General features: G+C 32.6%; 55 protein-coding genes and 3 tRNA genes (2 of these 58 cut by a window edge). 44 read left to right on the forward strand and 14 right to left on the reverse strand.

Annotation, left to right across the window (positions count from 1 at the left end; all coding sequences use genetic code 11):
* A protein-coding gene (locus J8M14_RS14720; protein ID WP_211075572.1) for a hypothetical protein crosses the window boundary here: on the reverse strand, nt 1-350 show its 5' portion. Its footprint begins 253 nt before the window's first position; the window shows 350 of its 603 coding nt (coding positions 1-350); it begins with the start codon at nt 348-350; its stop codon lies beyond the left edge, outside the window.
* Between the two features lie 287 nt (nt 351-637).
* Between J8M14_RS14720 and J8M14_RS14725 the strand changes: the two genes are divergently transcribed.
* Nucleotides 638-1,165 (forward strand): hypothetical protein, encoded by a 528-nt coding sequence (locus J8M14_RS14725; RefSeq protein WP_211075573.1) that lies wholly within the window; start codon nt 638-640, stop codon nt 1,163-1,165.
* A 178-nt stretch (nt 1,166-1,343) separates the two neighbouring features.
* Here J8M14_RS14725 and J8M14_RS14730 read toward each other — a convergent pair.
* The 3 genes from J8M14_RS14730 to J8M14_RS14740 all read right to left on the reverse strand — a co-directional run bounded on the left by J8M14_RS14730 (nt 1,344) and on the right by J8M14_RS14740 (nt 1,601).
* Nucleotides 1,344-1,417 (reverse strand) — tRNA-Arg (locus J8M14_RS14730).
* A 16-nt stretch (nt 1,418-1,433) separates the two neighbouring features.
* Nucleotides 1,434-1,508 (reverse strand) — tRNA-Pro (locus J8M14_RS14735).
* Nucleotides 1,509-1,517: 9 nt separating this feature from the next.
* A tRNA-Ser gene (locus tag J8M14_RS14740) sits at nt 1,518-1,601 on the reverse strand.
* Nucleotides 1,602-1,857: 256 nt separating this feature from the next.
* Between J8M14_RS14740 and J8M14_RS14745 the strand changes: the two genes are divergently transcribed.
* Both J8M14_RS14745 and J8M14_RS14750 read left to right on the forward strand, forming a co-directional pair.
* Nucleotides 1,858-3,480: a hypothetical protein gene (locus tag J8M14_RS14745; RefSeq protein ID WP_211075574.1), complete on the forward strand. Its 1,623-nt coding sequence runs from the start codon at nt 1,858-1,860 to the stop codon at nt 3,478-3,480.
* 233 nt (nt 3,481-3,713) lie between these two features.
* The gene (locus J8M14_RS14750) at nt 3,714-4,748 is read left to right on the forward strand and encodes a hypothetical protein (protein ID WP_211075575.1); all 1,035 of its coding nucleotides are present in this window, start codon (nt 3,714-3,716) and stop codon (nt 4,746-4,748) included.
* Between the two features lie 71 nt (nt 4,749-4,819).
* Here the strand turns inward: J8M14_RS14750 and J8M14_RS14755 are convergent, their stop codons facing one another.
* Nucleotides 4,820-6,061: an NAD(P)/FAD-dependent oxidoreductase gene (locus J8M14_RS14755; protein ID WP_211075576.1), complete on the reverse strand. Its 1,242-nt coding sequence runs from the start codon at nt 6,059-6,061 to the stop codon at nt 4,820-4,822.
* Between the two features lie 103 nt (nt 6,062-6,164).
* Between J8M14_RS14755 and J8M14_RS14760 the strand changes: the two genes are divergently transcribed.
* From J8M14_RS14760 to J8M14_RS14915, 32 genes are all read left to right on the forward strand, one after another.
* A complete protein-coding gene (locus tag J8M14_RS14760) occupies nt 6,165-7,694 on the forward strand; it encodes an aromatic amino acid ammonia-lyase (RefSeq protein WP_211075577.1) in 1,530 nt (509 codons plus the stop codon).
* A gap of 84 nt (nt 7,695-7,778) precedes the next feature.
* Nucleotides 7,779-8,915: a WG repeat-containing protein gene (locus J8M14_RS14765; protein ID WP_211075578.1), complete on the forward strand. Its 1,137-nt coding sequence runs from the start codon at nt 7,779-7,781 to the stop codon at nt 8,913-8,915.
* A 139-nt stretch (nt 8,916-9,054) separates the two neighbouring features.
* The gene (fabG, locus tag J8M14_RS14770; protein WP_211075579.1) at nt 9,055-9,786 is read left to right on the forward strand and encodes a 3-oxoacyl-ACP reductase FabG; all 732 of its coding nucleotides are present in this window, start codon (nt 9,055-9,057) and stop codon (nt 9,784-9,786) included.
* Between the two features lie 6 nt (nt 9,787-9,792).
* A complete protein-coding gene (locus J8M14_RS14775; RefSeq protein WP_211075580.1) occupies nt 9,793-11,010 on the forward strand; it encodes a beta-ketoacyl-[acyl-carrier-protein] synthase family protein in 1,218 nt (405 codons plus the stop codon).
* A gap of 27 nt (nt 11,011-11,037) precedes the next feature.
* Complete coding sequence (locus J8M14_RS14780; RefSeq protein ID WP_211075655.1) at nt 11,038-11,283, forward strand: phosphopantetheine-binding protein; 246 nt, start codon at nt 11,038-11,040, stop codon at nt 11,281-11,283.
* 9 nt (nt 11,284-11,292) lie between these two features.
* Nucleotides 11,293-12,189, forward strand: coding sequence for a lipid A biosynthesis acyltransferase (locus J8M14_RS14785; RefSeq protein ID WP_247672656.1), 897 nt, complete (start codon nt 11,293-11,295; stop codon nt 12,187-12,189).
* Nucleotides 12,186-13,109 carry a dialkylrecorsinol condensing enzyme DarA gene (locus J8M14_RS14790; RefSeq protein ID WP_211075581.1) on the forward strand — a complete coding sequence of 308 codons (924 nt, stop codon included), beginning with the start codon at nt 12,186-12,188 and terminating at the stop codon, nt 13,107-13,109. Before J8M14_RS14785 ends, J8M14_RS14790 begins: the two co-directional genes overlap by 4 nt.
* Before the next feature lie 14 nt (nt 13,110-13,123).
* The gene (locus tag J8M14_RS14795; RefSeq protein WP_211075582.1) at nt 13,124-14,257 is read left to right on the forward strand and encodes a beta-ketoacyl-ACP synthase III; all 1,134 of its coding nucleotides are present in this window, start codon (nt 13,124-13,126) and stop codon (nt 14,255-14,257) included.
* Nucleotides 14,257-14,715 carry a hypothetical protein gene (locus tag J8M14_RS14800; protein WP_211075583.1) on the forward strand — a complete coding sequence of 153 codons (459 nt, stop codon included), beginning with the start codon at nt 14,257-14,259 and terminating at the stop codon, nt 14,713-14,715. The genes J8M14_RS14795 and J8M14_RS14800 overlap by 1 nt, the downstream gene beginning before the upstream one ends.
* 39 nt (nt 14,716-14,754) lie before the next feature.
* On the forward strand, nt 14,755-15,156 hold the full coding sequence (locus J8M14_RS14805; RefSeq protein ID WP_211075584.1) for a hypothetical protein: 402 nt from the start codon (nt 14,755-14,757) through the stop codon (nt 15,154-15,156).
* Complete coding sequence (locus J8M14_RS14810; RefSeq protein ID WP_211075585.1) at nt 15,153-16,151, forward strand: BtrH N-terminal domain-containing protein; 999 nt, start codon at nt 15,153-15,155, stop codon at nt 16,149-16,151. The genes J8M14_RS14805 and J8M14_RS14810 overlap by 4 nt, the downstream gene beginning before the upstream one ends.
* An 18-nt stretch (nt 16,152-16,169) precedes the next feature.
* On the forward strand, nt 16,170-16,913 hold the full coding sequence (locus tag J8M14_RS14815) for an ABC transporter ATP-binding protein (RefSeq protein WP_211075657.1): 744 nt from the start codon (nt 16,170-16,172) through the stop codon (nt 16,911-16,913).
* Entirely contained in the window at nt 16,906-18,195 is a 1,290-nt protein-coding gene (locus tag J8M14_RS14820) for an ABC transporter permease (RefSeq protein WP_211075586.1), read from the forward strand. Before J8M14_RS14815 ends, J8M14_RS14820 begins: the two co-directional genes overlap by 8 nt.
* Complete coding sequence (locus J8M14_RS14825) at nt 18,173-18,619, forward strand: thioesterase family protein (RefSeq protein ID WP_211075587.1); 447 nt, start codon at nt 18,173-18,175, stop codon at nt 18,617-18,619. Before J8M14_RS14820 ends, J8M14_RS14825 begins: the two co-directional genes overlap by 23 nt.
* On the forward strand, nt 18,616-19,755 hold the full coding sequence (locus J8M14_RS14830; RefSeq protein ID WP_211075588.1) for a beta-ketoacyl synthase N-terminal-like domain-containing protein: 1,140 nt from the start codon (nt 18,616-18,618) through the stop codon (nt 19,753-19,755). The genes J8M14_RS14825 and J8M14_RS14830 overlap by 4 nt, the downstream gene beginning before the upstream one ends.
* Nucleotides 19,755-20,366, forward strand: coding sequence for a 3-oxoacyl-ACP synthase (locus J8M14_RS14835; RefSeq protein ID WP_211075589.1), 612 nt, complete (start codon nt 19,755-19,757; stop codon nt 20,364-20,366). Before J8M14_RS14830 ends, J8M14_RS14835 begins: the two co-directional genes overlap by 1 nt.
* A gap of 2 nt (nt 20,367-20,368) precedes the next feature.
* Nucleotides 20,369-20,626, forward strand: coding sequence for a phosphopantetheine-binding protein (locus tag J8M14_RS14840; RefSeq protein WP_211075590.1), 258 nt, complete (start codon nt 20,369-20,371; stop codon nt 20,624-20,626).
* 1 nt (nt 20,627) lies between these two features.
* On the forward strand, nt 20,628-21,824 hold the full coding sequence (locus J8M14_RS14845; RefSeq protein ID WP_211075591.1) for a beta-ketoacyl-[acyl-carrier-protein] synthase family protein: 1,197 nt from the start codon (nt 20,628-20,630) through the stop codon (nt 21,822-21,824).
* Nucleotides 21,824-22,888, forward strand: a complete 1,065-nt coding sequence (locus J8M14_RS14850; protein ID WP_211075592.1) for a beta-ketoacyl synthase N-terminal-like domain-containing protein — start codon at nt 21,824-21,826, stop codon at nt 22,886-22,888. The genes J8M14_RS14845 and J8M14_RS14850 overlap by 1 nt, the downstream gene beginning before the upstream one ends.
* On the forward strand, nt 22,882-23,655 hold the full coding sequence (locus tag J8M14_RS14855; RefSeq protein ID WP_211075593.1) for a polysaccharide deacetylase family protein: 774 nt from the start codon (nt 22,882-22,884) through the stop codon (nt 23,653-23,655). The genes J8M14_RS14850 and J8M14_RS14855 overlap by 7 nt, the downstream gene beginning before the upstream one ends.
* Nucleotides 23,648-24,274, forward strand: coding sequence for an outer membrane lipoprotein carrier protein LolA (locus J8M14_RS14860; RefSeq protein ID WP_247672657.1), 627 nt, complete (start codon nt 23,648-23,650; stop codon nt 24,272-24,274). Before J8M14_RS14855 ends, J8M14_RS14860 begins: the two co-directional genes overlap by 8 nt.
* Nucleotides 24,255-24,875 carry a hypothetical protein gene (locus tag J8M14_RS14865; protein WP_211075594.1) on the forward strand — a complete coding sequence of 207 codons (621 nt, stop codon included), beginning with the start codon at nt 24,255-24,257 and terminating at the stop codon, nt 24,873-24,875. The genes J8M14_RS14860 and J8M14_RS14865 overlap by 20 nt, the downstream gene beginning before the upstream one ends.
* A 1-nt stretch (nt 24,876) precedes the next feature.
* Nucleotides 24,877-25,242, forward strand: a complete 366-nt coding sequence (locus tag J8M14_RS14870) for a 3-hydroxyacyl-ACP dehydratase (RefSeq protein WP_211075595.1) — start codon at nt 24,877-24,879, stop codon at nt 25,240-25,242.
* A 10-nt stretch (nt 25,243-25,252) separates the two neighbouring features.
* Nucleotides 25,253-25,723, forward strand: a complete 471-nt coding sequence (locus J8M14_RS14875) for a hypothetical protein (protein WP_211075596.1) — start codon at nt 25,253-25,255, stop codon at nt 25,721-25,723.
* Between the two features lie 110 nt (nt 25,724-25,833).
* Entirely contained in the window at nt 25,834-27,042 is a 1,209-nt protein-coding gene (locus tag J8M14_RS14880; RefSeq protein ID WP_211075597.1) for a DUF2062 domain-containing protein, read from the forward strand.
* A complete protein-coding gene (locus tag J8M14_RS14885; RefSeq protein ID WP_211075598.1) occupies nt 27,035-30,715 on the forward strand; it encodes a 1-acyl-sn-glycerol-3-phosphate acyltransferase in 3,681 nt (1,226 codons plus the stop codon). Before J8M14_RS14880 ends, J8M14_RS14885 begins: the two co-directional genes overlap by 8 nt.
* A complete protein-coding gene (locus J8M14_RS14890; protein WP_211075599.1) occupies nt 30,716-32,257 on the forward strand; it encodes an NAD(P)/FAD-dependent oxidoreductase in 1,542 nt (513 codons plus the stop codon).
* Nucleotides 32,257-33,924 carry a C45 family peptidase gene (locus J8M14_RS14895; protein ID WP_211075600.1) on the forward strand — a complete coding sequence of 556 codons (1,668 nt, stop codon included), beginning with the start codon at nt 32,257-32,259 and terminating at the stop codon, nt 33,922-33,924. Before J8M14_RS14890 ends, J8M14_RS14895 begins: the two co-directional genes overlap by 1 nt.
* A 2-nt stretch (nt 33,925-33,926) precedes the next feature.
* Nucleotides 33,927-35,219: an AMP-binding protein gene (locus J8M14_RS14900; RefSeq protein WP_211075601.1), complete on the forward strand. Its 1,293-nt coding sequence runs from the start codon at nt 33,927-33,929 to the stop codon at nt 35,217-35,219.
* A 230-nt stretch (nt 35,220-35,449) separates the two neighbouring features.
* Entirely contained in the window at nt 35,450-35,797 is a 348-nt protein-coding gene (locus J8M14_RS14905; protein WP_211075602.1) for a hypothetical protein, read from the forward strand.
* 604 nt (nt 35,798-36,401) lie between these two features.
* Nucleotides 36,402-37,208 carry a sensor histidine kinase gene (locus tag J8M14_RS14910; RefSeq protein ID WP_211075603.1) on the forward strand — a complete coding sequence of 269 codons (807 nt, stop codon included), beginning with the start codon at nt 36,402-36,404 and terminating at the stop codon, nt 37,206-37,208.
* Nucleotides 37,205-37,876, forward strand: a complete 672-nt coding sequence (locus tag J8M14_RS14915) for a response regulator transcription factor (RefSeq protein ID WP_211075604.1) — start codon at nt 37,205-37,207, stop codon at nt 37,874-37,876. Before J8M14_RS14910 ends, J8M14_RS14915 begins: the two co-directional genes overlap by 4 nt.
* A gap of 47 nt (nt 37,877-37,923) precedes the next feature.
* Here J8M14_RS14915 and J8M14_RS14920 read toward each other — a convergent pair whose 3' ends face one another.
* The 4 genes from J8M14_RS14920 to J8M14_RS14935 form a co-directional block, all read right to left on the reverse strand.
* Entirely contained in the window at nt 37,924-39,105 is a 1,182-nt protein-coding gene (locus J8M14_RS14920) for a class I SAM-dependent methyltransferase (protein WP_211075605.1), read from the reverse strand.
* Nucleotides 39,106-39,171: 66 nt separating this feature from the next.
* On the reverse strand, nt 39,172-40,260 hold the full coding sequence (locus tag J8M14_RS14925) for an AI-2E family transporter (RefSeq protein WP_211075606.1): 1,089 nt from the start codon (nt 40,258-40,260) through the stop codon (nt 39,172-39,174).
* A 34-nt stretch (nt 40,261-40,294) separates the two neighbouring features.
* Nucleotides 40,295-40,828, reverse strand: a complete 534-nt coding sequence (locus J8M14_RS14930; RefSeq protein ID WP_211075607.1) for a TrmH family RNA methyltransferase — start codon at nt 40,826-40,828, stop codon at nt 40,295-40,297.
* Nucleotides 40,828-41,466 (reverse strand): DUF4159 domain-containing protein, encoded by a 639-nt coding sequence (locus J8M14_RS14935; protein ID WP_211075608.1) that lies wholly within the window; start codon nt 41,464-41,466, stop codon nt 40,828-40,830. The genes J8M14_RS14930 and J8M14_RS14935 overlap by 1 nt, the downstream gene beginning before the upstream one ends.
* 44 nt (nt 41,467-41,510) lie before the next feature.
* Here J8M14_RS14935 and J8M14_RS14940 point away from each other — a divergent pair, with 44 nt between their 5' ends.
* The 5 genes from J8M14_RS14940 (at nt 41,511) to J8M14_RS14960 (ending at nt 45,194) form a co-directional block, all read left to right on the forward strand.
* On the forward strand, nt 41,511-42,230 hold the full coding sequence (locus tag J8M14_RS14940; RefSeq protein ID WP_211075609.1) for a DUF1223 domain-containing protein: 720 nt from the start codon (nt 41,511-41,513) through the stop codon (nt 42,228-42,230).
* Nucleotides 42,231-42,520: 290 nt separating this feature from the next.
* The gene (locus J8M14_RS14945; RefSeq protein ID WP_211075610.1) at nt 42,521-42,805 is read left to right on the forward strand and encodes a hypothetical protein; all 285 of its coding nucleotides are present in this window, start codon (nt 42,521-42,523) and stop codon (nt 42,803-42,805) included.
* A gap of 33 nt (nt 42,806-42,838) precedes the next feature.
* Nucleotides 42,839-43,129 (forward strand): hypothetical protein, encoded by a 291-nt coding sequence (locus J8M14_RS14950; protein ID WP_211075611.1) that lies wholly within the window; start codon nt 42,839-42,841, stop codon nt 43,127-43,129.
* A gap of 42 nt (nt 43,130-43,171) precedes the next feature.
* Nucleotides 43,172-44,134: a sodium-dependent bicarbonate transport family permease gene (locus J8M14_RS14955; RefSeq protein WP_211075612.1), complete on the forward strand. Its 963-nt coding sequence runs from the start codon at nt 43,172-43,174 to the stop codon at nt 44,132-44,134.
* A gap of 160 nt (nt 44,135-44,294) precedes the next feature.
* Nucleotides 44,295-45,194, forward strand: coding sequence for a PD40 domain-containing protein (locus tag J8M14_RS14960; protein ID WP_211075613.1), 900 nt, complete (start codon nt 44,295-44,297; stop codon nt 45,192-45,194).
* A 9-nt stretch (nt 45,195-45,203) separates the two neighbouring features.
* Here the strand turns inward: J8M14_RS14960 and J8M14_RS14965 are convergent, their stop codons facing one another.
* Genes J8M14_RS14965 through tsaD form a run of 3 tightly spaced genes read right to left on the reverse strand, consistent with a single transcriptional unit; the run spans nt 45,204 to nt 48,130 of the window.
* A complete protein-coding gene (locus J8M14_RS14965) occupies nt 45,204-46,346 on the reverse strand; it encodes an esterase-like activity of phytase family protein (protein WP_211075614.1) in 1,143 nt (380 codons plus the stop codon).
* Between the two features lie 57 nt (nt 46,347-46,403).
* Nucleotides 46,404-47,108 carry a 16S rRNA (uracil(1498)-N(3))-methyltransferase gene (locus J8M14_RS14970; RefSeq protein ID WP_211075615.1) on the reverse strand — a complete coding sequence of 235 codons (705 nt, stop codon included), beginning with the start codon at nt 47,106-47,108 and terminating at the stop codon, nt 46,404-46,406.
* Nucleotides 47,108-48,130: a tRNA (adenosine(37)-N6)-threonylcarbamoyltransferase complex transferase subunit TsaD gene (gene tsaD, locus J8M14_RS14975; RefSeq protein WP_211075616.1), complete on the reverse strand. Its 1,023-nt coding sequence runs from the start codon at nt 48,128-48,130 to the stop codon at nt 47,108-47,110. Before tsaD ends, J8M14_RS14970 begins: the two co-directional genes overlap by 1 nt.
* 126 nt (nt 48,131-48,256) lie before the next feature.
* On the opposite strand from tsaD, the gene J8M14_RS14980 reads away from it, so the two are divergent.
* The 3 genes from J8M14_RS14980 to J8M14_RS14990 all read left to right on the forward strand — a co-directional run bounded on the left by J8M14_RS14980 (nt 48,257) and on the right by J8M14_RS14990 (nt 54,179).
* Nucleotides 48,257-52,654: a translocation/assembly module TamB domain-containing protein gene (locus J8M14_RS14980; protein ID WP_348772850.1), complete on the forward strand. Its 4,398-nt coding sequence runs from the start codon at nt 48,257-48,259 to the stop codon at nt 52,652-52,654.
* 105 nt (nt 52,655-52,759) lie between these two features.
* Nucleotides 52,760-53,746, forward strand: coding sequence for a 6-phosphofructokinase (gene pfkA / locus J8M14_RS14985; RefSeq protein WP_211075617.1), 987 nt, complete (start codon nt 52,760-52,762; stop codon nt 53,744-53,746).
* Between the two features lie 70 nt (nt 53,747-53,816).
* Nucleotides 53,817-54,179, forward strand: coding sequence for a methylglyoxal synthase (locus J8M14_RS14990; protein ID WP_211075618.1), 363 nt, complete (start codon nt 53,817-53,819; stop codon nt 54,177-54,179).
* 17 nt (nt 54,180-54,196) lie between these two features.
* Here the strand turns inward: J8M14_RS14990 and J8M14_RS14995 are convergent, their stop codons facing one another.
* Nucleotides 54,197-55,474: a hypothetical protein gene (locus J8M14_RS14995; protein WP_211075619.1), complete on the reverse strand. Its 1,278-nt coding sequence runs from the start codon at nt 55,472-55,474 to the stop codon at nt 54,197-54,199.
* Nucleotides 55,475-55,595: 121 nt separating this feature from the next.
* On the opposite strand from J8M14_RS14995, the gene J8M14_RS15000 reads away from it, so the two are divergent.
* Nucleotides 55,596-56,702, forward strand: coding sequence for a hypothetical protein (locus tag J8M14_RS15000; RefSeq protein WP_211075620.1), 1,107 nt, complete (start codon nt 55,596-55,598; stop codon nt 56,700-56,702).
* A 733-nt stretch (nt 56,703-57,435) separates the two neighbouring features.
* On the opposite strand, the gene J8M14_RS15005 is transcribed toward J8M14_RS15000, so the two are convergent.
* Nucleotides 57,436-57,671: the end of a glycoside hydrolase family 97 protein gene (locus J8M14_RS15005; RefSeq protein WP_211075621.1), read on the reverse strand. Its footprint extends 1,858 nt past the window's final position; the window shows 236 of its 2,094 coding nt (coding positions 1,859-2,094); its start codon lies beyond the right edge, outside the window; the stop codon is at nt 57,436-57,438.

Raw genomic sequence — 57,671 nt, forward strand, 5'->3', positions numbered from 1 at the left:
GTATATTTAGCACTTTCCAGCCCTTTATCTACTTTTACTTCTTGTTTTTTAAAACGTTTGTTGAAAGATTCAATGTATTTAGGTTCATATAGGTTTTCACGATCAGCAAACCAGGATTTTTTAAATTTTTCTCCTCTTCCCTCTCCAGGGTGCTTTTCTTCCCTTTTGTCCATTTTATCCTTTAGGAACTCTTCCTCAGTGTCGAACTTATGAACTTTTAAATTTTCATAATCGAATACAAGATTATATTCTGCAATTCCTTTTAGATTTTTAATACTTCCTTCTAGTTTCTTTTGACCAAAAGAAGCTGTGGTTGCCATAAGTAGTGTAAGTACTAGTAGTTTTTTCATAATTAGGTTTTTTAATTAATAGCGTCAAATATATTTCTTTTTTAAAAATTACACGAGTTGTGTATTAAAGAATTAGATATATAATCTGTCTAAACAATAATTAAGCCATGAATTGCGATTTTCTGGTTAGGATAGGGTTAGGATAGGGTTAGGATTTGGTATATCAGATTAGATATAAAAAAACAAAAAAAGAATATTCATTTAATAATGATAAAAAGATAATAATATCTATAAGATTTATTAAATTTAAAACACTTTTATTTAACCATCATTTAAATTTAATTATTATGCAATTAACCGAAAAAGGGCAAAAGTTATATAAGAAGAAACGTTTTAATATTTTTAAAACCGAAGACAATAAAAGATCTGTTGCAGAAAGTCTAATAAATGGTTCAAAAGATATTAACGATTTCGTTGATGGAAGATCAATTTGTTATGATTGTGTTGGTTTTGTAGTCGCTTTGCTAAACGAAGACCGAATCTCCTACGGTAAACTACAAAGATTATCTGGTTATCAATGGGTAAATAGGTTAGGGTTTCCAATAGGACGAAGGTGGAATGGGATGGAGCAGATTCCTCGAGGTACTGCAATTGGATTCAAAAGTGTTCAAGAAGGATCGTATCGCAGGAATAAATTCTTTCATTCTTCTATTGGTGTAGGAGGAACACAAGTAAGAGGTGTTAATGGAGGGACATTGGGGAGTCATTGGCAACCTGCAAATTTAAAGACTGCTCTTAAAGTTGAAAATAATATCATAAGACTTGGTAATGAAGAAATAGAAGTATGGCTTTCTACTTACTTTAAGACGTTGTAAAACGAAATTTAAATTTTGGAATTACAGTTCTATTATTTAGTTACCTAATCTTTCCTGAAAGTCTATTTACTTTCTTTAATGTTAATTAGTGAGAGTAATTTATGAGATCACTATTTTTTTTAAACAAGTAAAAAGTTAAAAAACAAAAAAGCCTCACTATTTCTAGTAAGGCTTTTTGTGATCGCGACAGGATTCGAACCTGTGACCGTCTGCTTAGAAGGCAGATGCTCTATCCAGCTGAGCTACGCGACCAGTAATTATTTTATTGTCGGGGTGGCAGGATTCGAACCTGCGACCTCCGCGTCCCAAACGCGGCGCGATAACCGGGCTACGCTACACCCCGAAACAAAAGCGGAGAGACCGAGACTCGAACTCGGGCGACACTTGCGCGTCGACAGATTAGCAATCTGCTCCATTACCACTCTGGCACCTCTCCTAAATAATTTGTTATAAGAACTCCGCATTAATATTTCAAATGCGGATGCAAATGTAACTTTTATGAGAGTACAATGCAACATTTTTTCATCATTATTTTTAGTTAAAATGTGATGTAGTTTTAAAAACTTGAAAATCAGTTTTTTCTTTGATTAAAAATATTATCAAAACAATAAAAATTAACTCAAAATTCAGTCTATGATTCTATTTAGAATAAGAATTTTATATTTGTGTATACTTGACCTAATATTATAGTTATGAATACTATTCAAAATTTCGGTAATAATACTACCAAGATTACTTTTTTATTTCTGTTTCTAATCACTGGATTCGTTTATGCTCAAAAACCGGTTTTATTAGAAGATTTTACTTTTAAGGCTAGCGAAAAGTATAAACGTATTAAAAGCTTGAGTACTTATCAAGTGGCTTCAGGTGATCGATTAGTTTCTATAAAAAAGGGAAGAAATAATATGACTATTCAGCGTTTTTCGTTGAAAGATCTAAAAGAAGAACCTAAAAAACGTCAAGTAATCGAAGACAAAGGTGATTTTCAAACTGTATTGAAGCTAGGAGGAAAGGCTGTGGTTTTTTATACAGTAAAAGATAAAGCTTTTGCACAAAAAATTTCGTTAACAGGTATTGTAGCAGAGAAGCCTATTCAAGTAGCCAATGATAAAGAAAATATTGATAGAGATTTTGGGTTTAAGAGTACTTATGGATTTGATGCAGGAGGAAGGATAAATAAATTTGCTTTTAAGAAATCACCTGATGGTAATAAGCTATTGGTCTTATATAGAATTGAGACTGCTGGAGATAAAGCCGATAAGGTTGGAATATTGGTATATGATTCTGCTATTAATTTGTTGTGGAGAAGAAAAGTACAAATGCCTTATGCATCTGATAAAATACAGAATGAGGACTTTGCTATTGATAATGAAGGGAGCTTTTATATGACAGCTTCAATTTTTAATGATTCAGAATCCAAAAAAGATAAATTAGAATCTACATATAGAACAGAAGTTTTTAAAATAAAGGAAACTCCTAAGGATATTATTAAGAGTGTGATTAAGATTCCCGGTAGATCTATTACAGACGCTGTTATTAATCTAGATACTTCAGGCAAGGCTAGAGTTACAGGGTTTTATGCCCCTGATGCAAATAAAGCTGAAATTTCAGGTGTTTTTTCTGTAGTTCTGGATGAGTCTGGTAAAACTGCTAATATAATAAAAAGTGATATCCCTGAAGAAACACTTCAGGATTTAGCTTTGAAAAGAGAAGCTCGTATTAATGAAGGAACACAAGATGAAAAAGATAAAAAAGACCTTGAAAACCTTAGGGTAAATAATATTATGTTTAATGAAGATGGAAGCACGATTGTTTTAGGGGAACAACGCTATGTAGAATCTTTTACAACATCAAGTTCTTCCGGCTCTAGAACAACATATAAATACTATTATAGAGATATATTCACCTTTAAATTAAATTCCGAAGGTAAAATAGATTGGATGCATAGATTGCCAAAATATCAAATGGGAACTAGAGGTAAGAGAAGCATGTCATATATTAATTTTAGAAATAAAGGAAAGCATTATCTGTTCTATATAGATGATTTTACGAACCTAAAAAGATCGTTTGATGAGTCACCTACCAAGTATTTTGATGGTAAAAAAGAATTTATCTATATGACTGCCTATGTACTTGACGATGCTACTGGAGAAGTTACAAAAGAACCTATCCTAACTGGTAGTGATGTCAGAAACTCCCGATTAGATGTTATGGGGCTTAGCAAAGTAGCGACTTTACCTAATATGGATATGTTTTTTGAAGTGTATGATGGTAAGAAGAATAATCTTTTGTTAAAGGTTTCTGTTGCTGAATAAAGAAAGATTTCTTGTGATAAAACGAACAAAAGGAGGCAATTTGTCTCCTTTTTTATTTGGAATATAGGGAAGAACAAGGTGTTTTTATACACTTCATATTCTAAGAATTTAGAGGTTATAGATTACCTTTTGCTTTATACTACGGATTTTACTAAAAACTCCCTGAAATGCAGTGCTTTATAAATACTTGTCATAAATTTGGCACAATAATTTAATTAACCCAAAATCTAGCTATGAAAAATAATTTTTTACTATTTATTGTCTTTTTGATATCTTTTTCAGTAACCTGTCAAGTTTCCGTTGGGCCAAAACATGTTGGGAAACCAGGTAAATTTGATAAAGAGCAGCTCGAAAAATTTAAAGAATCAAAGACTATTTTTGTTTTTTCCACTCTTTTCGAGAGAAGTGTATATGAAGATGTCCTTAAAGAATCCTGGGATGTTACTCCATACGAAATAGTTTCTGCGGAAGATTTTGATCTAAAAAACTATTTAAAAGAAGGGTATTCTATTGGAAGCCTTGGGTTTAATAAAGTTACTAAAATGAGAAAATCTAATTCTTGGGTAGATTATCTTTATATGTATTTTGAATTTTCCATGTTTGATAATGAAAAACTTCTTGAGAATCTTAACAAGTATAAGGGGAAAAGACTAAAAAAAATTAATAAAGTAATAAACAAATATAAATATAGTTTTGCTAGATTTGAATTATTTCCAAAATCTAATTTTGTTGATTTAGCTAAAAGATCTAATCTTGAAAAGATTACTGAATCTTTATTTACAGAAGATGTTTTTTATAATTATCAACCAGGTATTTTAAGAAATTATTTTCAAAAAATTAATGATTTACTTAAGAAGGAAGAAATTTATTGGATGTATAAAGACGATTATGACCCTGAATTGAAAAAACTAACAGACAAGCCTCTTTTTTTTCCAGAATACATTACGATGGGATATTATCCTAAAATTAAGGTTTTTAGTAAAAAAAAGAATGATGATAAGGATTTGGATGAAAATGATCCTTTTTCAAATTATAAATTTATTAGTAAGTCTATAAGTAATAGTGATTTAAATAATAGAATTCTTTCTGGAGAAGAATTCTATTATTTACGATATGTTAGAGTGAATTCACAAAAGTTTATTGAAGTTGTAAATTCTAAGACAGGAAAAGTAATATATAGAAATTATGCGACTGGTTTAGCACGTAGTTTGAAACCTAAACATTTAAAACATTTAAGTGAGGTAATAGAAAAGTCTGCTAAAAATTAACTAGAGTGTAGACAATAAAAAGGAGGCTATTTGCCTCCTTTTGTTCGTTTTATAAATATTCTCAGAGAGAACTATTCTGACATATTTTCTTCCATCTCCACAAGCTTTGCTACACTTCTAACGATGTGATTGTGCTTTTTAACAAATGGATTGGTTTTATCCCAAACATATCCGGCTAGTACCGCGCAGATTTGCTCTCTAAATTCTTCATTGGGTTTATCGTGAAAAATAATCTTTTGTAAGTTTCCGGTATACCACTCTTTCACGTAGGTTGTAAATACATCAACCCCTTGTCTCATATAATCTACAAACTCAGTTTGCCAATCAACTTCTTCATTGTTAAGCTGCTTGATAGCTAATTTAGCAGATAATAAACCTGTCTCGGTGGCAAATGATACTCCAGATGAGAATACAGGGTCTAAAAACTCTGCACTATTACCAGTAAGTACAAAACCATCGCCATATAATTTAGTAACATTTTTAGCAATGTTCTCTACCTTATAAGGTTCGAATAGATAGGGTACATCTTTAAATTGCTCATAATAATAAGGAGAAGTTTTCATCATTTCCTGCAAAACTTCTGTTTTATTTCCTTTAAATTTATTGATCCAATCCATTGGACCCACAAATCCAATACTTGTATTTCCGTTAGAGAAAGGAATATACCAAAACCATACTTCAGTTTCAATAATTTCAAAAGTAATAGTTGTACCCTCTACGCCTTCCGGGCGATTTACATCCTTAACCTGTGTGAAAATAGAACCGTGTTCTGCAAGTTTTGAAGGAGCTTCAAGACCTAATTGTCTTGCTACTACTCGTCCAAAACCACTAGAGTCTATAATAAATTTAGCTTCAATCTGACTTTCAGAACCATCTTTATGTTTTACTGTAGTAAGAGAATCAGTTCCATCAAATTCGACATTAGTTACTTCAGTTTCAAAATCAACCTCAACCCCTTGTTTTATAGCTTCATCAATTAAGGTTTTGTCAAAATGATCTCTTGGTACTTGCCAGGTCCAGTCCCAACCTTCACCATATTTTTTACTAAAATCAAAAGTTCCATGAACACCATCTTTGATAAATCGTGCCCCATATTTTTTTTCGTAGCCTTGTTTCATTAAGCAATCCAAAAGACCTGCTTCCTCAAAGTTATCCATACATCTGGGAATTAGGCTTTCACCAACCTGAAAACGAGGGAATTTAGTCTTCTCGACTACTTTGACTTTGATACCATGTTTGTTCAGGTATGCAGCGCTAACACTACCTGAGGGACCAGCACCAATCACCAGTACATCAACATTTTCTTTTTTCATAATTTTTAAAGGTACTTTAAATACATTACATTTGCGGTTTGTAAAAATAAAGACTAAACTTTAATTTTTTTACATTTTATTGGAAAAACTTACTAATTCGCGAATGCTGGTATTAAAAAATAAGTTAGAAATAAGTGATTTTATCAAGGTTATTTTTAACAATGAGGAGCTTTCTATAGATGATTCTATAGTCAGTAGAGTAGATAAGAGTCATAAATTCTTAGAGGAATTCTCCGAGAATAAAATTATATATGGTGTCAATACAGGTTTTGGTCCGATGGCACAGTATAAGATTGATGATGCAGATAGGATTGAGCTTCAATTTAATTTAATTAGAAGTCACTCTTCTGGTGTTGGTAAGCCAATGGAGCCAGAGTATGTAAAGGCATTAATGCTTGCTAGGCTAAATACACTTTCGTTAGGAAGGTCAGGCGTGAATACTACTGTGATAAATGGTCTGAAAGAATTAATAAATCATGATATCACTCCATTAATTTTTGAACACGGCGGTGTAGGAGCAAGTGGTGATTTAGTGCAGTTGGCGCATCTGGCATTAGTCCTTATTGGAGAAGGTGAAGTGTTTTATAAGGGGGATAGAAGAAATACAGTTGATGTTTTTTCAGAACTAGGGATCAAGCCAATAGAAATAAAGATAAGAGAAGGTTTAGCATTAATGAATGGTACATCTGCGATGACAGGCATTGGTATTGTTAATGTTATCAATGCACAAAAGCTTTTGGACTGGTCGATATGTTGTTCTTCTGCAATTAATGAGATTGTAGAAGCGTATGATGATCATCTGTCAAAAGAGCTAAATCATAGTAAGATGCATTTAGGCCAACAAGATGTGGCTAAAAAAATGCGTGAGCATTTGTCAGATAGTAAGCTTACCCGTGACAGAAATGAACACTTATACTCCGGTCAAAACGGAGATACTTATTTTAAAGAAAAAGTTCAGGAATATTATTCACTACGTTGTGTGCCTCAGATTCTGGGCCCCGTATGTGACACAATAAAACATGTAGGTAGAATATTAATAGAAGAGTTGAACTCTGCTAATGATAATCCTATTATTGATGTAGAAACAAAACATGTATATCACGGAGGAAACTTTCACGGAGATTATGTGTCTTTAGAAATGGATAAGTTAAAATTGGTAGTTACTAAATTATCCATGCTTGCAGAAAGACAGCTAAACTATCTTTTAAATTCTAAACTAAACGATATACTGCCTCCGTTTGCTAATCTTGGTAAATTAGGTTTCAATTTTGGTATGCAGGGAATCCAGTTTACAGCGGTGTCAACCACAGCAGAAAATCAAACATTATCTAATTCTATGTATGTACATAGTATACCTAATAATAATGACAATCAGGATATTGTTAGTATGGGGACCAACGCAGCAAATATGACTAAAACTGTTATTGAAAATACTTTTGAAGTTTTGGCTATTGAGTTGATGACTATAGTTCAGGCGTTAGAATATTTGGATTTTGGCGATAAACTATCTTCTAGAACTCAGAGTTTGGTTAAGGAAATTAAAGAGATTGTACCTCCATTTACAAAAGATTATATAACATATCCATTTGTTCAGAAAGTAAAAGATTATCTAAAAGATAATAATGCATATTAGAGAGTTGTATAATCCTTGATCAGGAATTAATGTTTACCATGATATAAACTTTAGAACTAACAATAAACTATAAATTTAAAAAAGATGAAAAAAATATTTTTAGCATCACTTTTGATAGTGTTAGGATTTCAGATCACTATTTCTCAGGAACTAGCAGCGGTTAGAGAGAATGGTAAAGTAGGTTATATTGATAAACAAGGGGAGTTCGTTATTGCTCCAGCTTACAAAAAAGCAAACAATTTTTCTGATGGACTAGCATTGGTTTTGGATGGAAAAAAATGGGGGTATATCAATGCTGATGGAAGTTGGGCTATAGAACCTCAGTTTAAGAAGGCTAAAGACTTTAGTGCAGGAGTGGCAATGGTAATAAGTGGTAAAGATTGGATTTATATTGATAAAACAGGAAAAGAACTTAAACTAGCCTCTTCTGATAAAAAATATGCATTTAAAGATGGAGTTGCTTTTATTAAAAAAGGTAAAAGTGTAGGGTTGATGAATGGTAAAGGAGAAGTAATAGCCGAACCAAAATTTCAGATTATTAAGGGTTTCAGAGATGGTTATGCCAAGTGTGCTCTAAATGATAAATGGGGGATTATAGATAATAAAGGAAAAATAGTTATTGCTCTAGAATATACAGGAATTGGTAACTATGTTAATGGAGTAGTTCGTGCAGAAAAAGGAGAAGGTAATCTAGGTTTGGTCACCTCAGATGGATTTGTTAAAGTTGAAGGAGCTTCTAGAATATGGGATTTTAAAGCAGGAGGAAAATATACTATTGCTAAGAAAGGTGAGCAAATAGGATTTATTGATACTAAGGGTAATTGGGTTATAGAACCGCAATTTGTTAAGGCGAAAGCATTTAAAAATGGTTATGCAGGTGTTTATAATGGTAACAAATGGGGGTTTGTTGATATTAATGGTAAAGTAGTTATAGATTATAAATTTGATGACGTAGATTATTTTAGTCCAGAAGGGTTAGCTCCTGTTAAGAATGATGATTGGGGATTTATAAATACTAAAGGCGAAATGGTCATTGAAGCTAAATATGGAATAACCGTTTCTAGTTTTGGTTTTTTATCAGGAAAAGTTCAGGAGAAAGGTTTTGTTGAAGGCTTAGCAAGAGTTAAATACAATAAAAAGTGGGGATTTTTAAAACCGGATGGCAAGGTTCTTGCTGATAAATGGTTTGAAAATGCAGAGCCTTTTGTAAAAGTTAAATAGTTTTTTTAAAAAATATCAAAACAGGCAACCTTAGACGATTGTTAAAGTTGTTGGTATTTTTTTTTAGTTGTTAATAAAATCTTAATTTGTATAATAGATATCAGTATAGTTATCTATTCTTAAAACCAAATTTAAATAAATGAAATACGCCCTTGTTACAGGTGGATCCAGAGGAATAGGAAGAGAAGTGGCTATAAAATTAGCTAAAGATTTAGATTATCCAGTTTTAGTTAATTATCAGTCTAATGATGATGCAGCCGAAGAAACAAAAAAGATGATTGAAGAGGAAGGAGGGAGCTGTACATTATTAAAATTTAATGTGGCTGATGCAGAATCTACAAAATCTACTTTGGATAAATGGATTGAACAAAACCCTGATGCTATAATAGAAGTAATCGTTAATAATGCAGGTATTACCAGAGACGGATTGTTCATGTGGATGAAACCCGAAGATTGGAATGATGTTCTTAATATCAGTCTTAATGGATTCTATAATGTTACTAATCATTTGATTCAGAAGATGCTTACTAACCGTTATGGTAGAATTATAAATATGGTCTCTGTTTCTGGTGTTAAAGGAACAGCAGGTCAGGCTAATTATTCGGCTGCAAAAGGTGCGTTAGTAGGTGCTACAAAAGCTTTGGCTCAGGAAGTGGCGAAACGAAAAATTACGGTAAATGCAGTTGCCCCTGGATTTATTAAGACGGATATGACGGCTGAGATGGATGAGAAAGAATTAAAACGTATGATTCCGGTTAATCGTTTTGGTGAGGCAGAAGAAGTAGCTGATCTAGTGTCTTTTTTAGCCTCCAAAAAAGCATCATATATTACTGGAGAAGTTGTAAATATTAACGGTGGAATATATTCTTAAAGATTTATGCGTAGAGTAGTTATCACAGGAATGGGTATTTATTCGTGTATTGGCACTAATGTTGAAGAGGTAAAGGAGTCTTTATACAGAGGTAAGTCTGGAATAGTTTATGAACCTTCTAGAAAAGAATTTGGATACAGGTCGGCACTTACAGGAATTGTCCCTAAACCTAATCTAAAAAAAGAGCTGAGTAGAAGGCAGAGAATAAGTTTTGGTTCAGAATCTGAATATGCATATATAGCTACAAAGCAAGCTTTTGATCAAGCAGGTGTAGACCAGGAATTTTTGGATACCAAAGAAATTGGCATTCTATTTGGTAATGACAGTACCGCAGAGTCTGTTATGGAAGCGATAGATAAAATTAGAGTCAAAAAAGATACTACTCTGGTAGGGTCTGGTGGAGTTTTTAAATCTATGAACTCTACAGTAACTATGAATTTATCTACAGTTTTTAAGCTAAAGGGAGTAAATTTTACAATTAGTGCAGCTTGTGCTAGTGGTTCACATTCTGTAGGAATGGGATACCTTTTGATAAAACAAGGTTTACAAGATTATGTTTTATGTGGAGGAGCTCAAGAGATTAATGATTATGCATTTGGAAGTTTTGATGGATTAGGAGTGTTTTCGGTTAATGAAGATAATCCTACAGCAGCTTCTAGGCCTTTTGATAGTAGTAGAGATGGTTTAGTGCCTAGTGGAGGTGGAGCTGCATTGTTTTTGGAGAGTTATGAAAGCGCGATAGCCCGCGGAGCGACTATTTTAGGAGAAGTAGTGGGGTATGGCTTTTCTTCTAATGGAGCGCATATCTCAACTCCTAATCAAGAAGGTCCTGCTCGAGCTATGAAACGAGCCGTGGAGCAAGCAGATCTAAAACCAGAGGAAATAGGGTATGTTAATGCTCATGCAACTTCTACACCAATAGGAGATGCTAATGAAGCCAAAGCTATTGATGAAGTTTTTGGGAAGACTAAACCCTATGTAAGCTCTACAAAATCGATGACAGGTCATGAGTGTTGGATGGCTGGAGCTAGTGAGATTGTATATTCACTGATAATGTTGAATAACTCATTTATTGCGCCTAATATTAACTTAAAAACACCAGATGAAGACTCGTCAAAGTTAAATCTGGTGAAAGAAACAGTAGATAAAAAATTTGATGTATTTTTGTCGAATTCTTTTGGATTTGGGGGAACGAATTCAGCAATCGTCATAAAAAAAGTTTAGAAATAGAAAAAAATTACGAAGAAGATGATGGAAACAAGTGTAATTGTAGAAAAAGTTGATGATTTCTTAATTGAAGAATTCGAAGTGGAAGCAGAGGAGATATCTCCTGAAGCAAATCTTAAGGATACTTTAGATCTTGATAGTTTAGATTATGTAGACCTAGTAGTGGCAATAGAAGCTACTTTTGGGGTAAAACTTGTGGGAGATGATTTTGTAGGTGTTGAAAGTTTTCAGGATTTTTATGATTTAATAGAACGAAAAGTAAATATTTAAAAAAATATAATGGCCCAATGGGAAGGTAAGGCTAAAGGGACACCTTTAGGATATAAAATATTTATTTTTTTTATCAAGCATCTGGGATTAAATGCTGCGTACTCTATATTAGTATTCGTAGCTGCGTATTATGTCGTTTTTTCCTTCTCGACTACCAGGACGAGTTATTTCTATTTTAGAAAAAGATTAGAACAATCTTTTCTTGAATCAATTATTAGTATTTATAAAAACTATTTTGTTTTTGGTCAGACACTTATTGACAGAACGGCTATTTCTTTTGGATTAAAGGATAAGTTTTCATTCACTTATGATGGTAAGGAGAAGGTTCAGGCATTGTTAGATAAGAAGACCGGAGGTTTTGTATTTAGTGGTCACATAGGAAGTTTTAATATTGCCAGATATTTTTTTGATGAGTTTGATATGACAGATACTGCTGTTAATTTAATGGTTACTGATCAAGAAAATGAACAAATTAAAGAATTTGTTGGAGCTGTTTCTTATGATACTAATATGAGATTTATCGTGATAAAAGATGATATGTCTCATATTTTTGAAATGAATGATGCTTTAGGAAGGGGTGAGGTTATTGTTTTTGCCTCGGATCGTTATGTAGAAGGAATACAATATATAGAACAAGAATTTCTTGGAAAATCTGTTAAGTTTCCTTCAGGGCCTTATAAATTGGCAGCAAGGAAGAAAAAGCCAATGCTCTTTATGTATATAATGAAAGGGAAGAATAAGCAATATCATTTATATGCAAAAGAACCAGAGTTTACTGCGGATTCTATAAAACCAAGCCATGTATTAAAAGAATACGTTAGAAATATGGAAATTATGATCAAAAAATACCCTTTGCAATGGTTTAATTATTATGATTATTGGGAAGATCTTAAATCCGATTCATGAAAAACGTATTAGTACTATACTATAGTCAAAGTGGTCAGTTAGGGGATATTTTGACTAATTTGGTAAGTCCAATTGTAAAGGATGACAATTGCAAGGTAACAACATATTTAATCCAGCCAGAAAATGAATATGCTTTTCCTTGGAATAAAAAGGATTTTTTAGAAGTGTTTCCTGAGTCGTATTTACAAATTCCTAAACCAAACAAACCTATCCCTGATGAAGTTCTTAATAAGAAATATGATCTTATTATTTTAGGTTATACAGTTTGGTATCTTTCACCATCGATTCCAATCAATTCATTTCTAAAAAGTGAAGAAGCAAAGTTACTATTAAAAGATACTCCTGTCATTACGGTAAATGGTTCTAGGAATATGTGGATTTTGACACAGGAAAAAGTAAAAAGACTTCTTGTAGATAACAAAGCAAAATTAGTCGGTAATTTAGCATTTGTTGATCGTCATTGGAATCATATTAGTGTTATCACTATAGTTCACTGGTTGATGGGAGGAAAAAAAACTAAATACTTAGGCTTTTTTCCTAAACCGGGAGTTTCAGAAAAAGATATAAATGAAGCGGGTAAGTTTGGATCTATTATAAAAAAATATCTTTTTAAAGAAAATTTTGCCCACCTCCAAGAAGACCTTGTGAAGTCTGGAGGAGTGATGATAAAACCTTTTTTAATAAGGTCAGATAAATCTGGTAATCATATATTTAGTAAGTGGTCAGCCCATATTTATAAGGTAGGTCTAAAATCATCAGAAAAAAGGGCAAAATGGTTAAACTTTTTCCAGTATTATTTACAATTTGCTATTTGGGTTTTCGTACCAATAGTTTTTGTTATATTTTTGTTGACTTATTTGCCTTTTTATGCACGCATAAAAAAAGATATTAAATATTATCAATCAGTAAGACTCAGGTAGGTGTCTAATAATTTATGAAGAACGTATATATAACTAAAACAGCTCATTTTTTACCAAATCAACCGGTTTCTAATGATGAAATGGAAAAGAGACTAGGTATGATTGATGATCAGCCATCTAGGGCAAGAAGGATTGTTTTAAGAAACAATGGTATTAAGGAGAGGTATTACGCTATAGATTCAGAAGGTAAAGTAACACATAATAACGCTCAATTGACCAAAGAAGCAATCAAGGGTTTGTGTGATACTGATTTTTCAGAAAAAGATATAGAGCTACTTTCCTGTGGTACAACAGGGCCTGATAACTTGTTGCCTTCTCATGCATCTATGGTTCATGGGCTTTTAGATGCAGAAAGTATTGAGTTAAATTCTGCTTCTGGAGTATGTTGTTCAGGTATGAGTGCTCTTAAGTATGGATATCTATCTATAAGGGCTGGTGCTACTACTAATGCAGTATGTACTGGGTCAGAAAGATCTTCTAGTTGGATGCAGTCTCAGAAATATAATGAAGAAATAGATAACCTTAAGAGTTTAGAAGAAACACCGGTTATAGGATTTAAAAAAGATTTTCTTCGCTGGATGTTATCAGATGGAGCTGGAGCATTTTTATTAGAAAGCGAACCAAATGGTGACGCTTCTTTAAGAATTGATTGGATGGAAGCTTATTCCTATGCTTATGAATTAGAAGCTTGTATGTATGCAGGAGGAGAGAAACAAGAAGATGGAACCTTGAAACCTTGGACAGACTATACTCCAAAAGAATGGCTTAATGATTCTATATTTTCTTTAAAACAGGATGTTAAAGTATTGGATGAGCATGTAGTACAGAAAGCTATTGTTAGTATGAAAGATGCTGTTACTAAAAATAACTTGAATGTTTCCGAAGTAGATTTCTTTTTGCCTCATATGTCATCATTTTATTTTGAAGGAAAGTTAAATGACGAAATGGTTAAACAAGGTTTAAGTATTCCAAAAGAAAAATGGTTTACAAATCTTGAAAAAGTAGGTAATGTAGGTTCTGCTTCAATTTATCTTATGATCGATGAATTAAGAAAATCAGGTAGATTGAAAAAAGGAAATAAAATATTAGTATTAGTTCCTGAGAGTGGACGCTTTTCATACTTTCATATTTTGCTAACTGTTTGCTAATGCCTAATCTTTTAGAAGATAAAATAACCGATCTTGATTTTGTCAAGAAATTGATTCCTCAGAAAGATCCATTTGTAATGATCGACAAACTATTGTTTTTTGATACTGATAAAGTGGTTTCGGGTCTTACTGTAACCTCTGATAACGTTTTAACCAATGGTACTCATTTTACAGAAGGAGGGCTTATTGAAAATATGGCTCAGAGTATAGCATTGCATAGAGGATACAGAGGTTATATTAATCGAGGCGGTGACGGAAAACCTAAAACAGGCTTTATAGGTTCTATAAAACACGCTACTATTAATAGCCTTCCAGAAATCGGAACGGACATAGAAACTACTGTAGAGATTGTCGCAGAAATAATGATGGTTTCATTGGTTAAGATCGAAGTAAAAGATATGAAAGGTAATCTTTTAGCTTCTTCTGAAATGAAAACCATTATTGTAGACCCTCAGTAGCTTTAATTATAATTCTTTTATGTTTAAATACTAAACTTTATGAAGAAAGAAGAAGTACCTCAAGATCAAAGTAGTTTTTCTCATACAAATATGAAAGAAGTGGTATATGCAGTGGATAAAGAAGGTAAGTATGGCAAAGCATTAAGTTCCGGTTGGGAAGCTAAAACTATGGCTTTAAACGAATCTTTAGAACTTATAGAAGAGAAAGTTTTAGAGACTGTCCAGAAAATAAAACAAGGAGAATTGAGTCCAATTGCTTATTATATGGAGGTTCAGCGAATGGACCCTGTAGTACTTTCGGGTTATGTAGGTATGTGGCAGTGGAGAGTAAAAAGACACCTGAAAGCCAAAGTTTTTAATAGGTTGAGAGAAAGAACACTCCAGAAATATGCAGATGCATTTGAGATAACCTTGTCTGAATTAAAAAATCCAAAGATTTGAAAATAAACTTCGAACATAACCAATCAGCTCATTGTGAAAATGGGGTGGTTTCTAATTTATTAAAATATAACGGCCTTAACGTTAGTGAACCTATGGTATTCGGGATAGGTTCTGGAGTCTTTTTTATATTTATACCTTTTATTAAGGTGAACTATGCTCCAATGTTTAGTTTTAGACCAGTTCCAGGGTTTATCTTTTCCAGAGTAAGTAAAAGACTTGGTTTTAAAATTAAAAGACATAAGTTTAAGTCTAAAGCCAAGGCACAACAAACCTTGGATGCTGAATTGACAAAAAATAATCCTGTGGGGTTACAAGTTGGAGTATATAACTTAACTTATTTCCCTGATGAATATCGTTTTCATTTTAATGCACATAATCTAGTCGTGTATGGCAAAGAAAATGGAGAATATCTAATTAGTGATCCGGTAATGCCCGAGGTTACTACTTTATCACATAATGAGTTAGAAAAAGTTCGTTTTGCTAAAGGTCCTTTTGCGCCAAATGGACACATCTATTATCCTACGCAATTACCACAAGATGTAGATCTTAAAAAAGCAATTCTAAAAGGTATAAAACAAGCATACCGTCATATGTTAGCTCCTGTTCCTATTGTAGGATTTAGAGGAATTAGGTATGTGGCTAAAAGAATTCGTAAATGGCCGGATAAGATCGGGGTTAAAAAAACAAACCATTACCTGGGGCAATTGGTTCGTATGCAAGAAGAAATTGGTACAGGAGGAGGTGGTTTTCGTTTTATTTTTGCAGCTTTTTTACAAGAAGCTTCTGAGATACTTGAGAATCCAAAACTTTCTGAACTATCAAAAGAAATGACTGTAATTGGTGATCAATGGAGAGATTTTGCAATTGATGCATCACGATTATATAAAAATAGAAGTCGTGAGACTGACGCTTATAATAAAATTGCCGATAAACTAGATGCCATTGCATTAGCAGAAAGAGCATTCTTTTTACAATTAAAGAAAGCCATCAAATAATATTCTGTGGGAGCTCCTATTATTCAAATAAATAACCTTTCTAAACAATATCAGGGAGCAGATTTTAAATCCTTAGATAATGTTGATCTGTCTATTCATAAGGGAGAAGTGTTCGGTTTATTGGGACCTAATGGAGCCGGAAAAACTACATTAATCTCTATTCTTTGTGGATTAATAAAACCAACTTCTGGAGAAGTTCATATTGGCGATAAAACTTTTCATCAAGATCATAAGTCAATAAAAAAGATAATAGGTGTAGTTCCTCAGGAATACGCCTTATATCCAAGACTTACAGCCAAAGAAAATTTATTGTATTTCGGAAGTATGTTTGGATTGCCAAAATCAGAACTTCGACCTTTGGTTTCACTGCATTTAGATCAGCTAGGATTATTGCCCTTCGCTGATAAAAAAATAAAGACATTTTCTGGTGGAATGAAAAGAAGAGTGAATCTCATTGCAGGAATTCTGCATAAACCAGAATTACTTTTTCTTGATGAGCCAACGGTTGGTGTAGATGTACAGTCTAAACAAGCTATTACTGAAAAGTTAAAACAACTTAATAAAGATGGTACTACTATAATTTATACTTCTCATCATTTACGAGAAGCACAAGAATTATGTACTCGTGTTGGAATTATAGATTCAGGAAGGATTATAGCAAAAGATACACCTACTAGTCTTATTTCTTCAACAGAAAACGCTAGAAATCTTGAGGACGTATTTATCGAACTAACAGGAAAGGAGTTACGAGATTATGCATAAATTCTTGGCTTCTATAAAAAAAGAATCATTACAGCTTCTGAGAGATCCAGGAGGGCTGATTATTTTATTTCTAATGCCAGTAATATTGGTAGTCACTATCACTCTGATTCAGGATAGCACGTTTAAATCAGTTTCTGGTAATACAATTGATATTTTATTGGTAGATAATGATAAAGGAAGGCTTTCCGCAGAGATTCAAAAGAATTTTAATGAAATAAGTTTTCTAAACCCTGTTTCTAAGATTAAAGATGTTAGGATAACAGAAAAAGAAGCAAGTCGTTTGGTAGCTTCGGGTAAGTATCAGTTGGCCGTGGTTATTCCAGAAGGTTTAACAAGTGATCTTGATACGCAGATAGAAAAAAATATAAATAAGATTTTAGAGGAGTTTGAAGGAACTGAAGATACTGCTAAGGTTGAAGCTGTGCAGGAAAAACTTTCTCATAAAGTGGTAAAACTTTATTTTGATCCTATTACTCAAGAGACATTCAGGAGTTCTGTGATCTTTTCAGTAGATAAGCTTATAGCTAGTATCGAAACCAAATCTATTTATCAGGCATTTGAAAAAGAACTAGGGGAGTCAGAAAGTTTACAGTCTTTCAATAGAGACCAATTTGTGAAATACGAACAAATTAACCCTTCATTATCTGGTGAAGATAATTTACCTAATTCTGTACAGCACAATATCCCGGCATGGACATTATTTGCAATTTTCTTTATGATCATTCCTTTATCACTAAATTTAGTACACGAGAAAGGGCAAGGTACGTTTATGCGGTTACAGACCACTCCGGTAAATTATTTGACCATTATTGGAGGAAAAGGCTTTGTGTTTCTATTTGTTAGTTTAGTTCAGTTTACACTAATATTGTTAATTGGGGTATATTTATTTCCTAAACTAGGGTTGCCAAATTTAGAAATAAGTGGATATATAGGATTATTATACTTGGTAGCATTGTCTGCTGGTCTTGCTGCTGTTGGGCTTGGGGTCTTGTTAGGAACACTTTTTAATACACATGAACAGACGGCTCCATTTTGTGCAGTTTTGATTATAATATTAGCTGCTATTGGTGGGGTATGGGTTCCGGTTTTTGTAATGCCAAAGACCATGCAAATTGTAGCTAAAATTTCACCTCTCAATTGGGGTTTAGAAGGTTTTTATGATTGCTTTCTTAGGAAAGGAAGTTTTATTGATATTCTTCCTGAAATTGGTTTGCTTATTGGATTTTTTATTAGTACTATCGTAATTGCTATTATTTACTATGAAAAGAAAAAAGCGGTCTAAAGAGATTGAAACGGATATTAAGTATACCCACGAAGTTCGGGTAAGGTTTAATGATTGTGATCCTTTGAGTATTGTATGGCACGGAATTTACATTACCTATTTTGAAGAGGGAAGAGAAGCTTTTGGCCGTACTCACGGTATTTCGTACCTGCACGTAAAAGATAATGATTATGTTACTCCAATCGTAAATTCCAATTGCGATCATAAGTTACCTCTTAAATATGGTGATGTGGCAACAGTAGAGACAATCTATGTGGATAGTCAAGCAGCCAAAATGATTTTTAGATACAATGTTTATAATCAAAATAAAGAACTAGTTTGTGTTGGTGAGACGACACAAGTCTTTTTGGATATGGAAGGAAATATGTCCTTATCTATTCCTGAATTCTTTTTGGATTGGAAACGAAAAGTAGGGTTATTATGAAAAAGGCCTACTTAGTTGCAGATAATATTATTTCTCCGTTAGGATTTTCTACTGAAGCAAATCTAGAAAACCTTCGTGCGAATAACACAGGGATCAATAGAGTGGATAATAAAACTATATACGAAGAACCGTTTTATGGTGCAGTAATTAATAACGATTTACTTTCATCTTCTTTGGAAATTGTTTCAAATAACGTAGAATATAGTAAGCTGGAAAAGATGATGTTGTTGTCAATTTCAAAATTACTTTCAGAAAACCCTTCTTTGGACATAAAAAAAAGTGGAATAATTATTTCTACTACTAAAGGAAATATTAATGCTTTATGTAGTAATTCTGAAACTAAAGCTTATCTAGGAAGTATTGCCGAAACTATTAAAGACTATTTTGATTTGGATTCGGAACCTATTGTATTGTCTAATGCTTGTATATCAGGTGGTTTGGCTTTGGCTATTGCCAAAAGAATGATTCAGACTGGAGAATATGAAGATATGATTGTAGTTGGTGGAGATTTACTTTCAGAATTTACGTTATCAGGATTTTTTTCTTTTCAAGCTGTTAGTCCTGCGCCTTGTAAGCCATTTTGTAAAAATAGGACAGGTATAAGTCTTGGAGAGGCAGCAGCAGTAGCTTGGTTAAGTTCTAATCCCAAAAATGTAAAAGGAAAAGCTATTCAAATTACAGGGGATGCTTCAGCTAATGATGCTAATCATATTTCGGGACCATCCAGAACTGGTGAAGGTTTATTTATCAGTATTTCTAAAGCGTTGAAAGAAGCAGGAATCAATAATACTCAAATTGATTTTATAACGGCTCACGGTACAGCAACACCATTTAATGATGAGATGGAGGCTATTGCCTTTAATAGAGCTGGGCTTCAAAATGTGCCAGTTAATAGCCTTAAGGGTTATTATGGCCATACCCTAGGGGCTTCAGCTCTTATAGAAAGTATTATCGCTAGACATTGTTTAATGAACGATGAAATATTTGCTTCTTTGGGGTTTGAAGAATTAGGAGTTTCACAGCCTATTAATATTATAAAAAAGAATGAATCAAAATCATTACGAAGGGTTTTGAAAACAGCTTCAGGTTTCGGAGGGTGTAATGTGGCATTAGTTATAGAAAAAGTATCGCTATAATGGAGCAACAGTATTACATAACAAGTTTTTGTTCTATTAAGAATAATAAAATCTCTAAGAATGGAGAATTATTATATTCTGATGATAACTCTGATTCTATAAAAGATTTTGCGAAAGGGATTTATAAGTTTTTGGAACTAAAGTATCCCAAATTTCATAAGATGGATGAGCTATGTAAGCTTAGTTTTTTGGCTTCAGAAGTTTTGTTGTCAGACCAGTTAGAAGTTTCGGAGGACACAGCTTTAGTACTCGCCAATCGTGCATCTAGTTTAGATACAGATAGGAAACATCAGGATACAATAAAAGATAGAGAAAATTATTTTCCTTCTCCAGCAGTTTTTGTGTATACTCTACCTAATATAATGATGGGTGAAATCAGTATTCGTCATCAACTAAAAAGTGAGAACGCTTTTTTTGTTAAGAAAGCTTTCGATGCAAAGTTTTTGACCACTTATTCCAGAGTACTTTTAGACACAAATAAAGCAAGTAACGTGATTTGTGGTTGGGTAGATTTGGATAATGATAAATATGACGTATTTTTGGCATTTATTTCCAGAAATGGAGAAAAATTGCTATCAAAAGAACAATTAAATAATTTTTACAAAAGTTGATTATGGCGGAATTACAAGAAGAGCTAAAAGAGAAAATCATTGAGCAATTAAGTTTAGAAGATGTGGAGGTAAGTGAAATAGGTAATGACGACCCACTTTTTGGTGATGGTCTTGGGTTGGACTCTATTGATGCTCTAGAGCTTATTGTATTATTAGAAAAGGATTATGGGATCAAATTAAAAGATCCAAAAGAAGGTAAAGCTATATTCGAATCCATTAATGTAATGGCAGATTATATTTCTAAAAACCGCACAAAATAGTATGAGCAAAGGTATTGCCATAACTGGTATGGGAATCATTTCTTCTATAGGTAATACTGTAGAAGAAAATTTTAATGCTCTAAAATCTGTTTCACACGGTATTTCTAGAATAGAAATGTTAGAAACACGTCATAAGGATGAGATTATGGTTGGTGAGATTAAAAAATCTAATCAAGATCTTATAGAGCAATTAGGTTTAGAACCGTCTCATTGTTTTTCCAGAACTGCTATGATTGGTGCAATAGCTGCTAAAGAAGCTCTTCAGAATGCTGATGTTTCTGATGTTAATGATTACAGGACAGGTTTTATTTCTGGTACTAGTGTTGGTGGTATGGATACTACTGAACGTCATTATCTTGGGTATCCCGAAACTCCGAAGTATCGAAGATTCATTGAAGCACAACACGCTGGGTTTACTACGCAATCAATTTCTGATTATTTAGGAATCAACGGTTATGTTTCGACAATTAGTACTGCCTGTTCATCTGCCGCTAATGCTATTATGTTAGGGGCAAGAATGATTCGTGCGGGACAATTAGATAGAGTAATAGTTGGAGGAACAGATGCGCTATCAAAATTTACGATAAACGGTTTTGGTACATTGATGATTTTATCAGATGAAGAATGTACTCCTTTTGATGATAACAGGAAGGGGCTTAATCTAGGTGAAGCTGCCGCATATTTGGTGTTGGAAAGTGATGAAGTAGTTGAAAAATCTAGTAAGAAAATCTTAGGAAGAGTTACCGGATGGGCTAATGCTAATGATGCATATCACCAAACTGCATCTTCATCAAATGGAGAAGGAGCTTATTTGGCTATGAAAGAAGCTTTAAAAGTAGCTAATATATCTGCAGAGGACATTGACTATGTTAATGCACACGGTACTGCAACTCCTAATAATGATTTATCCGAAGGTGTAGCTATGACTAGAATCTTTGGAGAAGATAACATGCCTGTTTTTAGCTCTACAAAGGCATTTACCGGTCATACATTGGCTGCTGCAGGTTCAGTAGAAGCTGTGTATTCATTGTTGTCACTTCGTGATGACCTAATTTTTCCTAATCTGAATTTCAAAACTCAGATGAAAGAATTTTCTTTGGTTCCACAAACTGAACTGATTTCTAAAGGTATGAATACAATACTATCCAATTCCTTTGGTTTTGGAGGTAATTGTTCCACTCTAATTTTTACAAAATAATGAGCAATTGTTATATTAATGGTATAGCCAGTATTTCTGCTCAGCCAACAACAGATCCTGATACTTTTTTAGATGAAGTAATTCATCATAAGGAATCTATTTTTAGATCACACGATCCTAATTATAAAGAATTTATCAAACCAGCGGCAATGAGACGTATGTCTAAATCCGTAAAGATGGGAGTAACGACTGCCACTATGGCTTTGAACAATTCAGGTATAGAAATGCCGGATGCCATCATCACAGGAACCGGAATGGGATGTAAGCAAGATTCTGAAAAGTTTCTTGAAAACATTTTACATAATGATGAGCAGTTTTTAACACCTACACTTTTTATTCAATCCACTCATAATACTGTCGGTGGTCAGGTAGCTTTAGGACTTGGTTGTAAAGCTTATAATGTAACCTATGTTCAAGGAGCAGCTTCTTTTGAGGTTTCTATAAAAGATGCACAATTAATGCTTTCAGAAAGCCCTGAGAAAAACATTTTAGTGGGAGGTATCGATGAGGTGGCTAAGAATTCTACTTTGCTACATAAGTTAGATGGTCAGATTAAGGAAGATGATATAGATGTGATTAAACTGTTGGATTCTAAAACATCTGGAACTGTAACTAGTGAAGGAGCTATATTTATGGTTTTAGGAGCTGAGAAAACAGATAAAACTCTTGCCAAGATTATTGATGTAGAAACAAGAAGTTCTGCTACACCGAATGAAATAAAAACTGATATAGAAAAGTTTGTTGCTCGTCAAGGATTGTCTATACAAGATATTGATGCTGTTATTCTAGGAAATAACGGAGATGTGGAACATGATCATTACTACAAAAGCTTACAATCTTCTATTTTTTCGAATACAGAACAACTTTGCTATAAACATCTTACTGGGGATTATCCTGTGGCTTCAAGTTTTGGTTTTTGGTTGGGTACTAGGATTTTTGATACAAATAAAGTCCCTTCTGTTCTAAAGGTGAATGATATTAGTGCTAAAGGATATAATACAATACTTTTGTATAATCAATATCTTGGAAAAAACCATAGTATTGCATTATTGCAAAGATGCTAACCCGTAAAACAGTTAATATTACATTTACCATTATTGGTAGTCTAATAATTATTGGAGTAGTATATAACTACCTTCCCTGGTGGAGTATGCTTCTAGTAGGTTTAGCTTGGTTTTTAATAACTGCTTATGGTGTTACGAATATCAGATCCGGATTTTTTCTAAAAAGCTACTCTTATAATCCAAATGTACAATTCAATACCGTTGCTATTACTTTTGATGATGGTCCTGATGAGAATACATTAAAAGTTTTAGAAGTTTTGGATAAATATGAAGTTAAAGCCACTTTTTTCTGTATCGGAAAACAGATAGAAACCTTTCCGGAAATTGCAAAACAAATAGTGGAAAAAGGTCATATAATAGGAAATCATACTTATACTCATGCACAGTTGATTGATATTTATGGTACCAAAAAGTTTACTAAAGAAATTACAGATACAGACAAAGTATTGAGAGATGTTATAGGAAAAACTTCACTTCTGTTTCGTCCGCCTTATGGAGTCACTAACCCAAATATAGCGAAAGCTGTAAAAGTAACAGGACATAAAGTAATAGGATGGAATAAACGTTCTTTTGATACTACAATTCCATCAGAAAAAGCAATTCTAAAAAGAGTAACAAAAGGTCTAAAAAAAGGAGATGTGATATTACTTCATGATACAAAAAACATCACAATATCAGTATTGGAACAATTGTTGCTATTTTTGCAGAAGAATAATTTTACAACTGTTACAATAGATGAGTTATTTTCAATACCGGCATATGCGTAGATATACATTTATCCTTTTTTTGTTAGTATTAGGATATATCCAAGCTCAGGAGACCAAACTAGCGCCTTCAGAGATTGATATGGTAAAAAATGGAGTGAGTGCCAGCGCACTCAACTCTAAAACGATTGTTAATACTTTTACACAATTGAAACATATTGATTTCTTGTCTAATGATATAGAAAGTAAAGGAGATTTATATTTCAAAGCACCGGATGTTATTAAGTGGTCATATACAGATCCTTATGAGTATAGTGTAATTTTTAAAGATAAAAAGTTATACATCAATGATGCTGGGAAGAAAAGTGATGTGAATCTAGCATCAAATAAAGTGTTTAAAAAACTAAACGATCTTATTGCCAGAAGTGTAAGCGGAGATATGTTGGATGATAGTCAGTTTACAATAGAGTTTTATAAAAAAGATAATGTATATATAGCTAAATTAACCCCAAAAGACAAAACGTTGAGTACAATGTTTAAGCAGATTGTACTTCGTTTTAATAAGAATGATTTTTTGGTTTCCAGTGTAAAATTGATAGAACCCTCTGATGATTATACTTTAATTAAATTCGAAAACAAGTCTGTAAACCAACCGATTCAGGATGCGGTATTTATTCATTAGTATTGTATTGATTTTATCTTCAGGTTGCAAGTTATCTTTAGTAGATGATTTTACAGAATCTGATACCTGGATTTCATCAATTCATAATCCTTATTTTAGTAATTCAGAACTGGATTATGTGTATAAGATGGAAGTTGCTGTTTATGGGAATGAATTTAGCGGTATTCTTATCGTAAAAAAGATCGAACAAGATACGCATAGAATGGTATTTACTTCTCAATTTGGGAGTACGTTTTTTGATATCGAGTTTAATGCAGAAGGATATAAAATCAATACTATTATAGATGAGCTTAATAGAAAGATCATTCTAAATACATTGATCAGGGATTTTTCATTATTATTAAAAGAGAATGATACAGTCACAGGAAGATATCATAACAAAAATTATAATGTGTTAAAAGCCAAATCCGATAAGAGAAGTAATTATTACTTTTACACCTTACCTGATGCAGTGCTGTCAAAAATAGTGCAGACAACTAAGTCAAAAGAAAAATTTGAGATTATTTATGATAAGGTTTCTGAAAATCATGTAGCGGAATCTATTAAAATAAATCACAAGAATATAAAATTGAATATAGAACTTAATTTACTTAAGAAATAATATGCTAATAGCTGATTTATATAAAATTAATGAAGATATTGTAAGGGATGGTGTACAAACTACGTCTATTACTTTAAATCCTGATAGTGATATTTTTAAAGGTCATTTTCCGGGTAACCCTGTAACTCCTGGTGTTTGTATGTTACAAATTATCAAAGAGCTTACAGAAAGAAGATTGGGATGTTCTTTATTTATGAAAAAAGCATCTAATGTAAAATTTATGGCAGTAATTAATCCGGAGAAAACACCTGATTTGGTTATTGAAAATAGTTTTACAGATGGCGATGAAGAAATCAAAGTAAAGAATATAATTAAATATGATGATACAGTAGCACTAAAAGTAGTAGTTACTTTTGTAAAACTATAAATCTGAATGTATGAAACTTTTTGCTTTATTGATTAGTTTATTGATTTTTTCACCAAACTTGATGGATATTACAGAAGTACGTAATTCTTATCGATATGCTAAAAAATCTGCTGAGAATACGGAAAAGTTTTATCAGATAATTCAAAAGACAAATTATAAAACAGATAATGTTTTATCAGCATATTATGGATGTGCATTAACCTTAAAAGCTTCTTTTGCAGATAAAAGAGGAGATAAAATATCTTTTTTCAAACAAGGGAAAAAAATCATTGAAGCAGCTATAACTTCTGAGCCTGATAATATTGAACTTAGAATGATAAGGCTTAGTGTACAAACCAGTGCCCCTAGAATTACTCGCTATTATAAAAACATCGAGTCAGATAAAAAATTTCTTCAGGATAACGTTAATAAAGTTCCTTCTCCTAAACTAAAAGAGTTTATTAAAGGTTTTATGTCTACATCTGAAGCTTTTGCAGATTAATTTGCTTCGGATATGGCTTTATAGGTTTTGAAAATCTGTCCGGTTTGAAAATTAAATTAAATTCGCTACCAATACAAATTATACTATTTTTGTGCTCATAAAAGAATGCTTTGAACACAAAACCATTACAAAACCATCTTTTTGAAACACTTAAATGTGGTGTTTTGATTCCTACTTATAATAATCAGAAAACTTTGAATAGGGTTGTTCAGGGAGTTTTGGAATATACAGATAGGATTATTGTTGTTAATGATGGTGCTACAGATGATACATCAAACATCCTTTTACCATACCAGAACAAATTAACAATTATTACGTTTCCTAAAAACAAAGGTAAAGGAGTAGCACTTCGTGAAGGTTTTAAAAAAGCAGATGAACTAGGTTATGAGTATCTTATTACCGTAGATAGTGATGGGCAGCATTTTCCAAGTGATTTACCTGTTTTTCTACAGGAATTAGAAAAACAAGATCCCGATCAATCATTATTGTTGATTGGTTCTAGAAATATGGATGATCCTACTGTACCAGGAAAGAGCAGTTTTGGTAATAAATTCTCCAACTTTTGGTATCTGGTGGAAACAGGAATCAAACTTCAGGATACACAATCAGGTTATCGTTTATATCCTATCAAAGAAATAAATAAACTAAAACTTTTTACCACCAAGTTTGAATTAGAAATAGAGGTAATTGTAAAACTAGCATGGAGAAGAGTAGAAGTTCGTAATATTCCTATTCGTGTATTGTATGATGAGCAAGAACGGGTATCACATTTTAGGCCTTTTAAAGACTTTACACGAATCAGTATTCTGAACACTTGGTTAGTAACATTGACATTGTTCTTCTATCTCCCTAGAAGATTGTTTGATAAAGTAAAAAAAAAAGGGTTTAAGAAATTCTGGAGAGAAAATGTTTTAAGAAGCAACGATCCTCCTTTAAAAAAAGCTAGTGCCATTGCTTTGGGATTATTTATAGGCATATCTCCTTTTTGGGGTTTTCAAACATTGCTGGTATTTGCTTTAGCAACTATTTTTAAACTTAATAAACCAATTGCCTTTTTGTTTTCTAATGTTAGTATTCCACCAATAATTCCATTTATTATATATGCTAGTTATCAATTAGGTGCTATAGTCATGGGAAAAGAAATGGACCTAACTCTTAATATAGAAGATATTAGATCTGGTAAAGATGTTTTTAAGGGATTAGGTCAATATGTGATCGGAAGCTTTGCTTTGGCAATTGTAGTGTCTTTGATTTCAGGAATACTGGCATATTTGTATTTTAGCATTCGCAAATCCAAAAGTAATGCTATAAATGCATAATTTCTTTCTTTCACTATATCACAGCATAAGGCAGAATAGAATGTTGGCATGGCCAATTATTACTTTGCTCATAGTAATTGTTGGTTTTGTTGCTAGTCGTATTGGTTTTGAAGAAGATATCACCAGATTGATCCCAAATAGCGAAAAAGGAGAGATCATTCAAAAAGTTCTAAAAACTGTTTCTTTTTCGGATAAAATAGTTGTCAATATTGAAGCAACTACTGGTGATCCTGATAAGCTGACAACATATGCCCAGGAATATATTGACTCAATCCAAACACATCTTGGTAATTATGTAAAAAAGATTCAAGGTAAGGTAGAAGATGATAATGTATTACAGTTATATGATTTTGTATATAATCATTTACCGTTATTTCTTGATGAATCTGATTACCAAAATATAGCGAAAAAAATTAATCCGGACTCTATTACCGAGGTCATTGAGAACAATTATAAAACCCTTATTTCTCCAGCCGGAATCATTACCAAGAAATATATCGTTAAAGACCCTTTATCACTTACACCTGTGGGGCTTCAGAAATTGGCACAGTTACAACTTGGTGATAATTATGATCTATATAATGGCTTTTTAGTTACAAAGGACAGAAAGAATCTATTACTTTTTCTTACTCCCGCTTTGGCAACTAATGAAACTGGAAAAAATACTTTGTTTGTTGAGGGATTAAAACAAATAACATCTGAGTTAAACTCAAAATATAATCAAGATACCAAAGCTACATTATTTGGTGCTACATTATATGCTGTGGCCAATGCCAAGCAGATTAAAAGAGATATTCAGCTTACTGTTACTATTGCAATGTCAATTCTATTGTTGATTTTGATATTTTTTTATCGAAAGGTCACTGTACCACTAATTATTTTTACACCAACAGTATTTGGAGCATTACTAGCAATAGCTATTTTGTATTTGGTAAAAGGAAAAATATCTGCCATTTCCTTAGGTATAGGTTCGGTTTTATTAGGGATAACCTTAGATTATTCATTGCATATTCTTACGCATTTTAGAAATAATCGTGATGTCAAAGAACTCTACAAAGATGTTTCTCTTCCTGTTTTAATGAGCAGTTTGACCACTGCAGTAGCATTTTTGTGTTTGGTGTTTGTAAAATCTGAAGCATTAAATGATTTAGGAATTTTTGCTGCTGTTAGCGTTGTGGGGGCCTCTGTATTTGCATTGGTATTTATCCCACAAGTATATCGTTTTTCTGATAGCAAGAAAGCACAGCGAAAGACAATTATTGATAAAATATCAAATATTGATTTTCATAAAAGCAAAGTTCTGGTTTCGCTAATCACTATAGTTTTCATTATTGGGTTGTTTTTATTTCATAGAGTAGGATTTAATACAGATCTGAATACGATGAACTATCAGCCTGAAGAACTCTTGGCAGCAGAATCAGATTTAGACAGAATTAATAATAATAAAGCCAAATCGATCTATCTGGTTTCTTACGGTAAGACTCTTAACGAGGCTTTGAATGCGAATAATAAGTTATACTCAATTCTTAATCAAAAGAAATCCGATAATGAAATTATTAATTTTAGTTCAGTAGGAGGAGTAGTACTTTCACAAGAAGTTCAGGAAGAAAAAATTAAGCAATGGAAAGATTTCTGGACTAGTCAAAAAAAAGATACTCTTACTAAATTATTAAAAGAAAAAGGAGCATTAAAAAGTTTTAAACCGGAGACATTTACTACTTTTTATAATACTTTGAATTCTGATTTTAAGATCATCAGCTATTCAGAATATAATAATATTAAAGAGTTGTATTTAGATGAGTTTGTTACTCAGGAGGATGATTTTTCTACTGTGGTTTCTGCGATAAAAGTTGCGCACGAAGATACAGATATAATCAATGGAGCATTAAGTAAGGAAAAAAATACGGTAGTAATTGACCGTAAACAACTTAATGAAACATTGCTAGGAAACTTAAAAAATGATTTCAATACCTTGATAGGATACTCGCTTATTGCTGTAGTCTTATTGTTGATGGTTTTCTATAGAGATCCGATGCTTACTTTTCTTACGGCAGTTCCTATTGCGATTACCTGGATAATTACCCTGGGTATTATGAAAATGTTGAGTATTGATTTTAATATATTCAATGTCATTATTTCTACTTTTATATTTGGATTAGGAGTGGACTATAGTATTTTTATTACTAACGGTTTGATTAAAGAATATACTTATGGGCGTAAGGAGTTATCAACATATAAAACTTCAATACTATTATCAGTTATTACTACAATTTTAGGTATTGGAGTATTGATTTTTGCTAAACACCCTGCTTTATATTCAATTTCTGTAGTATCTCTTATAGGAATTTTATCTGCAGTTTTAGTCGCTTTTACGATTCAACCAATGTTGTACAGGGCATTTATTATTAATCGAGGAAAAAAAGGTCTATCACCACTTAGAGTTCGTCAGACATTGTGGTCTATATTTAGTTTTGGATATTTTATTATTGGTGGTTTTATAATTTCGTTGTTAAGTAGTCTGATTATTCCTTGGTTTCCGGCAAGTAAAAGAAAGAAAATGGCTGTTTTTCATGGAACAGTATCCAAAATGATGGGTTCGGTATTATACTCTAATCCTTTTGTAAAAAAGAAGGTTTATAATTTTAATCAAGAAAACTTTGGTAAGCAGTGTATTATTATTGCTAACCATTCTTCGTTTTTAGACATCCTTTGTTTAGGGATGTTACATCCTAAATTAATATATCTGGTTAAGGATTGGGTATATAACAATCCTGTTTTTGGCAAAGCTGTGAAGCTGGCTGGCTTTTATCCGGTTTCTTCTGGTATTGAAGGAGGAGTAGAGCATCTTCAGGAAAAAGTAAAACAAGGATATTCCCTTATCGCATTTCCTGAAGGTTCCAGAACGGATACTGCTAAGATGAGTAGATTCCACAAAGGGTCTTTTTATCTGGCACAAGAACTGAAGTTGGATATTCTTCCAGTAGTAATACATGGTAATGCTCAGGTATCACCCAAAGGAGATTTTGTAATACATGATGGAGCTATTAGGTTAAAAATGCTTCCAAGAATCCCTTATGATGATACTAGTTTTGGTAATGGATATGCAGAACGAACAAAAAAGATAAGCAGTTATTTCAGATCGGAATTTGCTACACTTCAAGATGAAGTTGAAGGAGTGAACTACTATAAGAAGCCCTTATTAAGTAACTATAGATATAAAACGTGTTTTACAGAAGTCAAAAAAGATTTTGAAATAAACAAGGAAAAGTATTATAAGGCTGCATCTTATATCCAACAGAAAGATAACGTTTTACAATACAGTGATGATTTTGGGCAGTTCCTTATTTATCTAAGTTTTAAAAAACCATATACTAAACTAAAAGGTATTATAGCTGAGGAAAACAAGTTAGAGATTGCTAGAGAGTGTTATACCACTATAAGAAGTAAAATCAATTTTGTATCAACTGAAGATTTGACCGCGACAAAATTTGATGTACTTTTGTTACATACGACTACACCAATACAACCACAACATTTAGAAGAATTAGTTGCTGAGAATATAAAGAAAATTATAGTGTTCTCTGATACGATCCAACTACCTGAAAAGGTAAGCGCTGCTTTTAATATTGATAGTCAAGAGTTTGGGTTAACAGTTTTGAACAGGATATCATAAATGGAAGATAAATTTGACGTAGTTATTGTAGGTAGCGGACTTGGAGGATTAGTTTCTGCAAATATCCTTGCTAAAGAAGGTAAGAAGGTTTGCGTGCTGGAAAAAAACAATCAGTTCGGAGGAAACCTGCAAACTTTTGTAAGAGATAAAAGTATATTCGATACCGGTATTCACTATATCGGAGGGCTAGAAAAAGGCCAGAATTTACATCAGTATTTTTCATATTTGGATATTATGGATGACCTTAAGCTTCAGCGTATGGATATTGATGCTTATGATGTGATCACCTTTGATAACGACGAAATAGAATATCCACACGCACAGGGTTATGATAATTTTGTAAAACAATTGGTGCAATATTTTCCTGAAGAAGAAGAAGGAATACGAGAATATATAAAAAAAGTACGTGATACTTGTTATAAGTTTCCTTTGTATAATTTAGAACCTGGAGATCGCTATTATGGAGAGGATTTATTAACTCTTAAGGCTAAAGATTATATTGATAGTATAACTGAAAACCCTAAGCTAAGAGCAGTATTAGCTGGATCAAATCTATTGTATGCAGGAGATCCCGAGAAAACCCCCTTTTATGTGCATGCTTTATCGGTTAATTCATATATCGAGAGTGCCTGGAGATGCATTATGGGAGGGAGTCAGATAGCTAAACAATTGGTGAAGCGTTTCAGGAGTTTGGGAGGAAAGATATATAAGTATCAAGAGGTTAATAAATTTAATTTCGAAGAGAAGCAATTGATTTCGGTATCAACAAAGAAGGGAGATACTTTTTTTGCGGATAATTTTATTTCTAATGTAGACCCAAAACTAACGTTGCAGATTATAGGTAAGGAACATTTTAGAAACCTATATTATAAAAGAATACAGAATACAGAGAGTATTATATCTTCATTTAGTTTGTATATAGTTTTTAAACCGGGTACGTTTCCTTATCTAAATAAGAATTATTACCATACCAATGCAGTAGAAAAGGTATGGACTACCCAGAATTATGAAGAAGATAACTGGCCAGAGGCTTATTTGATTTCCATGAATGAAGATCGTAAGAACCCTGGGTATGCAGATAACCTTACATCGATAACATATATGAGATTTGAGGAAACAGAACCCTGGTCTCATACCTTTAATACAGTTGCAGTTAAGAATGATAGAGGAGAAGATTACGAGCAATTTAAAGAACGTAAAATAGAAGCTTATCTTAGCGAGATAGAGAAAAAGTTTCCTAATATTAGATCATGTATAAAATCTGTACATACTTCTACACCTTTGTCATACAGAGATTATATTGGTTGTTATGAAGGTTCTATGTATGGTTTTGCTAAAGATGCTGATAACCCGATGAAGTCTTTTTTATCTCCCAGAACTAAGATTCCTAACTTATTATTTACTGGACAAGGACTTAATATGCACGGTGTGCTGGGAGTTACCATAAGTGCAGTAGTTACTTGTGGCGAATTATTAGGCAAGGAATATTTACTACAACGTATCAAGGATGCTTTGGCAGAAAAAGCAAAGGTTAATTCATAATGAAGAATTGTATATTTAAAATAGTATTTCTATTTCTTGTATGGATTGCTTCATCCTGCGGAGTAAAAAAATCTTTAGCTGCCAGACCTGATATCTCTGGTATAGAAACGATTGACACAGCGAGAGTAAAACATAGTAATACTTTTTACACCCTAAATAATAATCTACTTCGAAAAAATTCACAAGGGTTATGGGAGTTATATATTGAAGGTAAACCCCTTGAGCGAGGAATTGCTGCGGGTAGCTTAGGACGCGAATTGATAAAAATACAAGAAGATGCTTTTATTGGAAAAGTTACTGAACTTGTTCCTTCAGAAGGATATTTAAATTTTCTCAGTAAAATTGTAGCCTGGTATAATAGAAAGCTTCATCTTAATGTTCCTGAAGAATATAAAACCGAAATTTATGGAGTATCTCGTTATGCTTCTGATGATTATAATAATTTTGCAGAACCCTATGTAAGAATGCTGTATGCTCACGGAGCTCATGACATTGGTCATGCATTACAAGACTTAATGTTGGTAGGATGTACTTCTTTTGCAGCTTGGGGCAAAAAGACGGATGACGGACAATTATTAATTGGGCGTAATTTTGACTTCTATGCAGGCGATGAATTTGCAAAAGAAAAGCTAGTTACATTTATGAATCCTTCTGAAGGACATAAATTTATGATGTATGGTTGGGCAGGTATGATGGGAGCTGTTTCTGGAATGAATATTGAAGGACTTACTGTGACCATTAACGCAGGAAAATCAAAAATACCGCTAGTTGCCAAAACTCCCATTTCTATTCTTACCAGGGAGATTCTACAATATGCATCTACTATAGAAGAAGCTATTGAGATTGCCAAAAAAAGAAAGGTTTTTGTGTCAGAATCTATTATGGTGGGTAGTGCCAAGGACAAAAAAGCAGTTTTGATAGAAGTATCTCCAAAGAATTTTGGAGTATATGAAGTTCTGAATACGAATCAGTTGATTTGCTCTAATCACTTTCAAAGTGAAGCTTACTCAAAAGACAAACGAAATAAAAAAGCGATTAAAGAGAGTCACTCTTTTTATCGATATCAGCGTATGACTGAGTTGTTATCTCAGCAAGAGAAACTGAATCCGGAAGAAGCAGCAAAAATCCTTAGAAACAGAGAAGGGTTAAAAGATAAGTTGATTGGTTATGGTAATGAGAAAGCTTTAAATCAGATGCTAGCTCACCATGGGATCATCTTTAAATCGGAAGAGAAAAAAGTATGGGTAAGTAGTAATCCATATCAGATGGGAGAGTTTGTAGCATATGATTTGGATGAAGTTTTTGATAAATTTATAGCCCGAAAAGAAGAAGTAATAATCGCTTCGGATAAACTTAATATAACTGCTGATCCTTTTATTGAAACACAACAATATAGGAATTATGAAGCATATAGAATTTTAAGTCGAAAGATTGAAAAGGCTACAGAAAAGGAGAATACCGTAAAAGAAGCAGATCGCCTACAATTCGAAAGCTTGAACCCTAATTATTGGGCGACCTACTATGTGTTAGGAAAATATCATTATGTTCAGAAAGAGTATAAAAAAGCGTTGATTTTCTTCAAAAAAGCGTCAAAGCAAGAAGTAACGACTGTTCCTGACGTAAAACAAATAAAGAAGTACATAAAAAAGTGTAAAAGGAAGATATAAGTATGATTCCCGAGATAGAAAAAGCATCACCTATGGAGATATCTAATCTTCAGAATACCAAATTACAAGAAGCGATTGCATATGTTGCAAAGCACTCTCCATATTATAAAAGGTTATTTTTAGAAAATAATATAAATAGTAATGCTATAAAAACTGTTGAAGATTTACAGAAACTTCCAATTACGACCAAAGATGATTTTCAGGAATATAATAATGATTTTCTGTGTGTCCCAAAATCCGAAATTGTTGATTATGTAACTACTTCAGGTACTTTGGGTAAACCTGTTACTTTTGGACTTACGGATAAAGATTTAGAACGATTAGCTTATAATGAAGCTACATCTTTTGCTACAGCTGGAGTTACCAAAGATGATGTTGTTCAATTAACTACCACTTTAGATCGTAGATTTATGGCAGGGTTAGCTTATTTTTTAGGAACCCGAAAGTTAGGTGCAGCGATGGTTCGTGTAGGGTCTGGTATCCCGGAATTGCAATGGGATTCTATTCATCGTTTTCAAACGACATATTTGGTAGTAGTGCCGTCATTTCTATTAAAGCTAATTTCTTATGCAGAAGCTAACGGTATTGATTATCAGAATTCTTCTGTAAAAGCCGCTATTTGTATAGGAGAACCTTTACGAGATCAAGATTTTAATCTAAATACTCTAGGAAGTAAGATTAAAGAAAAGTGGGATATTGATTTATATTCTACCTATGCTTCTACTGAGATGAGTACAGCATTTACAGAATGTAGCGCACACCAGGGGGGGCATCATATTCCAGAATTAATTATTACTGAGATTCTTGATGAAAACGGAAACTTGGTCAACAATGGAGAGGTAGGAGAGTTGGCTTTTACTACATTAGGTATAGAAGGAATGCCTTTATTAAGATATACTACCGGTGATATGATGCGAGCACATCACGAACCTTGTATTTGTGGTCGCTCTACAATGCGATTAAGCCCTGTTCTAGGTCGGAAAAAGCATATGATAAAATATAAAGGGACTACATTGTATCCGCAAAGCGTGATTGAGGTGCTTACAAGTTTTGAGGGTCTTGGAATGTATGTTATCGAAGTAATTATTGGAGAATTAGGAACAGATAAGTTATTGATTCATATTTCTGATGTGTTAACTGCTTTACAACAGAAGGAATTGAAAGAACATCTTAGAGCTAATCTGCGAGTAGTTCCAGATTTAGTGCTCAACACTAAAGAAGAATTAAAAGCCAAGAAATTTCCTGAAATGAGCCGTAAGCCGATTTCGTTTATTGATTCTAGGGAAACATTGTAAAACTTCCTTTATTATAAGTTTTTCCTGGCTTTAAACTGTGAATTCCTTGTATTATGGGACCTAAAAGGTATTTTCTTCTTTAGGTTTACATCAAAATTATTATATAACTATTTTATTTTCAATGAAAAAGAAAATCATTGGTTTTAAACGTTAAAAAATTTACAATTGTCTAACTATTTCAGCGGTATTTATTCTAACTTTAGGCAATACTAATTTAAAACCTAAACAAAATGCCACCAATTGAAAACACAATTACTCTAGAAACCGGTATCCAATGGACAACAAAATGGCGTCAAGAATGTCCAGACAATTGTAGAGCGTTTCTAATTCCTAAAATTGATTTAATAGAAGTTTTACAGGAAAAACATGTTGTTAATGTAAGAGCTTATATGGGAATCGATGACGATGGAATAGAAAAATTAATCATTGTTGGCGTAGATGCAGATGGTAAAGATGTTATTGGTCCAATATCTAATAAATCTGCTACCACTAATGATGAAATTGAGTTTGGATATTTATATGATTTTACGGATCCTTGTCCTAATACTTGTGATAATAGTAGCCCATTAAATGGATAATGGATTATAACCAAATATTTTCTTGGTTAAGTAAAATAATTTTGTCCGTTAATGTTATAGTTTATTCTAAAGGTTTGTCTAGTTTTTATAGTAGAAAGACCTTTAGGATTTTCTTCTTTTACATTGGCTATATTTTTTTATTTCAAATAGTTTTGTTTTTATTTTGGTTGTTTAAAATCAACAACATTTTTCTTTCTCATTTCTACTTTATTATACAATTTGTGCTGTTATCATTTTTTTATAGAGAATTGTTCAAAGGAAAAAATCAAAAAAGAGTTATTAATGCTGTTATGATTACAATAATCTCAATAATTATAATTCAATACATTTTTACACCAGGATTGTTTAATAAATTTAACTTGTCTGAAATAGTGTTAACCTCAGTTCCGTTAATTATGTATTCCATCATTCACTTCTATAATATATTAGGAAAGAAAAAGGAATATGTATATATAAACTCAGGTGTTTTATTATACTTAAGTGGAAGTACACTGCTTTTTGTTGCAGGAAATTATATAGTTGCGTCCGATTCAATTTTAAACAAATCGATTTGGATTATTAATTCAATTTTGTTTGTGGTATACCAGATTTTAATTTTCGTTGAATGGAGGAAGTCGTTTTACAAGAAGAAAATTCAGTAATTGTTTTTTTGATAGTCGGAATAGGGATTTTGCTATTGATGGCTACTTCATTATTATTGTTTTTTTATTTTTCTAATAAAAAGATTATTCAAAAAGAATTAGAAAAAAAAGATTTAGCGATCTCATACCAAAGAGACCTATTACATGCTACTATAGAAACTCAGGAAGAAGAACGTAAACGTATTGCGCAGGATTTACACGATGCCATAAGCGCTAAACTTAATGTAGTAAGTCTTAGCACTAATGTATTAATTGATGGTAACCTGGATAAGAAAGAAGAAGAACAAACATTGCAACATATTCTATCAGTTACTACCAATACATTAGAAAGCTCGCGTAGGTTAGCACATAATTTATTGCCTCCAATTTTAGAAAATTTTGGTTTGCAAGCGGCAATTGAAGAATTATGTGATGAATTTATCAGTAGTAAAAAGTTAGCAATAGAACATCATATTAATTATAATCAGTCATTATCCAAAAGCAATGAACTACACCTCTTTAGAATTACTCAAGAATTGTTAAATAATTCTGTGCGACATGGTGAGGCAAGTAAAGTAAACCTTTCTATTGATGACAGCGGGCAATTCGCCCTGGATTATATAGACAATGGCAAAGGTTTTGATCTAAAATCTATAGAAAAAAAGAAGGGAATTGGTCTTAAAAACATAGAAAGTAGAGTAGAAATACTCGGCGGGGAACTTTCTTATGAGAGTGAGATCGGTAATGGAGCTACATTCAATATTATAATTCTTAAAACCCCTAGCTCATGAAAAATGATGTAATAAAATTAGCAATAGCAGATGATGAGACCCTATTTAGACAAGGAATTTCTTTTATCCTTTCTAAAGAAAATAATATAGATATTATATTACAAGCGGAAGATGGTAATGATCTCATTAATCAATTAAAGGCTAGAAGAGATTTACCTGAGATTATACTAATGGATTTAAAGATGCCAGATCTTAATGGAGTTGAAGCCACTAAGATTGTAAGAAAGCAATTTCCAGAAATTAAAATTATAGCGCTTACCAGTTATTATTCTAAACCGTTTATAGTTAACATGATAGATCAAGGAGCTGTTGCGTATCTTGCTAAGAATAGCTCACCAACTCAGGTGATTTATACCATAAATCAAGTAGCTCAAAAAGGTTTTTACTATGATGAAAATGTACTTGATATCTTAGAAGATACCAAACTAAAAACGATTAAGAAAAGTAAATATGATGAAGAATACCTGACACGAAGAGAGCGAGAAGTACTCAAGCTAATCTGTGAGCAAAAAACTACAGTAGAAATTGCAGAACAGTTGTTTATTAGTCCTCGTACGGTAGAAGGACACCGTAATCATTTATTGCTAAAGACAGGTTCTAAAAACATTGCGGGTTTGGTAATCCACGCTATTGAGAATCAAATTTTTGTTCGAAACCAGCAATTGTGATTTTTTAGGCTGTTTAGATTTCCTTGTTGTCGAGGATTAGTGAGATGTTAAGCTTTCTGACAATGCAGGATGACCTTTTTGTTTTCTGAATTTGTGGTAAAGAATAAATATTCCTGACCACCATCTTTAATTTTGAGTTTTTTTCTGATTACACTAACAGATTCCGGAAAATTACGAGTAGTAATATTGGCTTTAGTGATTCCTGCTTTAGCCAATACTTTTTTCTGATAAGGATAAATGTTAATAATCTGGAACCTCCTTCCTGGAAAATTGATTAATTGGTCAGAAGTATACAAGTGAGAATTGATATGAAGTTTATACAAACCTAATTTCTTTCCAATACTTGAAAAACCACCACTTTTTAGAATAGCTGCATTAGGTTCATAGAGATAGGTTTTAGGCAGACTAATAGGAACAGAAATATTAGTTTCGTCTTTTAGTAAAAAAGAAAACTCTTTGTTACCAGTTTTTGTTAGATTAACAGTCTTTATGATAATATCTCCATTAAAAGTGGAGTCAAGAACCCATAGCAGTTCTTTAACTTCATTATTAACCGCAACTACGTGAATTTCTTTGACTTTTTTCAGAGAAGATATGCCTATTTGAATATCCAGTAAAGGAGAAGTCTTAATGAGGATATTTTTACTTCTAGAGAAAAGAAAATCTAAATTAGAAGGAACATCAGGAAGGCAATCTTCAAGAAAGAAGACTTTTCCTTTACTATTATGTCTTCGAGAAGGGTCGATATAAATCCAATCTACTGTATTTTGATTTTTTAATATTTCTAAACCATCTCCGGTATAGATTTTTATATTGTCTGTTTTAAGAATAATAAAGTTATGAGAAGCGATTTGACTTAGTTCTTCATTAAGTTCACAATGGTAAACAATTATTATTTTTTTTGAAAAATAATAATCATCAATTCCTAAACCTCCTGTAATGTCAATCAAAGTTTCTCCCGAAACCAAATTACTTTTATATTGCGCAGTTGCTTCAGAAGAAGTCTGTTCCAGGTTGAGGGTTGGAGGATAGTAAATCCCTTGTGTATTATACCAAGAAGGTAGCTTTTGTTTAGCCTTAAGCCTGCCTTGAACCTGTTGTGCTAATTCCTGAATGGTTATTCCCTGAAAAGGGCTTCCTTTTAAAATAAGTGTACTCAAGTCTATATTGCGATCAGATGTAGAGATAATATAGTCTTGTACTTCTCTATTTAAAATTTTAGTATTCAATTTTTTTATCACTCCAGTGTAGGCTGGAATCTATTTTGGTTTGATAAATATAATAACTCTTTAGAGTTACAAATCTTTGGTCAGTTTCTTTACGATCTTGTACTCTGATAAAAACTCCTGTGCAATCACCTTAATTGCTGTATAAAAAGGTACTGCAACGATTAATCCCCCAATACCAAATAGTAATCCAAAAATAAGAATGGCAAGAAAGATTTCTAAAGGATGAGACTTTACACTATTTCCAAAAATCAGAGGTTGATTTAAAAAATTATCAATTAATTGAATTATTAGATACCCAATTAAAACATAGGTCATTTTTGGCAAAATAACCGATTGAAAATCAAAACCTAGATTACTGGTTAAGGTCAGTATCAGTACAAAAAGACCACCAAATAAAGGTCCGATATAAGGAATCAAATTTAAAATCGCAGCGATTAATGCAACAGCGATAGCGTTATGAACACCAAAAATCAATAATAGAATAGTGTATAAGACAAATAAGATAGTTATCTGCAATAAGAGTCCCACAAAATAACGAGATAATAAGTCTTTGATTTTGGAGAAGGCTCTCATGAACTTGTTTTCATCCTCTTTTTTTGCAAAAACTAACATACTGTTTTCCAGAAGTTGACTATCCTTTAGTAAAAAGAAAGAAATAAATAACACTGAAAAAAGCCCAATCAAGACTGCCCCAAAACCACTTAAAAAAGAATTAATAGCATTCGGAATTGCTTTTAAATCAAAAAATTGCATGAGATCTGTTTGTTTAATGAGCTCTACAAAATTGAGTTTCTCTACATTAAAATAATCACTAACCTCCTGGTTTAATCGATCAAAATCATCCCCAACCTGATTAATGTCAATTTCTCCAATTAGTTGTCCTTGTTCGCTAATGATAGGTACAAACAGCATAAATATGCTCATAAATAAACCAATCACAATGACCAGTGCAAACATTACTGCTAGGGTATTTCCGAACTTTAGCTTTCTTTTCAGAAATGATACCAAAGGTCTTCCCATTAAAGAAATTATACTTGCAAAAGCGATGTAGATAAGTACAGATTGTATTTTGTATAAAAACCATAGTAATCCAAGAACACCTATAATAACGGCTACTGCTCTCAGAATACCATATGCGATTGTTTTAGAACTCATAATTTAAAAGTTTCAAAGAAACAAAGACTCAAAGTTACAAAGAACTATTTTGACTGGCATCTAGCCATTGCTTAGTGATTTCATATAAAGCAATTCCGGTAGCGGTAGCAACATTCATACTGCTATTAGTTCCATACATATTGATGTGTAATGATTGTTTTACCAGTTTCAGAACTTCTTTAGAAACTCCTAAATTCTCTTCACCTATGATTAAAGCGATTTTTTCTTCAGATTTTTGTAAATATCCTGAAATAGGAATGCTGTTTCCTGTTATTTCCAATGCCAGCATTGTATACCCTTTTTTAATATACTCTTGTACAGTCACTAAAATATCATCTATCTGTTGATAAGGAACTATTTCGTGAGTTGCTCTCGCGGTACGTTGCATTCGTTTACTAACTACGGTAATATCTTCTCCACAAAAAATAATTTCTTCAATTCCGAAAGTATCAGCAATTCTGAAAATACTACCAATATTGGCAGGTGAACTTACGTTGTCACATATCAGCGTAATTGGAAATTGTTTTTTAATAAAGGTTGTATTATGATGATGAAGCTGCTCACTCATTAATTTTCAAAAGCGTATTTGATAATATTAGCACCCATTTTTAAAGCTTTTAAGCGAACTTCTTCAGGATCGTTATGAACTTCAGGGTTTTCCCAACCATCTCCAAGGTCGCTTTCAAAGGTAAACAGTAGTATCAACCTTCCTTCATGAGAAATTCCTAAAGCCTGAGGGCGTTTACCATCGTGTTCGTGAATTTTTGGTAACCCTTGCGGGAAATTATATTTCGAAGAAAAAATAGGATGAGAACTGGTTAATTCCTCTAATTTTTTATCAGGAAATACTTTAACAAGTTCTTTTCTAACGTAGGGTTCCATTCCATAATTATCATCGATGTGAATAAACCCACCGCTTAATAAATAGTTTCTAAGGTTCTCAGCATCCTCTTCTGTAAAAAAAACATTACCGTGACCCGTCATATGAACATATGGATACTGAAATATATCCACACTTTGCGGTGTTACGGTTACCGGTTTCCTGTTGATAGCTGTATTAATGTTTTGATTACAAAATTTAATCAAATTTGGTAATGCGGTTGGATTACTATACCAGTCTCCACCTCCTTTATATTGTAAGATAGCAATATCCTGAGCATATATAGATATGGATAAAAAGAGCGTCAGGTACGTAAGTTTATTCATAATAAACGTCTAAAATAAAGTCTAAATGTACTAAAATAAAACAGATGGTGGATAAGCTTTTAATACTATTAACGCTATTAATTTCGGCAAACCTCAGCGCACAGCAAGGGGACAATTCAATTATAGTGTTAGAATTGTTTACTTCTCAAGGTTGTAGTAGTTGTCCTCCGGCAGATGAACTACTAGACCGCATTAAATATAATAATGAGAATCAAGATGTATATGTTTTGTCATACCACGTAGATTATTGGAATCGTTTAGGTTGGAGAGATCCTTTTAGCAATTCGATGTTTAGTGACTATCAAAGAGAATATGCCCAGCAATTCAATAGTAGATCCATTTATACTCCTCAATTGGTAGTAAACGGTAGAGAACATTTTACAGGATCTAATGAGTATAAAGTTACTGCTGCGTTGGAGCAATATTCGCAATCAAAACCCTCAAATACAATTTTGTTACAAAATATAAAGAAAACGAATGTAATGATTCAGTTGGATTATAAGGTACAAGGAGGAGATTTTGATAGAATTACATTGGCTTTGGTAGTTTCTGAACGTATTACTGATATATCCAGAGGTGAAAACAGAAACAGAATGCTGAAGAATACAAATATAGTAGCAAACCGAATTGTAACTCAACAAGATTATGGAGAAGTGTCTATTAAAATTCCTGACTGGATTGAAGATTCAGATCAACTCTCAATTATTACCTATACTCAGGATACAGATTTAAAAACTACAGGAGCTTCTCGATATAGATTATAAATAGTAATTTCTGGGTTTTGAATCTTCAAATCAGATATCAATATTTAATATTATACCTCTTCTAAAATCAAAAATCTACCTTTTTATTGAACTTATTTTAGTCTAAATATGAATTAAAAACCTCTTAATTTATAATGATTAAACATCTGTTTAAGAGTTGTTTAAGGGGTTTTGTTTTTAACTAAAGAACATGATGTATTATTTGTTTTTATGTATTTCATAATAAATATAAATAAAAATTAATGATTTAAATGTTTCAATTTTGCTGAGTAAACATAAAAAGAACAATTATGTCAAACGTCGCAGAAGCACAAATAAGAGTAGAACAAGAGGTGTTTATTTCTGAGAATGAAAAAAGTGAACTTTCAAAAATCAGAAATAAGAAAAAGAAAAGTATCAAATTAATAGTATATCCTGTTTTTGGTTTTCTGTTCCTCATTTCACTTATCACATTATCCTTTTTAAATAATAGCCTTTTTATGACTGAGATTTTGATTTCATCTTTCATCATCTCATGTCTTATAATTATAAAGATGAATAATGATATAAAGTCTCCGGATTATTTTTCGAAGTAATTTCTAATATATAATAACTTAAAAACTATAATAATGATTACAACTGAAGTTAAGCAAAAGATTCAATTGGTAGAAGGTAAATTTACACCATCAGAAGCGCAGGATATAGTATCTGCATTAATTGAGGAAAAAGTGAATTTTCATAAACTACAACGGTTAAGTTTATGTGAGGGAGAAGAAGGTATTAATACCACCTATGACGATAGTAGGATAAAAGAATTATATGTTGAAAAGAGAATAGCAAAGGAGTTCATAACCAATGCCAGAGAAGAAGGTTTTAACGTGAGAATTAATGGAATACTGGAGATAACTTTTGAAAGATAAAAATAAGAACATCACTAGTATATTTAATTCAACGACCACTTTATGGATTTACACTTGTTGGTAGATAACCTAACAAACCCCGCGCTTTTATTTTTCTTTCTTGGTATAATAGCCGTTCAGCTAAAAAGCGACTTAGAGATTCCTCCAAATTCTTCAAAATTTATTTCTTTATATCTCTTGCTCTCCATTGGTTTCAAAGGAGGGCAAGAGCTATCTCATAGTGATTTGAATATAGAGATTGTTTGGACATTGTTATTTGGTATTTTTCTTGCTATCATAATTCCGTTATATACTTATTATTTATTAAGAAGAAAGTTTAGTATTCCTAACTCGGGTGCCATTGCGGCTGCTTATGGCTCTGTAAGTGCAGTAACTTTTGTAACTGCTATTTCTTTTTTAGAAATGGAACAAATTCCTTTTGGAGGACATATGGTGGCAACTATGGCATTAATGGAGGCTCCTTCTATTATTATTGGTGTATTACTGATGTCTATCTATAGTAAAGAAAAAAATAATAAAAGTGCTATGGGCAAGGTCCTAAAACATTCTGTAACCAATGGTAGTGTTCTGCTAATATTAGGTAGTCTAGTAGTAGGTTTTTTAGCTAGTGAACAACAAGCTCAGGGTATAAAACCATTTACGACTGATATTTTTAAAGGATTTTTGGCAGTGTTTTTATTAGATATGGGTATTACCAGTGGTAAGAAGCTATCTGCTTTTCTTAAAAAAGGATGGTTTGCATTCTTGTTCTCAATTATAATACCTGTTATTAATGGATGTTTGGTAGCAGCTATTAGTTCTACTTTTACTGATAGTATGGGTAATCGATTTTTGTTAGCAATTTTGGCTGCCAGTGCATCCTATATTGCAGTACCTGCTGCAATGCGGTTAGCAGCTCCAAAAGCAAACCCCAGTCTTTACCTTCCGATGGCGTTAGCAATCACTTTTCCATTTAATATCACATTAGGGATGCCACTTTACTTATGTATTGTACAGATGGTTTAAGTAGTTACATTAAAAACAGTTAAAAGATGATTCATATCGAGATTTGTTGTATAGTGTAATCTTGTGATTTTCTTAAGAAGTAGTTTCAGGCTAATTTTAGATATTCATACGTTTTGTAACTATGTATACGAGATTGTATAACTATCTAATATAATTTAAAATGAGAATTAATATTTTTCCGGTTGTCCTTTTATTTATTATTTCTTGTAAAGAAAAATCAAACGCACCGATTAGAGCAGAACTTTGGGGTAAAGGAAAAGTTTCTACAGAAGCACCGGAGTTTGCAATAACATTTAACACGGATCAGACCAAAGCCTACTTTAATCGTACTTCTAAAGACCGTTCCAGTATGAAGATTATGTATTCTGAAAATCAGGATGATGTCTGGTCAGAAGCTAAAACACTTCCGTTTTCAACTGGAGAATATCGAGATGTGGATCCTTTCTTAACCCTAGATAATAAAAGATTATACTTTAGTTCCAACAGGCCACTGGGTAATAATAATGATAAAAGAGTCTTTAATACCTGGTATGTAGATAAAGTTAAAGGGAAATGGTCAGATCCGGTGAACCCTGGAGCTCCATTCAATTCTGACTCTACAGATATTTTTGTAACGATTTCGAAAAGTAAGAATGCATACTTTGTGTCTGAAAGGGATGGAGAAAGAGGGATAGTGGTTAGCAAATTCAAAAACGGAGAGTATCAAACTGTAGAAAAAGTGGTACTTAAGTTAAATGGAAAACCTATCTACGCTAGTAATCCTTGTATTTCTTCTGATGAAAAATTTCTTATTGTTGCCGCTCGTGATCCTGAAGGTAATGGTGCTCCTGATTTATTTGTATCGTGGAATCAAAAAGGTCAATGGTCAGAACTTATCAATCTAGGGTCAAAGGTTAACTCATCTTATGCAGATTTTGCTCCGGCACTAAGTAAAGATGATAAGATATTGTTTTTTACATCAGAACGGCCTGGAATTGTTCCGGAACAGGAGGAAGGTATTCGTCCTCCTGGAGATATACATTATGTAGATCTAAAATCAGTATTGACCACTTTAGAATAGGTTTTGTTATTAAGGAATAACTTTAAGAGCAATCAATTGATTGTATTGTGGAAAGAAAGAATTAAAGTTATTATCTGATATCATAACAAGTGTGCGACTCCCATCTTGTAGTTTGGGTCCAAAGGTAATTCCTTCAATGTTATCAACAGTATTATTAGTTAATTGACTTCGAATAGTTTCAAAATTAAATAGTAAAGTCTTTGTAGCTTTGATATATGTAGCATTAGAAAGAGATGTTAATGATAATGTGTTGGTGGCGTTTGTTGCATCAACCTTATAAATCTTCACTGTATTTCCTCCATCAATATATCCTGACGAAAAAGAACGTTCAACAGCTAAGAATTTATTAGTATCGTATGCTAATATCTCTACCAAACCATTTACTGAAAAATCGGTTCCCAAAGCAGGTTCGCGAGCCACTGGGTCTAATTCATATGCAAATTGTCGTTCTGCAATACCAGATGCTTTGTTGATCAATGTAACTCTAACAGGTGATTCAGTATCAGTAAGTGTTGGTTCTGGTCCATCCTCAATCAGAGGTAATTCTGTCGAAATCCAATATCCGTTATTGTCTGAACTTAGAGATAGTCCTTCAAAAACTCCATTATGTCTTGGGCCGGATAAATCATCAGTAGTATTGGCTTTGAAGTAATCTGGTAATGTAAAACTTTTAATTTGGTTCCCCTGAGCAGAGATTTCAATTAAAGCAGGATCTACACCATTATTAATAGAGCCTTCGCTCGTATATAAAATATTTCCTGTATCAGAATCATATCTAATCGATTCAGGATCTACTATGCCTTGAACTAACGAAATCCCGGAGTTATCTTTGATCTCGATCATTTTGTTAATTTCTACATTCTGAAAACCATCTTTGGTATAAGTAATATTAGCTTCATAATATCGTATTGGAGGAGTAGAAGTGTCACATATTAAATACCATTTTCCATTTTTATAATCAACCCCTGATAACCCTCCAATTAGTACATTGTCGATCTCCTGGTCCGGGATCACAAATTCGTCAATAAATTGAATTGTACTAATCGTATTCTGATCTATTATTGGAGTAGGAGTATTATTGTTGTTATTATTGCAGGAACAGTTAGAAAGCAACAATACTATAGAAATAAAGCTAAAAATAGTCTTTAACATCATAATATGTTTTAATGGTATTGTTGTAAAGGTATTGATTTAAGTAGTATCAATACTTTAAGAATTCATAAAAGCAACACTATGCACAGCAACAATTGCTGCGGTTTCTGTGCGTAATCTGGTTTCACCTAACGTTACAGGCGTATAATGATTCGATAATGCCAGTTCAATTTCTTTAGAAGAAAAATCACCTTCCGGACCGATTAGAATGATCGTATTGGACTGTAGTTTTAGAATATCTTTAAGAGATTGTTTATGAGTCTCTTCGCAATGAGCAATAAGTAATTGTCCTTCATTTTTTTGCTTTATAAAATCAGAAAGGTCAATAGCAGGGTTGAATTTTGGTAAATAACACTGAAGCGATTGTTTCATAGCACTCTGTAGAATACGTTCAAAACGTTCTTGTTTTATTACTTTTCGCTCACTATGTTCACAAATAATTGGTGTGATTTCATCGATACCTATTTCTGTAGCTTTTTCAAGAAACCATTCATAACGGTCATTCATTTTGGTTGGTGCTACAGCCAGATGTAATCGATATGTTTTAGGTTGTTGTTTTTCTATGTGATTAATTTGGGCAATACACTGTGTGGGGTTAGAAAAAGTAATATTGGCATGAAATAAGAATCCTAAACCATTGGTGATGTATAGTTTGTCTCCTTCTTTTTTACGAAGAACCTTAGCGATATGCTTACTTTCTTCTCGAGAAAATTTTATTTCGTTACTATTTTCAGTAAGTGTATTGTTATAAAAAAGTTGCATTAGAATTTAATTCGGGCTTTAGCGGTAATACTCATATCAGTAAAATCTTTTTTCAGATATTTCAGATACCCAACAATACCGATCATTGCAGCATTATCCGTGGTGTATTCGAATTTAGGTACAAAAGTTTTCCAACCGTATTTTTGTTCACCATCCTTCAATGCTTTACGAATACCTGAATTAGCAGAAACCCCTCCACCAATTGCAATACTTTTGATTCCAGTTTTTTTAGAGGCTTTTTTTAGCTTATCAATGAGAATATTAATGATAGTATATTGTAACGAGGCACAAATATCGTTTAAGTTTTCTGCTACAAAATTTGGATTCTCTTTTACTTGTTTCTGAACAAAATATAATACAGCGGTTTTCAGTCCGCTAAAGCTAAAATTAAGTTCTCCAACTTTGGGTTTAGGAAAAGGAAAAGCCTTAGGGTTACCTAATTGCGCATGTTTATCAATAAGCGGACCTCCCGGATAAGGCAGACCCAGAATTTTAGCACTTTTATCAAAAGCTTCGCCTACAGCATCATCAATCGTTTCGCCAATGATTTCCATATCAAAATAATCATTCACCTGTACGATTTGAGTATGCCCGCCACTAATAGTCATTGCCAGGAAAGGAAATTCTGGTATAGCGTATTCTTCTTCCTCAATAAAATGAGCTAAGATGTGAGCTTGCATATGATTTACTTCAATTAAAGGAATATCAAGCGCTAGAGCTAATGATTTAGCAAATGATGTTCCTACAAGCAGAGAACCCATCAATCCGGGACCTCTGGTAAAAGCAATACCGCTTAGATCTTCCTTAGTAATTCCAGCTTGTTTAATGGCTTGATCAATTACGGGAACAATGTTTTGTTGGTGCGCTCTGGAAGCAAGTTCCGGAACTACTCCACCATATAATTCGTGTATTTTTTGAGAGGCTACAACATTTGATAAAACTTTACCGTTGCATAATATAGCAGCAGATGTGTCATCGCAGGAAGACTCAATGCCTAAGATATATATATTTTGTTTCTCCATTATGAGGAAAAGGGCATAGAAATTGTTAATATTGTCAACAAAGTTAAAACAATAAAACGTATCAGAAAACTTAGGAAAATATTGTTTAGGACAATACTTGTCCTAATATCACTATTTATATTCTTGGTGATATTGTTTTCTATTCCCGGTATCCAAACTTTTGTGGGTAAAAAAGCTACAAATCACCTTAACGAAAAATACGGTACAGATATTATAATAGGTAAGATTGGATTGACATATTCTGGAGATGTAAATCTCAAAGAAGTTTTTGTAAAAGATCATCACCAAGATACACTATTATATGCTTCAAGTATAGCAACATCTTTACATAATATAAGAGAAATTTCTAAAGGTCGTCCTGAATTAGGAAATGTATCGATAGAAGATCTCACCTTTGACATGAAAATGTATAAAGGTGAAAGTAGTGACAACCTAATGATTTTTATACGAAAGTTTAATTCAAATAATACTTCTTCTTCTAACCAAAAATTTATACTTACTACAGAGTTTATTACTATGAAAAATAGTAAGTATAGTTATATCGATGAAAATTTAAACAATCCTAACGTAATTATCTACAGAAATGTGGCATTGGAAGCAGAAAGCCTCATGGTTGATGGTGAAGATATTTACATCAATATAGATGCTTTATCCTTTAATAGTGATAGGGGATTAAATATTTCTAAACTCAAAACTTGTTTTTCAATTAAGCCGGAAGAAATGCTTTTTCAGGAGCTGGAGATTACTACTCCTGATTCTGATATCGAGGGCGAAATCATATTTACTTTTGATCGTGGAGGCTTATCTGATTTTGAAAATAAAGTTAATATTTCGGCGGATTTTACCAATGCAACCGTTTCTACAAATGATTTAATTCCATTTTATAAAGAGTTTGGCCATAATCTGGACCTAAAGTTAAAAAACACAATGGTGAAAGGTACTCTTAATGATTTTAAGGTTATCAATGCAGATATCAAGGGGTTAGATAGATCATTTGTTAGAGGAGATATGCGTATTCAGAATGTAGTTTCAGATGCCTCTAAGTTTAAACTCGAAGGAGATTTTACAAACCTAACGAGCAATTATTATGATCTCATTAATTTGTTACCAAGAGTTTTAGGAAATACGTTGCCAAAACAACTATATCAATTCGGGAATGTAAAAACAGTTGGTAATGCTATTGTAACGACCCAGACGGTAGATCTGGATGTAGATCTATATTCTCAATTAGGTAAGATTAATGCTTTTGTACTATTAGATAAATTAAATGATATTGGGGCTTCTACATATAATGGAAATATAATCTCCAGCAGTTTTAATATTGGGCAACTGTTGGGCAAAAAGTCATTAGGAACTTCTGCATTTGATATTCATGTAGATGGTAGTGGTTTTACCTTAGCAAGTTTGGATACACAGATCGAAGGAGATATTAATTCTTTAGAGTTTAATAACTATTCTTATTCTGGACTGAAGGCGGTTGGTAATCTAAGAGATAATGTTTTCGATGGAAAACTAACTTCTTATGATCCTAATGTAAAATTTGTTTTTAATGGAGTAGCTGATTTATCTGAGGAAATCAATAATTATGATTTTACTGCTAATGTAGATCATATAGATTTAAATAAGCTCAATATTTTTACAAGAGATAGTGTATCAGTATTTAATGGTGATGTGTTAATGAAAATGAAAGGTACTGGGCTTAATGATGCCTTTGGTACCATTTCCTTCAAGAAAACACTGTATACCAATCAAAACGCCGGTTACTATTTTGAAGATTTTGACATCGTTTCTAGTTTTGATGAAGATAATGTGCGCACAATTACCATAAATAGTCCTGATATTATTGAAGGTAATGTAAAAGGGGTTTTTAGATTTGAAAACGTGTATGACCTTTTCCGTAACTCAATAGGAAGTCTATATGCTAATTTTGAACCCTTGGAAATTACGGACAATGAATTCATGGAATTTAATTTCAATATCTATAATAAGATTGTTGATGTTTTCTTTCCTGATGTTCAGTTTGCACCTAATACCTTTATAAAAGGAAAAGTAGAAAGTAATGATTCTGAGTTTAAACTGACATTTAAATCACCTTTGATCAAAGCATTTGATAATAGAATGCAAGATGTAGATATACAAGTTGATAATAAAAATCCACTTTTTAATACGTATGTAGCAATTGATAGTATAGATTCTAAATACTATGACGTTTCAGAATTTAGTTTAATCAATGTAACACTTAAGGATACATTGTTTATGAGGTCAGAGTTTAAAGGAGGAAAGAATAATGTTGATGATTTTAACCTAGAACTATATCACACCATTAATGAGGATAATAATTCAGTGATAGGGTTACGAAAATCAGATTTTACTTTTAAAGGTTATCAATGGTTTGCTAATAAGGAAAAAAGTAAGGATAAGAATAAAATTATCTTCGATAATAAATTTCAAAGTATAGATATAAAATCCATTATCCTTAATCACGAAGGAGAAGAAATAAGTATTAGCGGAATAACCCGAGGGAGTGATTATAAAGATATAAAAGCAACGTTTAAGGATGTAGATCTCAACAAAATAACACCAAGTATAGATAGTCTACTTTTAGGAGGAAGAGTAGAAGGGGATCTAGCTGTTTTTCAGGATGAGGGTAGATATTTTCCCAGTTCTACAATAGTTATTAATGATTTATCAATTAATGATTTGACAATGGGAGAATTAAGGCTTAATGCTGCCGGAAATGAATCCCTTACACAGTATAGTGTAAATACTAGGTTGGTTAATAATAAAGATCAAAAAACACTTTCTGCGATAGGTACTATTGACGTCTCAGAAACTAGTTCAAAGATTGATGTCGATGTCAATTTGGATAAATTGGATATGTCAGCATTTAGTCCTCTAGGAGGAATAGTAATTTCAGACCTGAGAGGAATGGTTTCTGGTGAAGCAAAAGTTAGCGGAAGCTATAAAAATCCATCTATGGATGGAGTGATGAGGTTAAATCGAGCGGGGCTTAATATTCCATATCTTAATGTTGACATGGATTTTGAAGAAAATGCAAAAGTTATTCTCGAAAAGCAACGTTTTAACTTTGATTACTTTAATATCATTGACACTAAGTATAAGACTAAGGGTAAATTAGGAGGGTATATTGCACATAGACGATTTTCTAAATGGGAGTTAGGATTAGAGCTTTTGGCACCCGATCGTTTATTGGTTTTGGATACTGAGGAAGATGAAGAGTCTTTATATTATGGTACAGGATTTATTAGTGGAGAAGCTACAATAAAAGGCCCAACTGATGAATTGGTTATAGATGTAAATGCAGTCACAGAAAAAGGTACTACATTTAAGATTCCACTAAATGAGACAGAATCTATTGGTGATAATTCTTACATCCATTTTCTTAGTCCCGAAGAAAAACAAGCACGTCTTGATGGAAAAGAAATTATACTGGATGATATTAAAGGTTTAGAACTTAATTTCGATTTGGATGTAAATAATAATGCAGAGGTAGAAATAGTAGTTGATAAAAAAACTGGTAGTTCCCTTAAAGGAAGAGGTGCAGGAAATTTGTTGATTGAAATCAATACCAATGGGAAATTTAATATGTGGGGTGACTTTGTAGCATATGAAGGAACATATAATTTTCGGTATGGTGCTTTTGTAGAAAAGTTATTTAGTGTTCGAGAAGGAGGAACAATTGTCTGGGATGGCAGTCCAACCAGAGCAGTATTAGATCTTAGTGCAGTATATAAAACAGAGGCTAATCCAGCTGTTCTTTTAGAAAACCCAAGTATCAATCGAAAAGTTCCTGTAGAAGTAGTAGTTGATCTTCAGGGAGAGTTAGTACAACCGGATGTTAATTTTAATGTAGAGTTTCCTAACCTGAGCTCTGTAGTGAAGAGTGAAATAGAATATCAACTTGATGATCAGACAGCAAAAGAATTACAAGCACTCTCCTTATTATCTCAGGGACAATTTTATAGTGGTAACCTAAATGCTAATAATATTAATAATATTACGGGTAGTTTGGTAGCTGAGCGAGCTTCAAATTTGGTAAGTAGTATTTTTTCGGATAGTGATGATAAATTTCAAGTGGGATTAAATTATGTGCAAGGTGATAGAGCATTAGATGAAGAAGCTGCAGATCGGTTTGGGGTTACAGTATCTACCCAAATTAATAATCGAATTTTGATTAATGGACGTGTTGGTGTGCCAGTAGGAGGGGTTAGTGAATCTGTTATAGTTGGAGATGTAGAGATAGAGTATTTATTTAACGAGGATGGCTCCTTAAGAGGAAAAATATTTAATCGCGAAAATGATATTCAGATTATTGGTGGAGAAAACCTAGGGTATACTCAGGGATTAGGACTGTCTTATTCTGTTGATTTTGATAATTTTAATGAGTTGTGGACAAAGATTTTTAAGAAAAAGAAAAAAGAGCAGGATTCTATAGTAAAACTTAAAGATACTCTTCAAATGGAGACACCTGATTTTATTAACTTTACAGAAAAGAATAAGTAGCTGAAATTTTTGGATTTATTTTCAATATAGTTTTGCTTTTAACAACAAGAAAACCTAATATAATTCTATAAGTTACATTATAGAAGTTATAATAAAAGAAATTCTATGGCAAAGGAAATTACTACGATTGGTGTAATGACTTCAGGAGGAGACTCTCCAGGTATGAATGCAGCTATTCGCGCTGTGGCACGTGCTTGTGCGTACTATAATGTAAAATGTATTGGATTTTATAGAGGCTATCAGGGGATGATTGAAGGGGATTATTGTGTAATGAACGCCAGAAGTGTAAGGAATATTATTAGCAGAGGTGGAACGATCCTAAAATCTGCAAGATCAGATGAGTTTAGAACAATAGAAGGTCGTCAAAAAGCAGCAGAACATCTTAAAGAAGTTGGAGTAGATGCAATGATTCTGATCGGTGGTGATGGAACATTTAGAGGAGGTAAACTTTTTTATGAAGAACATGGTATTCCGGTAATTGGTGTTCCGGGGACCATTGATAATGATATTGCAGGAACTAATTATACTATTGGTTATGACACCGCATTAAATACTGTTATTGATGCGATAGATAAGATTCGTGATACAGCAAGTTCTCATGATCGTTTATTTTTTATTGAGGTTATGGGGCGTGATGCTGGGTTTATTGCACTGAATAGTGGAGTGGGTGCCGGAGCAGAAGAAATTCTGATTCCAGAAGAAGATTTGGGATTAGAACGCCTGTTAGAATCATTAAAACGTAGTAAACGTTCAGGAAAATCTTCCAGTATCGTGGTTGTTAGTGAAGGCGATAAAACAGGTAAAAATGTATATGAATTAGCAGATTATGTAACCAAAAACCTTCCTGACTATGAAGTAAAGGTGACAGTATTAGGACATATGCAGAGAGGAGGAACTCCTTCTTGTTTTGATAGAACGTTGGCTAGTAGGCTTTGTGTCAAGGCAGTTGAATTATTATTAGATGGAGAAAAAAATGTTATGGTTGGACTCATTAATAATAAAGTGACCGCCACTAGTTTTGAGGTGGGTTTAAAAGACGATCATAGTATTAATAAAGAATTGCTACGTATTTCGGATATTCTTTCTACATAGGTTAAGGACAAATCATGAATTAACAGTTTTGTTAACCATAAACCTAAGAGGTAATAAACCATAAATTAATATGACAATAGCAATTATTGCCCACGATGGGAAAAAAGCAGAAATGGTTCAATTTCTGAACGAAAACTCAAAAGTATTACATTCTAAAAGTATTCGACTTGTATCCACAGGAACTACTGGAGAAAAAGCTAAAAGAGCAGGGTTCGAAGTTTCTCCATATTTATCTGGCCCTTTGGGAGGGGATGCACAGATTGCTTCTGATGTTGCAGAGAAAAAAGTAGATATGGTTATTTTCTTTAGAGATCCAATGGCTAAACATCCGCACGAACCTGATATTTCTATGCTAATGAGATTATGCGATGTACATAATGTTCCCTTAGCTACTAATCCAGCTACAGCTGAGCTGTTATTAAAAGCATTATAATTGGATGATTATTAATGCTAGAGATTATTATTTATGTTAAAATCCTCTTGTAGAATTATATTTTCGTTAGATTCATTTTTAATATTTAGATATTTCACCTCCCCAGCACCAAGAAACTTATACCGTATTCCGACCAAATTTCCTATAGATCTATTATAGCTGCCAGAATATATTTCCTGATCATTTATAAAAATAGTTACAATCTTTTTGTTGACACGTATATCGACAGTTTTAAATTCAGAAAGGTCCACCCCAAAGGCAGAAAGATCATGTTCTTTACCTCTATAATACCTGTCGTTAAGCATCAGATTGATGTCAGAAACGCATCCAGGAATAGAAAAAGGTACTACTAATACACCCTCTGTACCTAAAACTACAATTTTTAATTTCTGACAGACCGCCCATTTATCTCTGTATACATTGCGTAAAGTTGTTTTTATCGAAATGTGATCACCAGCTACTTCGTTAAAATCTTTAACCAAATGAAAAGTAGATACAACCGGATCTGAAAGAGAAGTAATCTCTTCCAGTATTGCAGAGGGCATAGATAAATTGCCAGTCTGTATATCTCTACTCTGCACATATTTTGGAACAGGTTGGTAATCTACAGTTCCTATCCAATCATTAGAGGTAATGAACAAATCATGTTCTTTTATAACTTTTCCATCTACCAAAAGTTTTGCGCCAAAATAACCAGGAAAATAATAAATACCTGTAGCTTGCTTTTGAGAAGGTTTTATCTTAATTGTTTTGGTAATATCCCAATACTGTTGGATGTATGTACTATCTGATTGTATGCCTTTTAAATCAAAATCAAAAATTACAGAATTTGGCAAGCCATCGGTAATAGGGCGACTATTAAAAGTTACTTTGGATAAATCAATCGCTTCAATTTTGTTTTTTCCAGATCCAATCATTGAGTAAAAAGAAATAAACACAAGTGTCATAAAAGCTGCAGCTGTGATGATAATCCCTGTATGTTGTAATACTCTTTTTTCTATCCAGGAAGGTTTTTTTACTTCATTTTTGTTTTTAAAGTCTCTCCAGTTATCATATCCAGCAAATTGAGAGAGCGTATTTAGCGTACTAATACTTGGAGTATTGTTATAGGTTACCCTACCCCAGACACGTTTTAAGGTAGTAGGGCTTAATAATACCTGAGTTTGTTGTTGTATAATTTGGCTTAACTCTATAAACACATCATTATGCCATAGTTTGGCATCTCCCCAATCAAGTTTTACTTCAATTTCGAGTATACATTGTTGTACTAATTTATGTTCCGGATATGTATTCATAACTAAGAACAAAATTCATCAAAAATTACGACTTGAACAACATTGAATCGAATTGAACCAACTTGTTTTGTGTTAATACATAATATAATAGAACTTTGAGTGAAATCAAAAAACGAATATTATGATCCGACTAGTCAGTTATATACTTTTAAGCATATTTTGTTTTCAAAAAATAAATGCCCAAAATATCATTCCGCTGGATACTTTGCATTGGGAGATAAATGCTCAGTCATATATGATAGAAAATTATAAAGGGAAGGATGCTATTTATATTCAGCGTGGTTTGGCATTTCTTAAGGATACTAAGTTCAAAAATGGTACTATAGAATTTGATGTGTACCTTACTGAAAGACAAGGGTTTCCTGGAGTTCGGTTTAGAGCAGTCGATAGGAATAATATGGAATCTTTTTATATCCGAGCACATTTACCTAATAAACCAGATAGTAATCAAGCTGCTCCGGTAATTAATGGTATCACTCCGTGGCAGTTGTATTTTGGTCCGAGATACTCTTTTCCTTATGACTACAATTATAAAGGTTGGACTCATATAAAATTGGTTGTCAATGGTCGCAAAGCACAGATATATCTAGATTATGCTGATAAACCTAATTTGTCTTGGGATTTGGTTCATGATCCACAAGAAGGAGAAATTGCCATTGGTGGCGGTGGAGCATCAGCGATGCATTATGCAAATTTTAAAATCGATAAAAATTCATATGAAATTATAGACTTTAAACTTACAGAGAGAAAACCAATAGAAGGTTTGATTTCAGAATGGGAAGTTTCTGATAAGTTCGAAGAAAAATTATTAGATGATCAAGAACTGTTAAAATCATTAATCAATTCTAGAAAATGGGAAAAGAGAATTAAAATAGAAGAAGGCATAGCAGCAAATATAGCTAGACAAGTAGTGTTAAGAGATAATACTCCTGGAAACACGGTTTTTGCAAAAATTACTATTATGTCAGATAAGGATCAGTTACAACTTTTTGAGTTTGGATATAGTGATCGGGTAGTAGCTATTTTTAATAACAAAGCAATTTATAAAGGAAATAATAGATGGCGTTCGAGAGATTATCGGTATTTAGGAACTATAGGATTATTTGATGCAATATATCTGGATCTGAAAAAAGGAAAAAATACTTTGCTATTAGCCGTTTCAGAAGATTTTGGAGGATGGTTGGTTACCGGAAGATTCCCTAAAGAAAAAGACATAACTATAGAATAAAATGATCATATCATAATGAATCGTGTTTATATATAAAAAAGCGAGACCATCAAGTCTCGCTTTTACCCCAACCACAATTGCTCATCATTGCTTATCTATGGATCGCATAGGCAGAAGATGCTGGCAATTCTTTTATAAAGTTCATTATTCCTATAACGTTTAGTCTAAATGTAAATGTAAAAGTTTTCATATCTGTGTGATTTTAAGTTTTTATTTATTTCTTGCTTAGTATATAATCAATTGCCGTGCCAAAAAATAAAAACCTTTGTAAAGTGTTGTTTTTATTGATGTTTTTTAATGTTGGTTGATTTTGGAAAAATGATCCTGAGAAATTATTTGATAATGTTTAGTTAAGTATAGAGCATAAAAAAAGCGAGATCCAACAACCTCGCTTTTTATTTCCGATTACTATATGAATTACTACTCATCTTTCTACCTGTGAATTGCGTAAGCAGAAGATGATGGTAATTCTTTTAAAAAGTTCTTAATCGATGTAAAATCTAACCTGAATGTAAATGTAAAAGTTTTCATATCTATAAGTTTTAAATTAATATTCTATTTCTTGTTTAGTATATAAACAATTGCTGTGCCAAAAATTAAAAATCTTTGTGAAGTATTGATTTTACTATAAGATCGAAGGTTGAGGTTGTTGTGTAATTGAGATTGGAAACAAAAAAACGCAAGCTCCAGTTGGATATAGAAACTTACGTTTTTAATTTATAGAAAATAGAAATTATTTTTTTGGTATAAGACTTATTGCCAAACCACCTCCTGGAGCGAGCATAATGGTTTCTTTTGATGTGCTGTTTATTACTTTAGTTTCAATATCAATACTAGTTGGATTATCATTCCAATGTGCATTAGAACCATCTTTATAAATTTTAGCTTCATATTCTTTTTCCGGTTCCAGGAAATCAAAATTGAGCTTAATATCTCTTTGGTTTTCATCGGTTATTGCTCCTACAAACC

The sequence above is a fragment of the Aquimarina sp. MMG016 genome (assembly GCF_018100805.1).
Classification (GTDB): Bacteria; Bacteroidota; Bacteroidia; order Flavobacteriales; family Flavobacteriaceae; genus Aquimarina.

Excerpts from the sequence above, each read along its gene's own strand:
- J8M14_RS14950 (WP_211075611.1), top strand. The coding sequence starts at position 42,839 with ATGATTACAACTGAAGTTAAGCAAAAGATTCAATTGGTAGAAGGTAAA.
- J8M14_RS14780 (WP_211075655.1), top strand. The coding sequence starts at position 11,038 with ATGGAAACAAGTGTAATTGTAGAAAAAGTTGATGATTTCTTAATTGAA.
- J8M14_RS14750 (WP_211075575.1), top strand. The coding sequence starts at position 3,714 with ATGAAAAATAATTTTTTACTATTTATTGTCTTTTTGATATCTTTTTCA.
- J8M14_RS14930 (WP_211075607.1), bottom strand. The coding sequence starts at position 40,828 with ATGAGTGAGCAGCTTCATCATCATAATACAACCTTTATTAAAAAACAA.
- J8M14_RS14895 (WP_211075600.1), top strand. The coding sequence starts at position 32,257 with ATGAAGAATTGTATATTTAAAATAGTATTTCTATTTCTTGTATGGATT.
- J8M14_RS14845 (WP_211075591.1), top strand. The coding sequence starts at position 20,628 with ATGAGCAAAGGTATTGCCATAACTGGTATGGGAATCATTTCTTCTATA.
- J8M14_RS14775 (WP_211075580.1), top strand. The coding sequence starts at position 9,793 with ATGCGTAGAGTAGTTATCACAGGAATGGGTATTTATTCGTGTATTGGC.
- J8M14_RS14790 (WP_211075581.1), top strand. The coding sequence starts at position 12,186 with ATGAAAAACGTATTAGTACTATACTATAGTCAAAGTGGTCAGTTAGGG.
- J8M14_RS14940 (WP_211075609.1), top strand. The coding sequence starts at position 41,511 with ATGGTGGATAAGCTTTTAATACTATTAACGCTATTAATTTCGGCAAAC.
- J8M14_RS14965 (WP_211075614.1), bottom strand. The coding sequence starts at position 46,346 with ATGTTAAAGACTATTTTTAGCTTTATTTCTATAGTATTGTTGCTTTCT.
- J8M14_RS14890 (WP_211075599.1), top strand. The coding sequence starts at position 30,716 with ATGGAAGATAAATTTGACGTAGTTATTGTAGGTAGCGGACTTGGAGGA.
- J8M14_RS14725 (WP_211075573.1), top strand. The coding sequence starts at position 638 with ATGCAATTAACCGAAAAAGGGCAAAAGTTATATAAGAAGAAACGTTTT.
- J8M14_RS14795 (WP_211075582.1), top strand. The coding sequence starts at position 13,124 with ATGAAGAACGTATATATAACTAAAACAGCTCATTTTTTACCAAATCAA.
- tsaD (WP_211075616.1), bottom strand. The coding sequence starts at position 48,130 with ATGGAGAAACAAAATATATATATCTTAGGCATTGAGTCTTCCTGCGAT.
- J8M14_RS14945 (WP_211075610.1), top strand. The coding sequence starts at position 42,521 with ATGTCAAACGTCGCAGAAGCACAAATAAGAGTAGAACAAGAGGTGTTT.
- J8M14_RS14850 (WP_211075592.1), top strand. The coding sequence starts at position 21,824 with ATGAGCAATTGTTATATTAATGGTATAGCCAGTATTTCTGCTCAGCCA.
- J8M14_RS14835 (WP_211075589.1), top strand. The coding sequence starts at position 19,755 with ATGGAGCAACAGTATTACATAACAAGTTTTTGTTCTATTAAGAATAAT.
- J8M14_RS15000 (WP_211075620.1), top strand. The coding sequence starts at position 55,596 with ATGATCCGACTAGTCAGTTATATACTTTTAAGCATATTTTGTTTTCAA.
- fabG (WP_211075579.1), top strand. The coding sequence starts at position 9,055 with ATGAAATACGCCCTTGTTACAGGTGGATCCAGAGGAATAGGAAGAGAA.
- J8M14_RS14900 (WP_211075601.1), top strand. The coding sequence starts at position 33,927 with ATGATTCCCGAGATAGAAAAAGCATCACCTATGGAGATATCTAATCTT.
- J8M14_RS14925 (WP_211075606.1), bottom strand. The coding sequence starts at position 40,260 with ATGAGTTCTAAAACAATCGCATATGGTATTCTGAGAGCAGTAGCCGTT.
- J8M14_RS14885 (WP_211075598.1), top strand. The coding sequence starts at position 27,035 with ATGCATAATTTCTTTCTTTCACTATATCACAGCATAAGGCAGAATAGA.
- J8M14_RS14915 (WP_211075604.1), top strand. The coding sequence starts at position 37,205 with ATGAAAAATGATGTAATAAAATTAGCAATAGCAGATGATGAGACCCTA.
- J8M14_RS14905 (WP_211075602.1), top strand. The coding sequence starts at position 35,450 with ATGCCACCAATTGAAAACACAATTACTCTAGAAACCGGTATCCAATGG.
- J8M14_RS14910 (WP_211075603.1), top strand. The coding sequence starts at position 36,402 with ATGGAGGAAGTCGTTTTACAAGAAGAAAATTCAGTAATTGTTTTTTTG.
- J8M14_RS14995 (WP_211075619.1), bottom strand. The coding sequence starts at position 55,474 with ATGAATACATATCCGGAACATAAATTAGTACAACAATGTATACTCGAA.
- J8M14_RS14935 (WP_211075608.1), bottom strand. The coding sequence starts at position 41,466 with ATGAATAAACTTACGTACCTGACGCTCTTTTTATCCATATCTATATAT.
- J8M14_RS14855 (WP_211075593.1), top strand. The coding sequence starts at position 22,882 with ATGCTAACCCGTAAAACAGTTAATATTACATTTACCATTATTGGTAGT.
- J8M14_RS14970 (WP_211075615.1), bottom strand. The coding sequence starts at position 47,108 with ATGCAACTTTTTTATAACAATACACTTACTGAAAATAGTAACGAAATA.
- J8M14_RS14870 (WP_211075595.1), top strand. The coding sequence starts at position 24,877 with ATGCTAATAGCTGATTTATATAAAATTAATGAAGATATTGTAAGGGAT.
- J8M14_RS14830 (WP_211075588.1), top strand. The coding sequence starts at position 18,616 with ATGAAAAAGGCCTACTTAGTTGCAGATAATATTATTTCTCCGTTAGGA.
- J8M14_RS14960 (WP_211075613.1), top strand. The coding sequence starts at position 44,295 with ATGAGAATTAATATTTTTCCGGTTGTCCTTTTATTTATTATTTCTTGT.
- J8M14_RS14785 (WP_247672656.1), top strand. The coding sequence starts at position 11,293 with ATGGCCCAATGGGAAGGTAAGGCTAAAGGGACACCTTTAGGATATAAA.
- J8M14_RS14745 (WP_211075574.1), top strand. The coding sequence starts at position 1,858 with ATGAATACTATTCAAAATTTCGGTAATAATACTACCAAGATTACTTTT.
- J8M14_RS14805 (WP_211075584.1), top strand. The coding sequence starts at position 14,755 with ATGAAGAAAGAAGAAGTACCTCAAGATCAAAGTAGTTTTTCTCATACA.
- J8M14_RS14875 (WP_211075596.1), top strand. The coding sequence starts at position 25,253 with ATGAAACTTTTTGCTTTATTGATTAGTTTATTGATTTTTTCACCAAAC.
- J8M14_RS14800 (WP_211075583.1), top strand. The coding sequence starts at position 14,257 with ATGCCTAATCTTTTAGAAGATAAAATAACCGATCTTGATTTTGTCAAG.
- pfkA (WP_211075617.1), top strand. The coding sequence starts at position 52,760 with ATGGCAAAGGAAATTACTACGATTGGTGTAATGACTTCAGGAGGAGAC.
- J8M14_RS14765 (WP_211075578.1), top strand. The coding sequence starts at position 7,779 with ATGAAAAAAATATTTTTAGCATCACTTTTGATAGTGTTAGGATTTCAG.
- J8M14_RS14825 (WP_211075587.1), top strand. The coding sequence starts at position 18,173 with ATGAAAAGAAAAAAGCGGTCTAAAGAGATTGAAACGGATATTAAGTAT.
- J8M14_RS14755 (WP_211075576.1), bottom strand. The coding sequence starts at position 6,061 with ATGAAAAAAGAAAATGTTGATGTACTGGTGATTGGTGCTGGTCCCTCA.
- J8M14_RS14840 (WP_211075590.1), top strand. The coding sequence starts at position 20,369 with ATGGCGGAATTACAAGAAGAGCTAAAAGAGAAAATCATTGAGCAATTA.
- J8M14_RS14860 (WP_247672657.1), top strand. The coding sequence starts at position 23,648 with ATGCGTAGATATACATTTATCCTTTTTTTGTTAGTATTAGGATATATC.
- J8M14_RS14760 (WP_211075577.1), top strand. The coding sequence starts at position 6,165 with ATGCTGGTATTAAAAAATAAGTTAGAAATAAGTGATTTTATCAAGGTT.
- J8M14_RS14865 (WP_211075594.1), top strand. The coding sequence starts at position 24,255 with ATGCGGTATTTATTCATTAGTATTGTATTGATTTTATCTTCAGGTTGC.
- J8M14_RS14990 (WP_211075618.1), top strand. The coding sequence starts at position 53,817 with ATGACAATAGCAATTATTGCCCACGATGGGAAAAAAGCAGAAATGGTT.
- J8M14_RS14955 (WP_211075612.1), top strand. The coding sequence starts at position 43,172 with ATGGATTTACACTTGTTGGTAGATAACCTAACAAACCCCGCGCTTTTA.
- J8M14_RS14820 (WP_211075586.1), top strand. The coding sequence starts at position 16,906 with ATGCATAAATTCTTGGCTTCTATAAAAAAAGAATCATTACAGCTTCTG.